We start from the raw sequence: 57,671 nt of genomic DNA, 5'->3' as shown, positions 1-57,671 counted from the left end.
TTGTCGATACCCCCAGCGAGAAACCGTTTATTCCAAGCTGGAGCCGTGTACAGTCGGCTTTTCCCGATATGCTCGAACGGCTACATGATGCGGTAGAAGAAGACAATAAGGGCAATGTCTAGCCCGGTTTACCCTCCTGATGCCCCCACATCTTACCTTGTGCTTCCCCGGGCAGCCTTCCACGGGCTGCCCGTTCTGTTTAACCTATGACGATAATAAATAAAATAATCGAGATTGTTTGCCTGGAAAGGAATAATCTACCGGCGCTTCTTTAGGTTGTGGTAAAGATTTACCTATTAGACGGAAAAGTGTCAGGGCAATCGCCAGAGATTATTTACGCGAGTGATACTCATTTGCGACAAAAATAACATCTGCTATTTATCCGCAGCAAAACTTGTGCTGTTCATGCCTCACCAAATTTTGCATAAGTTAAACTTTTTTATATAAACAAGGTTATCTATTCACCGGCAAATGCCAGTAATTGGCACCCAGATCAAAAAACATTTCTAAAAAAACTCTTTAAAATCGAGGTTTTTTACTCTTTATGCCTTTTGCCACCTATCTGGTACTTATCACTGGCGACAAATGATGTTAAAATTGACGCATATCAATATTGCAAGAGTGAAAGCTATGATCCCGGAAAAGCGTATTATTCGACGTATCCAATCTGGTGGTTGCGCAATCCACTGCCAAGACTGCAGCATTAGTCAGCTGTGTATACCTTTCACGCTCAACGAGCATGAGCTCGATCAGCTCGATAATATTATCGAAAGGAAGAAGCCGATCCAGAAAGGCCAGACGCTTTTCAAAGCCGGTGACGAGCTGAAATCCCTATACGCAATCCGCTCTGGCACCATCAAAAGCTACACCATCACCGAACAAGGTGATGAGCAGATCACCGGTTTCCATCTTGCTGGCGACCTGGTCGGCTTTGATGCCATCGGCACCCTGCAACATCCAAGCTTTGCTCAGGCACTGGAAACGTCTATGGTCTGCGAAATCCCGTTCGAGACTGTCGATGACCTTTCCGGCAAAATGCCCAAGCTGCGTCAACAGATGATGCGTCTGATGAGCGGCGAGATCAAAGGGGATCAAGATATGATCCTGTTGCTGTCAAAGAAAAATGCTGAAGAACGCCTGGCAGCCTTTATCTATAACCTGTCGCGTCGTTTTGCCCAACGTGGTTTCTCACAGCGTGAATTCCGCCTGACCATGACTCGTGGTGATATTGGTAACTATCTTGGCCTGACCGTTGAAACTATTAGCCGTTTATTAGGCCGTTTTCAGAAATCAGAAATGCTGAGTGTCAAAGGTAAATATATTACCATTGAAGATCATACCGCCCTTTCTGCATTAGCTGGACAATCTATTTCTCTGGCTTCTTAAAGTCTGATATCGCCCCGCTTTTCAACCGGATTATTTTATGGGAGTGGCAGCAAGGCATTATGCCTGCGGCTCCCAACTCCCTTCGCCAAGTCGGTGTTTCACTAAGGTAAATTAATCTCTGGTTAGGGTCACTGCGCTTACCTCAAATTTAACCCACTAGTTTATTGATCCTCTTCAATTTATCCGCTGTTCTGTTTCTTCATCCTGGTTTACTCTATAGCTATACCCAACGTCTTAGACGTCAGGGTAAAGATAACCTTATTCAGGATGTGACCTTACTCAAGGTAGAGTTTATCCGCTGTTAAATCACAGATGTTAAGGAGGCTCCCTTGGCCGATTATCAAAACCTTCTGGTAGCAATAGACCCTAACCAGGATGACCAGCCAGCATTGCGCCGTGCCGTATATCTGGTACAACGCAACGGTGGGAAGATTAAAGCCTTCCTGTCGATTTATGATTTTTCATACGAAATGACCACCATGCTCTCTCCGGATGAGCGACTGGCCATGCGCCAGGGGGTGATCAGCGAACGCAGCGCATGGATAGCTGAGCAATGCCACTACTATATCGAAGCGGGTATTCCTATCGATATTAAAGTGGTTTGGCATAACAAACCCTTTGAAGCCATTATTAATGAAGTCATTGCCGGCGGTCACGATTTGCTGCTGAAAATGACCCACCAGCATGACCGTCTTGAGTCGGTAATTTTCACCCCTACCGACTGGAACCTGCTGCGCAAATGCCCCTGCCCGGTCTGGATGGTCAAAGACCAGCCCTGGCCTGAAGGCGGTAAAGCAGTGGTGGCGGTTAACCTGTCGAGTGAAGAGCCTTATCACGATCCACTCAATATCAAACTGGTTAAAGAAACCATTGAATTGGCGCAACATGTTAACCAGACCGAAGTGCACCTGGTGGGGGCCTATCCGGTTACCCCAATCAATATTGCCATCGAACTGCCAGACTTTGATCCCAGCGTTTACAACGATGCTATCCGTGGTCAGCATCTGATTGCCATGAAAGCCTTACGCCAAAAATTCCATCTTGATGAGAAATTTACCCATGTTGAAAAAGGGCTGCCTGAAGAGGTGATCCCCGATCTGGCCGAGCATTTACAGGCTGGCGTGGTGGTATTGGGCTCAATTGGCAGAACCGGGCTGTCGGCAGCTTTCCTCGGGAATACCACCGAGCAGGTTATTGACCATTTGAAATGCGATTTGCTGGCAATTAAGCCTGATGACTTTGCCTGTCCGCTGACCGCAGAAGATATTGAAGAGCATGACGACGAGTAATAGTTAAACCTCTGCCCTGAGGCCGCTAAAGCCTGTGGGTAGAATATGGCAGTTGGTCAGCCATAAAAAAGCCCCCCATCGTTGCTGATGCAACTTTGGGGGGCTTTTCTTACCCGGCGACTTTCAAGATGCGGCATGAGTCACTGCCTGCCGCATCTTGTCCTTCTCTGGGCTATCTAGTTATAACGCGCGCAAAATCCCTTCGACACTCTCTTTGGCATCGCCAAACAGCATCTGAGTGTTCTCTTTAAAGAACAGCGGGTTTTGTACACCGGCATAACCGGTATTCATTGAACGTTTGAATACAATGACGTTCTGCGCTTTCCACACTTCCAACACTGGCATACCGGCAATCGGGCTGCGTGGATCTTCTTGTGCCGCCGGGTTAACGGTGTCGTTGGCGCCGATGACCAGCACCACGTCGGTATCGCTGAAATCATCATTGATTTCATCCATTTCCAACACGATGTCGTATGGCACTTTCGCTTCTGCCAGCAGTACGTTCATATGGCCAGGCAAACGTCCGGCAACCGGATGGATACCAAAACGCACTTTGATCCCCTTGGCACGCAGTCGGGCAGTAATATCCTGCACCGGATATTGCGCCTGAGCTACCGCCATGCCGTAGCCTGGGGTGATGATCACTGAGCTGGCACTTTTCAGCATTTCGGCCACATCTTCAACACTGGCTTCGCGATACTCGCCCATTTCCTGGTCGTCACCGGTTGAAGAACCGTCGGTACCAAAACCACCGGCAATTACGCTGATAAAAGAGCGGTTCATTGCCTTACACATAATATAAGACAGGATGGCACCGGAGGAACCCACCAGCGCACCGGTAACGATCAACAGGTCATTGCTGAGCATAAAGCCCGCCGCCGCTGCCGCCCAACCAGAATAGGAGTTGAGCATTGAAACGACAACCGGCATATCTGCGCCACCAATTGACGATACCAGATGCCAGCCAAAGGCCAGCGCAATCAGGGTCATAATCAGCAGAGCAAAGGCCTGAGTGCCAGTGCTTTCAGCGCGAACAAACACCACCAGCAGCAGGAAGGAAATCACCAACGCGGCCAGATTCAGTTTGTGACGATGTGGCAGAGCCAGCGGCTTGGAAGAGAAAATTCCACGCAGTTTACCAAAGGCGACAATGGAACCGGTAAACGTCACCGCACCGATAAAGATGCCCAGGAAAACCTCGGTGAGATGAATACTTTCCATCACCCCTTCCAATGGAAGGGCACCGTGATCGAGGTAGCTGTTAAAGCCCACCAGCACCGCGGCCAGACCGACAAAGCTGTGCAGCACGGCGACCAGCTCAGGCATTTCGGTCATCTCTACCTTACGCGCCAGATAGACACCAATTGCCCCGCCGATAACCATTGCCAGAATAATCCAGCCGACATGGCCAGAGTCAGGACCAAGGATGGTCACGATTAACGCAATCGCCATCCCGGTCACGCCAAAGATATTCCCCTGCATGGATGTCTCATGTTTAGACAATCCTGCCAGGCTGAAAATAAACAAAATAGCGGCAACTATGTATGCAGCTGTAACTAAACCCCCAGACATATGCTACCCCTTAATTCTTACGAAACATTTTCAGCATGCGCTGAGTGACGGTAAATCCGCCAAAAATATTGATGCTGGCAATCAACACCGCCACAAATGACAAGAAGCTGACCCAGCCACCGTGCCCGATTTGTAGCAACGCACCAACCACAATGATCCCTGAAATCGCATTGGTAACCGACATCAGCGGCGTATGCAGCGCGTGACTGACGTTCCAAACCACGTAGTAACCGACCACACAGGCCAGAGCAAAAACGGTAAAGTGAGAGAGGAACTCTTTTGGTGCGACGTTTGCCAGCCAACCAAAAAGCACGATGGCCACGGCCATAATGATGTATTTGCGCCACGGAGAAACGGGTTTTGCTTCCGCTTTTGGTGCCGGAGCCTGCTGTTTGGCAGCCTGCGGTTGGGCAGAAACCTGGATAGGCGGAGCTGGCCAGGTCACTTCACCGGTTTTCACCACGGTTACGCCGCGCACTACGGTGTCTTCGAAGTCAATTTCGATTTCGCCGTTTTTCTCTTTGCACAGCAGCTTCAGCAGGTTAACCAGGTTGGTGCCATACAGTTGCGAAGACTGGGTCGGCAGACGGCTTGGCAAATCGGTATAACCGATAATTTTCACCCCGTTTGGGGTAACGGTGATGGTATTGGCCACTGTCAATTCACAGTTACCGCCGGTTTGCGCTGCCAGATCGACAATAACGCTGCCCGGTTTCATCGACGCCACCATCTCTTTGGTGATCAGTTTCGGCGCAGGACGCCCCGGGATCAGCGCGGTGGTAACGATAATATCAACTTCTTCCGCCTGGGCGGCAAACAGTGCCATTTCGGCTTTGATAAAGGCTTCCGACATGACTTTGGCATAACCATCGCCGCTGCCTGCTTCCTCTTCAAAATCGAGTTCGAGGAATTCAGCCCCCATGCTTTGCACTTGTTCTTTTACTTCCGGACGGGTGTCAAAGGCACGAACAATCGCCCCCAGGCTGCCCGCTGCGCCGAGTGCGGCAAGGCCAGCCACACCCGCACCAATGATCATCACTTTGGCCGGAGGGACTTTACCTGCGGCGGTGATCTGACCGGTAAAGAAGCGACCAAATTCGTGTGCTGCTTCAACAATCGCGCGATAACCGGCAATATTGGCCATGGAGCTCAGGGCATCCATCGATTGTGCGCGGGAGATACGAGGGACAGAATCCATTGCCAGCGCCGTCACTTGACGATCGGCCAGTTTCTGGATCAATTCAGGATTCTGTGCTGGCCAGATAAAGCTGACCAATGTGGTCCCTGCCTGCAATTTATCGATTTCTTCGCCTTCAGGTGCATTGACCTTCAGCACGATATCGGATTGCCAGACGGCATCTGCGTCTACGACCGTTGCTCCAGCGGCTTGATAAGCGGCATCGTCAAAACTGGCCAATTTACCCGCGCCCTGCTCAATGGCGACTGTGAAGCCGAGTTTCAGCAGTTGTTCCACCGTTTTCGGTGTCGCTGCAACGCGGGCTTCATTGGTCAACCGTTCTCTTGGTACACCAATACGCATAGTTATTCCCTTCACCCTTTTCTTTGATGATGATTGTCATCGACATAGATACGAAATTTAACCACCTGTCGGCTTGTTTCGCCGAAAATAATGACAGATTTATCAGGCCGACTATAACCTACTGAATATCGGGTTAATAAGCTAGACGGAAAGCGCATTTATGGGGATTTAATCACCTAAAGGCGGCATAAACCGCGATAGCACTGCCAAGTGGATAAATTTCATATTCAATTCACTTCAATGTGCTATGAATACGAGATCTATCACTTTCGCTTTGCGCCCTTTAGCCGCTTGTTATGGGCATTTAAGTAAGTAAAATGTGAATAATTAACATTTATTTCACGATTTTAGTGGGCCGGGAAACTTAGATACGTTATCTTCAGAAAAAAAAGTGATCCCGATAGCAATTAGCGACTTAACTCGTTTCAAAAATTACTCAAGCGCTGTCGATTATTACATGCAATAATCGGCAGCTAATCTGTTACACATCAATAATTCAGCATGTTTCAACATTACTGCGCAAGGTGAAAGGATTTTTTATGAAGCAGACGAAAACGATCATCGCATCGGCCGTTGTTTTACTACTCTCGCAATTCTCTGTTTTGTCTGCGGCCAAGGCGGCAGAGGAAATCAGTCCCGAGAGAGCAGCTGCCCTGAAGCCCTTTGATCGCATTGCATTTACTGGTCAGTTTAATAATCTTGGTGACGCAGCAGATGAAGCGTCAAAACGAGCCGATCAACTTGGCGCGGCATACTTCTATATTCAGGATACCAATAGCGTCAATGCCAGCGGCAACTGGCGCGTGGTGGCTGACCTGTATCATAAAGATGCCCCGAAAGTCGGCGATGCTCCCAAGGCAAACAATGTTAACGGTGTGAGCGGCATCAAAGAATTGTCAAAAGATGCCGCTTATGAACTTGAGCCTTTTGACACGGTAACTGTCAGCGGTTTCTTCCGCAGCCAGCCGGATGTCACTGAAGCCATCGCCAAAGCGGCAAAAGATAAAGGTGCCTACTCTTTCTTTATCGTTCGCCAGATCGATGCCAATAACGGCGGCAATCAGTACATTACGGCCTTTGTCTACAAGAAAGATGCGCCTAAACGCGTTACGCAAAGCCCTGATGCCATCCCGGCCAATTCCGATGCCGGTCGTGCAGCGTTAGCCGCTGGCGGTGCTGCAGCCAAGAAAGTGGAAATCCCTGGCGTTGCATCGTCTACCAGCCCAAGCCGTAATGTTGGTCGCTTCTTTGAAACGCAGTCTTCTACGGGTAAACGCTATTCTGTTACCCTGCCAGACGGCACTAAAATTGAAGAGTTGAGCAATGTTACTGCGGCACAAATGACGCCATTTACTTCCGTGACCTTTACCGGCCACTTCAACAGTATGACCGATATCTCTGAAGAATCGGCCAGACGCGCAGCAGATGCAGGTGGCAAGTTCTACCACATCACGCGTCAGTGGGAGAACAAAAGCGGCGGCAACCTGACAGTAACAGCTGATATTTTCAAATAATTGCCCTACCGGAATTGAGGGTCGAGACAGATTCGGCCCTTTTCTCTTCGACAGGCAAAAAAAAACCAGTTCGCGATGAACTGGTTTTTTTACGCCCATTATTATTACTGCTGTGAGGGCATCTGTAGTATCTGCACAGTCAAATGCTCATCCTTTTGCGTCAACTGCACCAGATATTTACATTCAAGCTGGATTGCGGTGAGCTGCTCTTCGGTTAGGGAATACGGCAGATGTATATCAATGCTATACATATTTTGCTGTTCCGCTAACTCGATCAGTCTCACAATATTGGTTTCGTCACTGACCTGCGTGGATACGACCTGTAATGCCAGAGCTTTGAGTTTGTCTTGCTTGGATTTCTCTTGCGAAGTCCGCGATCTCAGCACCATGCCAAAAAATGGCAATACGCCGAAGATAGCATCAAGAAAGCTCCATTGTTTTTTACACGATGCCGATAAATATTCCATATAATCAAAGGAAGCTTTCTCACTGCGCGCATCGGGTACCAGGCGACTTTCAGCCATCTCCATTCTTCTCCCGGCCAGTGTTAACAAATTTATTGTTTGATTGTTGTGATGGCGTTTATTTCGTAAAACCCTAAACCGCAGGCCCGGAAACGGCCAAAACCGCCTTTTAAAGACAATGTTTTGGAACGGTAAACACAATCTTCTATATAATGACATAGCTTTTTATAATGGCATAGTTTATTGACACTTTGCCAGTGAGCGCCCGATAAATCGCGCGCGGTCAACGGCTGAAAAAGACCGCGATAATTTAGGCTTATGTATACTGTGTCATGGCGTTGCTGCTCTGCTCGCGCTATGCTGGTGTTCGATTTTCTTGTTAGCAGCAAACCAATGAATAAAATCGTTTTTGTAGAAGATGACGCCGAGGTTGGTAAGCTGATTGCCGCCTATCTCGGTAAGCATGATATTGAAGTGCTCGTTGAACCGCGCGGCGATACCGCTCAGGCACGTATTGAGCTTGAACGCCCCGATCTGGTGTTATTGGATATTATGCTGCCTGGTAAAGACGGCATGACACTTTGCCGTGACCTGCGTCCATCCTATGAGGGTCCCATTGTCTTGCTCACCTCGTTAGACAGCGATATGAATCATATTCTGTCGCTAGAGATGGGGGCCAATGATTATATTCTGAAAACCACCCCACCGGCGGTATTGTTGGCTCGTTTGCGTCTGCATTTGCGCCAACGGCCCATGACGGCAGCCGAACCCGAAGCACCGCGTCAGCCGATGCAAAAAGGCAATGCCTTGCATTTTGGTCTGCTGTGTATCGATCCGGTCAATCGCGAAGTTACCCTGGCAGAAGAAACCATCACCCTGTCAACCTCCGACTTTGATCTGCTGTGGGAACTGGCGACCCATGCCGGACGTATTATGGATCGTGAAGCCTTACTGCTGAATTTACGCGGAGTCAGCTATGACGGACTCGATCGCAGTATCGATGTGGCTATTTCACGCCTGCGTCGCAAACTCTATGATAATGCCCTCGAACCTTTTCGCATTAAAACCGTGCGTAACAAAGGCTACCTCTTTGCCCCCAACGCCTGGGAGTCCGCGCGGGAATGAGAAAACTTTTTGTTCAGTTCTTTTTGCTGTTATTAGTCTGCTTTTTGGTCATGGCCATGCTGGTCGGGCTGGTTTATAAAGTCACCGCGGAACGTACCGGTCGTCAATCAATGAACGACCTGATGAAAAGCTCCCTGTACCTGATGCGCAGTGAACTGCGTGAAATTCCCATCAAGGACTGGAATAAAACCATCAGCACCTTGGAACTGAATCTGTCGTTCAAACTGCATATCGAGCCTTTGGGCAAACGCAAACTGAGTCCGGCGCTGGATGCACAACTGCGCAGCGGCGAGATTGTCGCCCTGGACAACGAATACACTTTTCTCCAGCTTGTCCCGCGCAGTCATTACGTGTTGGTGGTGGGGCCAATCCCCTATCTGTTCTATATGCATGAAATGCGTGTGCTGGATCTAGGGCTGCTCATTTTTATCGGCTTATCGTTGGCACTGCCGGTATTTTTATGGATGCGCCCGCATTGGCAAGATCTGCTCAAACTCGAAAATTCGGCGCAGCGGTTGGGTAATGGTTATCTGGATGAACGTACCCATTTTGATACCACCTCCAGTCTCAATCGGCTGGGGATTGCCTTTAACCAGATGGCCGACAATATCAATACGCTGATTGCCAGCAAGAAACAGCTGATCGACGGCATTGCCCATGAGCTGCGTACCCCGCTGGTCAGACTTCGTTACCGGCTGGCGATTAGCGAACATCTGCCGGAGTCGGAACAACATGCCATTAACCGCGATATCGGCCAGTTGGAATCCCTGATTGACGAACTGCTAACCTTCGCTCGTCTGGATCGTCCCCAGGTAGCATTGCATCTGTCTAAAATCAATCTCTCCGAGTGGATGGAGGACAAGGCTGATGATTACCGGCTGGTCAATGCCGAACATGAGATCGAGCTTAACGTCAGCAAAGAGGCAGATTTTGGCGGCGTTGACTTACGCCTAATGGAGCGAGTGCTGGATAATCTGGTCAATAATGCGCAACGCTACGCCAATGCCAAATTACGCATTGGCCTGTGGCTGGAAGGCGATGAAGCCTGTCTTCAGGTTGAAGATGACGGCCCCGGTATTCCACCGGAAGAACGTCAGCGGGTATTTGAACCCTTTGTCCGTCTGGACCCCAGTCGCGATCGCGCAACCGGTGGCTGTGGGCTGGGGCTGGCGATTGTGCATTCCATCGCCGTCGCCTATCAAGGGCATCTGACAGTGACTGCCAGCCCATTGGGCGGGGCCAGTTTTCGCTTTAGCTGGCCAGTAAAACCTGCCTTTAATCTGGCTATTGAAGCAACCTGATTGCATTACCGCTTTGCCTGTTATCGACTTTGCTATGCTTACTATTTTTAAAGTACGGAGTACGACATGACGACAGCTTATTCGCAGTTACGCGCCACTTTTACCCGTTTATCGCGCTTCAGTCATCTTTCGTCCATTGCCGGATGGGATATGCAAACGATGATGCCCGCCGAGGGCAGTAAGGCGCGTTCGGAAGCGCTGGCCGAGCTGAGTGTTCTCCAGCACCAGATCCTCACCGCTGCTCAGGTTGGCGAGTGGTTGCAACAAGCCAGGCAGGAAGACCTTAACGATCTCGAGCAGGCGAATCTACGCGAAATGCATCGTCAATATCAGCATGCGGCTTTATTGCCAGAGAGTCTGGTGGAAGCCAAATCCCTGGCCGGTGCGCGCTGTGAACATGCCTGGCGTCGTCAGCGTCCAGCCAATGATTGGGAAGGATTTGCCGATAACCTGCGTGAAGTGGTCAAACTCAGTCGTCAGGAAGCGACGCTGCGAGCCGAGGCCGCTGGTATCAGCCGCTATGATTCTCTGCTTGATCTCTATGAGCCGGGTATGACCGCCGTTAAGCTCGACGAAATTTTCGGCGATCTGAAACAGTGGTTGCCATCGCTACTGCAACAGGTGGTCGCCAGGCAACAGTCGCAACATTTTGCTCAGCCCGAGGGCCCCTTTGCTATTGATCAACAGAAAGCCTTGGGTCTAAAGGTGATGAAACGCCTGGGTTTCAATTTCGATGCCGGTCGACTGGATATCAGCGCCCACCCGTTTTGCGGCGGCGTTCCGCAAGATGTGCGCATCACCACCCGTTATAATGAGCAGGAATTTATCACTGCCATGATGGGGGTGGTACACGAAACCGGCCATGCCCGTTATGAACAAAATCTGCCGAAAGAGTGGCTGGGACAGCCGGTAGCCAATGCACGATCCATGGGGATCCATGAATCGCAAAGCCTGTTGTTTGAAATGCAACTGGGCTGTAGCGATGTATTTTTGCAATCCATCTATCCATTGGTTATTGAGCAGTTTGGTCTGCGTCCGGGGCTTGAACAAGCCAACTTTATTAAGCTGAATCAGCGTGTACAGCCAGGGCTTATTCGCGTTGATGCCGACGAAGTCAGTTATCCGGCGCATATTATTCTGCGCTACGAAATTGAGCAGGCATTGATTGAAGGTGAAATCGAAGTCGAAGATATCCCTGCGCTATGGAACAGTAAAATGCAGCAATATCTCGGTCTGGATACCGTGGGTAATTATCGCGACGGTTGTATGCAAGATATTCACTGGACCGATGGCGGATTTGGCTATTTCCCGACCTATACGCTGGGGGCGATGTATGCGGCGCAGTTATTCCAGACGGCCAATAAAGCGGTTCCGACGTTGCAAGAGGATATTACGCGTGGTGATTTAACCGCCCTCTTCCAGTGGCTAAATCAGAATATCTGGCAGCATGGTAGCCGTTTCTCTACTGACCAATTAATTGCCAATGCGACGGGCGAAACATTAAACACGGGTTATTTTCGTCGACATTTGGAAAGTCGTTATGGGGAGTTGGCTTAAATGTCATTTTGGCTTAAATCTCAATTTACTACTTAATAGTCAATTGGCTATGGGGAGCTGTATCGGGTTGGGCTTAAATGGCAATTTCCTTTTTTTAAAGTCAATGGGCTATGAGGAGCTGTTTCGGTTTTATAATAGCGGTGGCTACTTAACCCGCTGTGCCGAACCGAGTTAAGGAGCGCTGGCCCGCTCCTTAACAATCCTGGGCCTTTTGGTGTTGTTTATTCGTCTGCTGCCTATTACCGACTATGTTTCAGTCACTCCGAGCGTGGCACGAGCCGCGCTGCTGCGCAGTCCCCTTGCTCGGTCGGGAGCCAAAAGCGTCTCCCTCCGCTTCGCGCGGCGCCGTCTCTGAATGTGCCAACTAGCTATGTACATCGTACGGTTTGGCTTAAATGGCAATTTTGGTTTTTAACGTCAATTGGCTTTAGAGAGGCTGTTTCGGTTTGGGCTTAAATGGCAATTTTTGGTTTTAAAAGGCAATTGGCTATGAGGAGCTGTTTCGGTTTTATCATTGCGGTGGCAACTTAACCTGCTGTGCCGAACCGAGTTAAGGAGCGCTGGCCCGCTCCTTAACAATCCTGGGCCTTTTGGTGTCTTTGATTCGTCTGCTGCCTATTACCGGCTATGTTTCAGTCACTCCGTGTGTGGCACGAGCCGCGCTGCTGCGCAGTCCCCTTGCTCGGTCGGGAGCCAAAAACGTCTCCCTCCGCTTCGCGCGGCGCCGTCTCTGAATGTGCCAACTAGCTATGTACATCGTGCGGTTTGGGCTTAAATGGCAATTTTGGTTTTTAACGTCAATTGGCTTTAGAGAGGCTGTTTCGGTTTGGGCTTAAATGGCAATTTTTGGTTTTAAAAGGCAATTGGCTATGAGGAGCTATTTCGGTTTTATAATAGCAGTGGCAACTTGACCCGCTGTGCCGAACCGAGTTAAGGAGCGCTGGCCCGCTCCTTAACAATCCTGGGCCTTTTGGTGTTGTTGATTCGTCTGCTGCCTATTACCGGCTATGTTTCAGTCACTCCGTGTGTGGCACGAGCCGCGCTGCTCCGCAGTCCCCTTGCTCGGTCGGGAGCCAAAAGCGTCTCCCTCCGCTTCGCGCGGCGCCGTCTCTGAATGTGCCAACTAGCTATGTACATCGTACGGTTTGACTTAAATGGCAATTTTGGTTTTTAACGTCAATTGGCTTTAGAGGGGCTGTTTCGGTTTTATAATTGCGGTGGCCGCTTAACCCGCTGTGCCGAACCGAGTTAAGGAGCGCTGGCCCGCTCCCTAACAATCCTGGGCCTTTTGGTGTTGTTGATTCGTCTGCTGCCTATTACCGGCTATGTTTCAGTGACTCCGCGCGTGGCACGAGCCGCGCTGCTGCGCAGTCCCCTTGCTCGGTCGGGAGCCAAAAGCGTCTCCCTCCTCTTCGCGCGGCGCCGTCTCTGAATGTGCCAGTAGACTATGTAAACAGTGCCGGTTTGGCTTAAATGGCAATTGTTATTTTAAAATCAATTGGCTTTAGAGGAGCTGTTTTGGGTTAGGCTTAAATGGCAATTGTTGTTTTAAAACCAATGGGCTATGAGGAGCTGTTTCGGTTTTATCATTGCGGTGGCCACTTAACCCGCTGTGCCGAACCGAGTTAAGGAGCGCTGGCCCGCTCCTTAACAATCCTGGGCCTTTTGGTGTTGTCTATTTGTCTGCTGCCTATTACCGGCTATGTTTCAGTCAATCCGAGCGTGGCACGAGCCGCGCTGCTGCGCAGTCCCCTTGCTCGGTCGGGAGCCAAAAACGTCTCCCTCCTCTTCGCGCGGCGCCGTCTCTGAATGTGCCAGTAAGCTATCTACACCGTGCCGTTTCAGCGGCAAAATTGTCTTTTTATCTTTTTATCTTTTTATCTTTCGCTGTTGACCTTTAATGTTGCCGGTTTTGCTTTAAATGCTTCCTGGCCGATTCAAAACCTACGCTGAGCGACGTGGAGCGAGACGCTTTTGGCTCGCGACCGAGTGAAGGGACCGCGCAGCGGCGTGGTTTAGGCCACACACAAATGTCACTGGAAAGAACTACAACCGAGGGCACGACACTGTTCAATTTGGACAAGGCGCAGGATTCCAAAGGAGGCGCGCCTTCGCCTCCTTTGGGCGGTCTGGGCCGCCGCCCAGTGAGCGCAGCGAATGCAGTTGACGTTGAAGTTGAAGTTGAAGTTGAAGTTGAAGTTGAAGTTGAAGTTGAAGTTGAAGTTGAAGTTGACCTTGAAGTTGAAGTTGACCTTGAAGTTAAAAACAAATTTGCAATTAAAACCGAAACCCTTTGCTCGGAGTAAATTGACTTTTAAGCTATAAAGGCGCTCTGGGCCGCCGCCCAGTGAGCGCAGCGAATGCCCTTGAAGTTGACTTTAAAAAAAGAAAATTGTCATTTAAGTCCCCCCCTACCATTGCCTTCGGCAACAAAACCATCCCAGATCCCCCTGATTTCTCAATCATTTCCGCTCTCACAGACACCGCAAGTAACCACTTAACTAGTATGTTGTAACTAAGTGAGAGAAAAACCGGTTACACAAGGCAATTAATTATTTATAACCTATTGATTAATAGATGTTACTTGCTTTGTACATACCGTTACACGCCGAAACCAATCACATACGGACAAGGGGGGCTAACAAGCATAGTATTCTCTCACCGGCCCCGCAGTGGGGTGGATACATAAATTAAATTCTGAGGAATTAACGATGAAAAAAGTATTAGCTCTGGTTATTGCCGCTGCAATGGGCCTGTCTTCTGTAGCTTTCGCAGCTGAAACCACCGCTGCTCCAGCAGCCGCTGCTGCACCAGCTGCTACCGCTCCTGCTGCAACTACTGCTGCTCCAGCTGCAAAAGCAACTCCTGCTAAGAAAGTTGTGAAAAAACAAGCTGTTAAAAAACCAGCTGCGCAGAAAGCACAGGCTGCTAAAAAACACGTGAAAAAACACGCTGCTAAAAAACCAGCTGCGCAGAAAGCACAGGCTGCTAAAAAACACGTGAAAAAACACGCTGCTAAACCAGCTGCACAGAAAGCACAAGCTGCTAAAAAACACGTGAAAAAACATGCTGCTAAACCAGCTGCACAGAAAGCACAAGCTGCTAAAAAACACGTGAAAAAACACGCTGCTAAACCAGCTGCACAGAAAGCGCAGGCTGCTAAAAAACACGTGAAAAAACACGCTAAAAAAGCTGCACCAGCAGCTAAGTAATAAGTCTTTGTGAGCATCCCTGCTCACCTTTGCAAGACTGATTATTTGACACCCGGTTCGCCGGGTGTTTTTTTCTCCAGCATTCAGTACCCAATAGCTTCAAGATGCAGGATGGCGGCAAAAGCCCTTTACTCATCCCCACCGAGATTAGTAACCGGCATAAGTTGTACACAGCAAGCCACTCCCCACTTGCAAGATGACGGGTATATTTTGATTAAGCTTTCTTGAGGTATTGAAGGACGATGCTGCGACGCTACTTGTTCGAAATTACCCTGAGTTCACTGATTATCTGCGGTCTGATTACGCTGTTCTTCTATTTTTAAATTAAGCCAGCAGACTGTTTATATTTCGTCAGTAATCCTTACCTCTTATAATCTGAAAGCAATATACAGCTATACTCATCATCCTATTAATTGGTTTCTGATTACTCCCCGCACTCAAGGTCAAAACGATATGCGCCTAGCTTTACCGCTTGTCTTGTGTTTTTTCTGCTTCGCCCTTCCCGTTCATGCCGCCACGACGTCTGCGGATAACGACTCAGATACTCCCACGATCGGCCTTAAAGAGAAAACTGCCTTATTTTTTGGCCAGGATCATCGCACCCATGTTACCGAGGTGAAAAGCTGGCCGTGGCAGGCGATTGGTCAAATAGAAACAGAAAGCGGCAATCTCTGTACCGCCACGCTGATCTCTGAACATTTGCTGCTGACCGCCGGCCATTGCGTACTGGCACCGCCGGGAAAACTGGATAAGGTCATTGCATTACGTTTTGTTTCCCAGCACCATAAATGGCGTTACCGGGTCAAATCCCTGGAAACGCTGGTTGATCCTGCGCTTGGCAAAAAGCTGAAAGCAGACGGCGATGGCTGGATCGTCCCACCGAAAGCGGCCGCCTATGATTTTGCGCTGGTGCGTATCAATGACAGTAAACAAAAATTACCGATCAAGCCCCTGCCCCTGTTTCAAGGCAGCCGCGAGGAGCTTATCGCCGCGCTGAAACAGAATGGCCGGAAAGTGACGCAGGCGGGCTACCCGGAAGATCATCTCAATGATCTTTACAGCCATGAGGATTGTCTGATCACTGGCTGGGCACAAACCGGTGTAATGAATCACCGCTGCGATACCTTACCGGGAGATAGCGGCTCGCCGTTGTTGCTTAAGCAAAACGGCGATTGGTCGTTAATTGGTATTCAAAGCTCTGCACCAGCGGCGGAAGATCGCTATCGTGCCGATAACCATGCCCTCGCCGTGCCGGCAATTAAAGCCGCGTTGGTGACATTAAGCGACAATCAACTGGCGCCCTAGGACGCCAGCTGCTCCATCGTTTGTAAAATACGCTTGTCTGAGATGGGATATGGCGTACCCAGTTGCTGCGCGAAGTAACTTACGCGCAGCTCCTCTATCATCCAGCGCACCGCTTGCACTTCCTCACTGGCCTGACGTACCGGCGGCAACTTGTTCAACCACTGCTGCCATTTTTGCTGAATACTTTCCACTTTCAGCATTTGCGCCCGGTCACGATGTGCATCAATGGCCAGTTTATCCATGCGTTTCTCAATAGCCTGCAAATAGCGCAAGGTATCCGGCAGTCTCTTCCAACCATTCTGCGTGACAAATCCGCGATAAATCAGCCCTGACATCTGCGCCTTGATATCCGACAGCGCCAGAGCCATGCTCATATCAATTCGCCCTTTCAAACGCTTGTTAATGCTAAATACCGTGGTCAGTATCTGCTCGACCTGGATGGCAATGGCCACCACCGTCTCATTAAGGTGACCGCGTACATGTTCGTGTAAATGGGCAAAATCCTCTTCACGCCATACCGGACCGCCGGATTCAGAGATCAGCTTATCAATGCCGCAGGCAATACAGTCGTCAATCAGATCCAGCACTTTGCCATACGGATTAAAGTACAGTCCCAGCTTGGATTTATTAGGCAGTTTTTCATGCAGATACTTGATTGGTGAAGGAATATTCAGCAACAACAGGCGTCGGGTACCGCGCCACATTGCCTGCGCCTGCTCCAGTTCGCTGTCAAACAGGCGAATGGCAATACTGTCTTTTTCGTCCACCAGGGCCGGGTAGGCTTTGACTTCATAACCGCCACGTTTCTGTTCATAACAGTCGGGCAATGAACCAAAGCTCCAGACATGAAGATTATTTTGTTCAATACCGTCATCAGCCACGGAAGAGAGGGTTTGCTGCACCTGTTCCTTAAGGGTTGATTTTAATGCCGTCAGGTTTTTACCTTCGCGCAGAGCTTTATTTTTGTCATCCACCACGCGGAAGGTCATTTTCAGATGGTCAGGGACTTGCGTCAGCTGCCAGTCATCTCGTGACACTGTCACGCCGGTCATTTTGCGCAGCTCACGCTCCATGGACTCCAGTAACGGCAGTTCAAACGGCGTGGCCCGCCCTAAAAAGGCATCAGCATAGTTGGGTGCCGGTACAAAGTTGCGGCGGATCGGTTTGGGCAGCGACTTAATCAATGCCATCACCAACTCGCGACGGATCCCCGGGATCTGCCAGTCAAAACCCTGCTCTTCTATCTGATTAAGCAGCGGCAGCGGAATATGCACGGTGACGCCATCGGCATCGGTACCAGGCTCAAACTGATAAGTCACGCGCAGCTTGATATTGCCCTGATGCCAGAAGTTAGGATAATCCTGCGCGCTTACCTGACCTGCGCCCTCTTTGATCAGCATGTTTTTCTGGAAACTCAGGCTGTCGGCGGGCTGGTTTTTCCACCAGCTGTCGAAATGCTTGCCTGACACGACTTCGCGGCCAATACGTTGATCGTAAAATAAAAATAGTGTTTCGTCGTCTACCAGAATGTCGCGGCGGCGGGATTTATGTTCCAGCTCTTCCACCTCCTGGCGCAGACGCTGGTTTTCACGGAAAAAGGCGTGGCGCGTTTGCCAGTCACCTTCCACCAGCGCGTGGCGAATAAAGAGTTCGCGGGAGATCACTGCGTCAATACTGCCGTAATTGACCTTGCGCGCCATAACAATCGGCAAGCCAAACAGCGTGACTTTTTCATCGGCCATCACCGCCCCCTGGGCTTTTTCCCAGTGCGGCTCGCTGTAGCTGTATTTCACCAGATGTTTGGCCAGTGGCTCGATCCATTCCGGTTCGATTTTGGCGGCAACGCGCCCCCACAGGCGGCTGGTCTCTACCAACTCGGCAACCATCGCCCATTTTGGTGGTTTTTTAAATAAACCAGAGCCTGGGAAGATAGCAAAGCGGGCATTGCGCGCACCGGTAAACTCCTGTTTCTCGACGTCTTTTTGGCCGATATGCGACAGCAGACCGGTTAATAATGCACAGTGCACACTGCGGTAATCGGCGGGCAAGCTGTTAATGCGCAGCCCCAGTTCTTTAACCACCTGACGCAGTTGCGTATAGATATCCTGCCATTCACGTACGCGCAGATAGTTAAGATAATCGCTGCGGCAAAGTTTGCGAAACTGCGCCGAAGAGAGCGCTTTTTGCTGCTCTTGCAGATAATCCCACAAGTTAACAAAAGCCAGGAAGTCGGAATCCTTGTCGGCAAAGCGACGGTGTTTTTCATCCGAGGCCTGCTGTTTATCTACGGGCCGCTCACGGGGATCCTGAATCGACAGCGCAGCGGTAATGATCATCACCTCACGCAGACAGCTGTTTTGCTGCGCTTCGAGCACCATACGCGCCAGTCGCGGGTCCACCGGCAGTTGTGCCAGACTTCGGCCCTGCGCGGTGAGGGTATAACGGCCATTTTCGGCGTTATTTAACGCGCCCAACTCTTCGAGCAGGCGCACACCGTCCTGGATATTGCGTTTATCCGGCGCTTCTACAAACGGAAACGCTGAAATATCCCCCAGCCCCAGGGAGGTCATCTGCAAAATAACCGATGCCAGATTGGTGCGCAGTATTTCAGGATCGGTAAATTCGCTGCGGGACAAGAAATCCTGTTCCGAATAGAGTCGAATACAGATCCCTTCGGATACGCGCCCACAACGACCTTTACGCTGATTGGCCGAAGCCTGGGAAATCGGTTCGATAGGCAGACGTTGGACTTTGGTACGGAAACTGTAGCGGCTGATACGGGCGGTACCGGGATCGATAACATATTTGATCCCGGGCACCGTCAGCGAGGTTTCTGCCACGTTGGTTGCCAATACAATACGACGGCCAGAATGGGACTGAAATACCCGATTTTGCTCACTATTGGACAAGCGGGCATATAACGGCAAAATTTCGGTATGCGGCAAATCCAGCCGATTAAGGGCATCGGCCGTATCGCGGATCTCCCGCTCACCGCTCATAAAGATCAGGATATCGCCGCGACTTTCACGACCCAGCTCATCAACGGCGTCGAAGATTGCCTGTAACTGATCGCGGTCAGTATCTTCGGCATCGTCAACCACTGGACGATAGCGCACATCTACCGGGAAGGTGCGCCCGGAGACTTCGATAATAGGGGCATTATTGAAGTGTTTGGAAAAGCGCTGCGGATCAATGGTCGCCGAGGTAATAATCACCTTTAAATCAGGGCGTTTCGGTAATAACTGGCGCAAATAGCCGAGAATAAAGTCGATATTGAGGCTGCGTTCGTGCGCCTCATCGATAATCAGCGTGTCGTACTGCAATAACTGACGATCCTGCTGGATTTCGGCCAGCAGAATACCGTCGGTCATCAGCTTGACCAGCGTATTTTCACCCACCTGATCGTTAAAGCGCACCTTGTAGCCGACGGTATTACCCAGCGAGGTTTCCAGCTCGTCGGCAATACGGTTGGCCACGGTTCTGGCCGCCAGCCGCCGTGGTTGCGTATGACCAATCAGCCCTTTGATACCGCGTCCCAGCTCCATACAGATTTTCGGGATCTGCGTGGTTTTGCCCGAACCGGTTTCACCCGCCACTATCACCACCTGGTGATCACGGATGGCCTGATAGATATCCTGTTTCTTTTGGCTGACCGGCAAATTATCCGGATAGGTAATTTTGGGGCGCGATGCCTCACGGCTACTGACTTTTTGCAAACTCTTCTGAAATGCGCTTTCCAGTTCTTGCGTCAGTGTTTGCAACGCCTGGGGATCGTTGATTTTCTTTGCGCCCTGCAGGCGACGCTGCAGACGCTGTCGGTCACGTAGCATCAGCCCGTCAAGTTGTGCTGATAGTGCCGCGAGCGGTGATTTCACGTTCGATATTCCTTGATGGTCGGCAGGCGCTGGCCTTGCCTGAATAACACTATGTTATCACAAGCGATTGCGGTTACTGAACGTTGCTGCGGTTTTCTCCACTGCGCGGCGAAATGGCAACCAGTGTGATGACCTAATCGTTCAAAAAATTCGAATATAGACCTCGAAATATTGCGCTATCACTGGCTGCAATTTCTCCCTAGAGTAGACCCTATTGTTGGGACAGCCTGTCCTTGTATGACATTCACTCAGAAGGAATTATTAATGAGTAAAGTACTGGTTTTAAAATCAAGTATCCTGGCTAACTTCTCACAGTCTAACCAATTGGCCGACTACTTCGTTGCGCAATTCCAGGCAGCCAACAGCGCCTCTCAGGTTACCGTACGTGATTTGGCCGCCGACCCGGTTCCGGTGCTTGACGGTGAATTGGTTGGCGCACTGCGTCCTTCCGATGCCCCATTGACTCCGCGTCAAGAAGAAGCGCTGGCGCTGTCTAACGAACTGATCGCTGAGCTGCAGGCCAACGACGTGATCGTTATTGCTGCACCAATGTACAACTTCAACATTCCTACTCAGTTGAAAAACTATTTCGACCTGGTAGCCCGTGCTGGTGTGACCTTCAAATACACCGAAAAAGGCCCGGAAGGTCTGGTGAAAGGCAAACGTGTGATCGTGCTGACCAGCCGTGGCGGCATTCATAAAGACACGCCAACCGATCTGGTTGCCCCTTACCTGAGCCTGTTCCTCGGTTTCCTTGGTATGAGCGACGTAGAATTTGTCTTTGCTGAAGGTATCGCTTACGGTCCTGAAGTGGCGACCAAAGCACAGGCTGATGCCAAAGCTGCCATTGATGCTGCCATCAAACAAGTTGCCGCTGCCTGATCCACCCGCTTCGCTATCGGGTAATTCACTTTAGAATCTTATGGTATCGATAGCGTTGTAGTAACCATTGCGTGCTTCTCCCCTTGGAAGCGCGCTTTTTTATGGCCGGTGATTGGCAACTCTTATTTTTGCAGCCATTGTCCGTTAATACCGCGAACAAACTCTCCCTTGCCAGCGCGAGCCACCAGTTTCTGCCCGGCCAACCTGGCCACGTCGGCGGTGCTGACCTGATTATTTTTCGCCACCTGCTGATATTGTTGTTCTCGCCCCTGATTGATGCGCGTCACCAACGCCTGCGTTTCGCCGTCTTGCTGCACCGCCGCCAGATAGCCGGGGAGCGTTTCCCCCACCCGTCCCTGCTGTTTGGCCTGATCTACCGTTAAGGCCAGCGCGGTACCACAAAACAGCCAGCCGCAAAGCAGGAGGATCAATGTCAGGCCTTTGCTTGTTGCCAATTTCATTGCAGGCTCCTTAAAAAAGATCGCTGTTATTTTTCAGCAAGGTTTCAACGTCTTTATCGACCTTGATATGAATTTCGTGCTCAATTTTCACATTCATATTGATGGTAATGGGCGCCGAGGGGGCGGCAAGTTCAATTCGCGGCACACAGCCTGAGAGCAATAGCATCAGCAGCGGTGCCGTCCAGAGAGGGATGGGAATCATGGGTGCTTCCTCACGTCATTATCCTTGTTGATCGTCTCGGACCCAACGGGACTCGAGGTTGACAGTTGTTGTTGCAGCCACTCCTGCAAATTGTCGCCAAAGCGCAAACTGCGCCACAGCTGATAGATATTTTCCTGATGAGTGTAATTGAGAATAATTTCCCGATTCTGGTGACCGATATTATTTATACCGTTGACCTGTGCCGCCATGGTTAACTCGCCGAGATTATCGAGACTGACCTTGGCATTGGCACGATGGATCTCCATATAGCGTAGCCATTCAACCACCAGCCGATTGGCAATATTGCCTGCCGCCATCGCCTCGGCAAACTGGGTGTCCAGTCGCAGCGTCAGACCGCCATCATTGGCAATCCAGCCGTCATGGATCAACCAGCGCGGGTTATCGACATACAACGGCAGCTCACCATTGACCCGGCCCGACATTGCCAGCTGTTTGGGTTTTAGCGCCGTTAACAGCGCACTGAGGTCGATTTTTTGCAGTTTAAGCACCGCCGCATCGTGCTGCGGTAAACGCAACGATGACAGACTGATATGACCCAATAACGCATCCATACCAACATTGCTGAGCAACAGCGGTGCCCTTTCGCTCCAGGGATAACTGCCTTGCAGCTGCATGGTGATATTTTGCATCGCAAACAGGTTATTAAGTTCACCAATGCGCAAGCTGACCGGCTGCTTGCGGCCAAACTGCCAGTGTTGATCTTTCAGTCGGTAGGAGAGAGAAAAATCGAGACCGCTTAGATCACCGTCTTTTAGCCACAGACTGCCGTCTTTGACCACCCAGTGGCCACCGGCGATAAATCCCTGCCCGCGCGCTGCCGAAAAGGCCGATTGAGCATAGAAACTGCCGCCGCGTAATTTAATATTCAGATCTGGCGTCAGCAAGCTTTGAAAAACGGTCAAATCCTGTTTTGGCCACCAGCCCTGACCGCGCAGACGTTCCCCGTCCCAGCGCCCCTTCAGGCGGATCGGACCGACAGGCTCCGCCGCCAGTTGGCCATCAAGGATAAGATTCATCGGACCATCGCCCTTAAAGCCCAACGTCAGCGTGGCCGCCGGTAAATAGCCGCCATTTTCCAACGAAATTTTATGGGCCACCAGCTGCAATGCGCCGTGAAAATCAGGGGTAGCAGTACTCTGTGTCGCAGCCATTCCCGCTGGCAACGGACGTTGCCAAAAGAGCGGCTGCGTTAAGCTCAGGCGCGGAGCCTCAACATTGACCAGGCCATAATGTAAACGGTCAAAGCCGGTAGACAGGCTAGTAATCGTCAGCAGGGTATCTTGCCAATTGCCTTTACCTGCCACATCCCACTGGCCATTAAGCGGCGGTAATTTCCCCTTGCCCCAGTAGTTGAAATCCCAGCGTCCCTTATCCGGCCAGAAAGTCTGCGACTTGCCGTTAAGGTGCAGATTAAAGGCCCCCCAATAATGATCCTCGGCGCGCACAATGGCTTGCAGTGGTCCGCTGATGCCTTCGGCGCTGACTTTTACCCCGGCCAGCGGCCAGCGCGCATCCTGCAAGGTTAAGCTCGGCGTTGGTTTTCCCCAGGCGCGCAGCAGCGCCCCGCTGTGCAGAGCCACCTGCGGATTTAACAGCGATCCACTGAGCGTACCGGGAAATGAAGCACTAAGGGAAATCTGCGCCAGATTCGCCTGGCCGGTCAGTTGAAAATTGATATCGCTATCGAGCAAACCCACTTTACCCGGGCCAAGAGAGAGCACGGCATTGCCTTTACCGTTATGCCCCTGGGTCAAGACGTTTAATCTGCCGGTCAAGGTGGTTTGATTGAGATTATCACTCCAGTTATTCAAGGTGAGACTGACTCCCCCCGATAACGGCTGTGCGGCATAAGGCCAGCGCCACTGCCCTTGGGTAATGGTCAGCTGCTTTTCACCCAATTGCCAGGGCAAACTGAGCAACGGCAGGTTTTCACCCTGTTCGCTGACGCGCAGTTCACCCTGCACATCCTGCCAGCTAAGGCTGATATTCAGCGGCTGAGGCACCGCCAGTGTCTGCATTTGACCATGCAGTTCGCCGCGCAGCGGCAGCCGATCAAGATCGACAGGCAGGGTCAGCTTACCGGCAAGCTGCCAGGGTTGTGCACCACCGGGAGGAAGCACCGTCAGGGAGTGAATATTGAGTTGCTGCTGGTCGTCCAACTCGGCATCAAAGCTTAGTGACGATCCCTGGTAATGCAGCCTTTGTTGCTGTCCGTTATTGCTCAACAGCAGATCGCCGGCATACTGTTGCCAGGGCGTCACGCTCAATCTGGCAATATGCAACTCCCCCGGCGGCAACTGTTTTTGCAACGCTGGCAAGGAAAGCGCCGTGCTGTTTTGTTCACCTGCAGGTAAAGAAGCCAGGCAGTCGCTGGCGAGATCCAGACTATCGAGTTGCAGTTGCCAGCGCCCGGCCTGCCGCTGTAACCGAACATTTTGTGCCTTGACCAACACACAGCCCTGCGCCGAATATTGCAGGTCTGGCAGTTGCCACTCGCCCTGTGTCCATACGGGAGGAGCCGAGATAGCCAGCTGTGATCCACTCGGCAACCAATGGCGGGCAACGGCGGGTAACCACTGGGGTATCGTTTTCCAGGCAATGGCCAGCAGCAGTAACACCAGTGCCGCCGTTGCCAGCAAGATCCCAATGAGATGTTTAAGTCCTTTCCTCATGTAACGCCCTGTTATGCTCTTAACAGCTGCAAGATAGCATAAAAAGGCACGTTTCCCTCGCTTACCCTTTGTTTGTCACCTTGCACAGTGCTAGTTTTAAACCATGTGTTTCTTAAAAATGGATTATTCACTTGTTGGAGCATCAAGCATGAAACTGGCCGTCTATGGCACCAAAAGTTATGACAGAAAATACCTTGAGCTGGTTAATGAGCAATATCATTACGAACTGGTATTTTTTGATTTTATGCTGAGCAAACACACGGCAAAAACTGCCGTAGGTTGTGATGCAGTGTGCATTTTCGTTAACGATGACGGCAGTCGCGAAGTATTGACCGAGCTGGCATCAATGGGGATCAAAATTCTGGCGCTGCGCTGTGCTGGCTTTAATAATGTCGATTTGGATGCGGCAAAAGAGCTGGGTATTCAGGTGGTGCGCGTTCCTGCCTACTCGCCGGAAGCTGTGGCTGAACATGCCGTCGGCATGATGCTCTGTCTTAATCGTCATATTCACCGTGCTTATCAACGCACCCGTGAGGCAAATTTCTCCCTCGAGGGTCTGACCGGTTTTAATATGTATCAGCGTACCGCCGGGATTATCGGCACCGGCAAGATCGGCGTGGCCACCATGCGCATTCTGAAAGGGTTTGGCATGCGCATTCTGGCATTCGATCCCTATCCCAATCCCCAGGCGCTGGATTTGGGCGCCGAGTATGTGGATCTGAAAACGCTGTATGCACAGTCGGATGTTATTTCGCTGCACTGCCCGCTGACCCCGGAAAACCACTATATGCTCAATAAGGATTCCTTCAGTCAGATGAAGGATGGCGTGATGATCGTTAATACCAGTCGCGGCGGGTTACTGGATGCCAGCGCAGCCATTGACGCCCTCAAACAGCAGAAAATTGGCGCGTTGGGGATGGATGTCTATGAAAACGAACGCGATCTGTTCTTTGAAGATAAATCCAATGAAGTGGTACTGGACGACGTATTCCGCCGTTTATCCTCATGCCATAACGTGCTGTTTACCGGTCATCAGGCATTTTTAACCAGTGAAGCCTTGACCAGTATCTCGGAAACCACGCTGCTCAATGTCACGCAGCTTAGTCACCATGAGAATTGCCCGAATCTGGTGACGGCTTAAGTTAGCTGGCAGATTTTCGAAAGATTTCTGCCAAAAGTTTGGTTATTATTGTCATCCTGTTCGGTACTTAAGCAAAATTAAGTACCGAACACACTGAAATTCAAGGATGTTTCTTCAGGAGAAAAGATGAACAAAACCGCCATAATCACACTGTTGGCTGCCGTTACTCTTAGCGGCTGTAGCCACCCTCGCCTTAGCGCCGACACTCTGCAACATCATCGTTATGAACTGGTCAGCATTGACGGCGCAGCAATTAATACACCAAACCCGCAAAAACCGACGCTGGAATTTGGCGAGAATATGCACGTTTCCGGCAAGATGTGTAACCGCTTTAACGGCCAAGGTCAGTTGGCAGACAATGTGCTGACGGTAAAACCGATGATGTCCACCCGCATGCTGTGTGCCGACCCGCAGCTTAATCAGGGGGATATGCTCTTGGCCGAGATGCTGGAGAAAGGGGCGAAAGTCAGCCTGCAGGCGCAGACACTCACGCTGACCCAGGGCCAGCATCAACTGATCTACCAGCTTAAAGAGTGGGTTAATTAAGGAAAATAAACCGTGGCGTTGTGGCAAGGCGGCAACTGAGTGAATCCCGATGAGCTGACATTAGTCAGTGATTCGGGTGAGCGAGGGCAGCCAACACCGCCACGGCGTCAAGGGCGCAGGGGGGGTTAGGAACAGGCCCCGCTAAGCAACGCCCCTTGCATACAACGCCGGCCATTAGCCATCTGACACATCCCCACCGAGCTGCCGTCTAACTGACGGGAAAGCTGCAAGCTGCCACCGGCCAGCGAACAGGCTGCGGCCACCGGGCTATTGGCATCCTGATTACGGTGAGAGATATTAAAACTGTTACCCTTTTGCGGTACTTCCGCCGTCTCTTTATTACTGCTGCATGCGGCCAATAGCAACGTCGTGCTAACCAGTAATAATTTAAACGCAGTTTTCATCAACCCTGCTCCCGGATGAATATTTCAATAATTTTAACGACAGTCATCATAGCCGAGCTTTTCTGCTGCCGTCGAGAGCCAGCGAGAAGTAAATAGCGTTTTTTCCTAAAAAATCACCGACAATCAGTAATGATTTCTCTGGTTGATTTGTTCTGCTTGTCGAGTTTGCGCCTGTTACCTGAATTTCTGTATTAGTCTTCTGGGGTTAGCTGTGAGTCGCGGCGTAACACAATCCTGATAAAGGTCAGAATTCTTCCTCTGCTAAACTTTTACTATCCTGACGAATTTTAGGGGTATTCCCGTTCGTCGCTTGTTTAGAAAAAGGTTTACTGATGATCACCACTGACGGGAATAATGCCGTTGCCTCCGTGGCTTACCGCACCAATGAGGTTATTGCCATTTATCCAATCACCCCCAGTTCCACCATGGCAGAAATTGCCGGAGCCTGGTCAGGTGAGGGACGAAAAAATATCTGGGGTGATGTCCCGCGCGTTATGGAAATGCAGTCGGAAGCCGGTGCCATTGCCACCGTGCACGGTGCGCTGCAAACCGGCGCCCTCTCCACCTCGTTTACTTCATCTCAGGGATTGCTGTTAATGATCCCGACACTGTACAAACTGGCCGGTGAGTTAACCCCCTTTGTACTGCACGTCGCGGCACGCACCGTGGCAACCCATGCTTTGTCTATTTTTGGCGATCACTCCGATGTTATGGCGGTGCGACAAACCGGTTGTGCCCTGTTGTGCGCCAGTAGTGTCCAGGAAGCACAAGATTTCGCGCTGATTTCTCAGGTTGCGTCCCTTAACAGCCGTATTCCGTTTATTCACTTTTTTGACGGTTTCCGCACCTCCCACGAAATCAATAAAATTGAGCCCCTTGACGATGACACGCTGCAACAAATGCTGCCACAGTCGCAAATCGCTGCCCATCGTGCTCGCGCCTTGTCGCCGGATCATCCAGTGATCCGCGGCACTTCCGCCAATCCTGATACCTATTTTCAATCACGGGAAGCCACCAACCTGTGGTATGCGCAAAGCATCGAACATGTCGAAAACGCCATGGCGCAGTTTGCCACGCTTACCGGCCGCCACTATCAACCCTTTGAATATATTGGTGATCCGCAGGCAGAGCGTGTCGTGGTATTGATGGGCTCGGCTATCGGTACCTGTGAGGAAGTGATTGAAGCTCTGCGGGCGCGCGGTGAAAAAGTCGGCGTGCTAAAAGTCCGCTTATATCGCCCTTTCAGTGCCCGTCACCTGCTGGCCTGCCTGCCGCTGAGCGCCAGAAAAATCGCCGTACTCGACCGCACCAAAGAACCGGGGGCCCTGGCCGAACCACTGTATCTCGATGTGATGACCGCGCTGGCCGAAGCCTTTAGCCGCGGCGAACGTCCGCTGTTACCCACAGTGATAGGTGGTCGTTACGGCCTGTCGTCAAAAGAGTTTGGCCCTGACTGTGTACTGTCGATATTTGACGAATTACAACGGGATATGCCGCGCCCGCGCTTTACCGTGGGCATTTATGATGATGTTACCGGCTTGTCGTTACCGGTCAATCAGCAGGCGTTGCCGCAGCATGCCTCGCTGGAAGCACTGTTTTACGGCCTCGGCAGCGACGGTTCCGTCTCCGCCACCAAAAACAATATCAAGATCATCGGTAACTCCACCGACCTCTATGCCCAGGGCTATTTTGTCTACGACTCGAAAAAAGCCGGCGGGTTGACCGTTTCCCATCTGCGCGTCAGCGAAAAACCGATCCAGTCGGCTTATCTGGTCAGCCAGGCACACTTTGTCGCCTGTCACCAATGGCAGTTTATCGATATGTACCAAATGGCAGAGCGACTGCGTCCGCAGGGGATCTTTTTGCTTAATACGCCATTTAGCGCAGAAGAAGTCTGGCAGCGCCTGCCGCTGGAAGTGCAATCGGTCTTGCGCCAGCGCGAAGCCCGTTTCTATATTATCAATGCGGCAAAAATCGCCCGTGAATGCCAGCTTGGCGCTCGTATTAATACCGTCATGCAGATGGCGTTTTTCCATCTTAGCCAGATCCTGCCCACCGAGGTCGCGCAACGGCAACTGACCGATGCGATTTCACGCAGCTATGGCAGCAAGGGCAAGGAGGTCGTAGAGCGCAACTGGCAGGCGATGGCCGCCACCCTTGAGCAGTTAATTGCCATTCCCTTGCAGGCCATCCCGCAACAGGGCCATAAACGACCGCCGATTGTCTCGGATAAAGCGCCGGACTTTGTTAAAACCGTTACCGCCGCGATGCTGGCCGGGTTGGGTGATGCCCTGCCGGTATCGGCGTTTCCACCTGATGGCACCTGGCCGACCGGGACCACACAGTGGGAAAAACGTAATATTGCCGAAGAAGTGCCGATCTGGCAGCCCGATCTTTGTACCCAGTGCAACCACTGCGTTGCCGCCTGTCCGCACGCGGCCATCCGCGCCAAAGTGGTGCAACCCGAGGCTCTGAGCGCGGCACCGGACACCCTGCAATCTCTGGACGTCAAATCCCGCGATATGCGAGGCCAGAAGTACGTGTTGCAGGTGGCTCCCGAAGATTGCACTGGCTGTAATCTCTGTGTCGAAGTGTGCCCGGCCAAAGATCGCAACGACCCGCAAATCAAGGCGATCAATATGGCCGATCGCATTGAGCATCTGGTTGCCGAGAAAGCCAACTATGAGTACTTTTTGCAACTGCCGGAAATTGATGTCGCCAGCCTGGAACGGATCGATATTCGCACTTCACAGCTTATTTCACCGTTGTTTGAATACTCCGGCGCTTGTTCCGGCTGTGGCGAAACGCCTTATATCAAGCTGTTGACCCAGCTGTATGGCGACCGTCTGTTGATTGCCAATGCTACCGGCTGTTCCTCCATTTACGGCGGTAACCTGCCCTCTACGCCGTATACCACCAACGCCGAAGGGCGCGGACCGGCATGGGCAAATTCGCTGTTTGAAGATAACGCCGAGTTTGGCCTGGGCTTTCGTTTAACCGTCGATCAGCATCGTGCACGGGTATTGCGTTTGCTGACCACACTGGCTGAACATATTCCAACTGACTTGCTGGCGGCATTGCGTGATGAGACGCTGAGCGTCGAAAACAAGCGCCAGCAGATCGCGGTGCTACGTACCCTGCTCGCCAGCCTCGATAGTGTGGATGCGCAACAACTGGCAACTGATGCCGATTACCTGGTGGATAAATCTATCTGGATGATCGGCGGCGACGGCTGGGCGTACGATATCGGCTACGGCGGACTCGACCATGTGTTAAGCCTGACGGAAAATGTCAATGTGCTGGTACTCGATACTCAGTGCTATTCCAACACTGGCGGTCAGCAATCCAAGGCCACGCCGCTGGGGGCCGTCACCAAGTTTGCCGAGCAAGGCAAGCGCAAGTCACGCAAGGATCTCGGCGTCAATATAATGATGTACGGTCATGTTTACGTGGCGCAAATCTCGCTGGGGGCGCAGTTAAATCAAACGGTCAAGGCTATCCAGGAAGCCGAGGCCTACCCAGGCCCTTCGCTGATTATTGCTTACAGCCCGTGCGAGGAACATGGTTACGATTTGGCGCTCAGTCACGATCAGATGAAACAACTGACTGCTACCGGTTTCTGGCCACTGTATCGTTTTGATCCACGCCGGGTGGCAGAAGGCAAAGCGGCGCTGGCGCTCGATTCCAGACCGCCAAACAGCAATCTCAGTGAGACGCTAAATAACGAGCAACGCTTTAGACGACTCAATACCCAGCAGCCGGAGGTGGCCCAGCAGCTCTATGCGGCCGCCGAGAAAGATTTGCAGCAAAAATACGATTTTCTCGCGCTGCTGGCGGGTAAAGGAGGCGAAGCTTAATCCGCAGTAAGGCGGGCATATATTCTAATGCCCGTCCTTTTATTTGCCTGGTGACGGTAATGGCGTCGGGGGTGTAAAACCTGCCGCCGACAAAGGTAATGACAGCAGCCAGGTTTCACGTTGTGCTTCAATTATTGCTCCACGCGCGGCGTCAGGCCGCGCCCCTGTCTTATGGCCCTGCCCGAGGTTTGGCGCTGCCAGGCGATAACTGGCCGCCAGGATCTGCCGGGCATAACGCGGCTGAGCGATGGCGTTATCCGCCCATGACAGCAGCGGCACTATGCGTACACCGATACGATCGAGACTTTTATACGGCCAGACTTTGGTCTGATCGCTATAGGGGGCAAGAAAATCCAGCGCGCGCAATACCCCACTACCGGTTGGCGTCTGATAATGCCAAAGATCGATACCATTTTTCTGCGCCAACACCGCCAACAGCGTTACCGCCTGTAAATTGAAATAGCTGTAATGAAACGAGCGCGTACGCGCCAGCTCCAGCGGCTGCCTGCCATCTGCGGTTAACTGACTGTCCAGTTTGCCTTGCGTCAGCGCCACCATTTGCGCAATCGCCTCGGGCTTGTCGAGATACCAGGCAATGCCCGCCACCTGGGTGGCATACCAGTTGCCATGGTTGTTGCCGGTTTTTCGCTCTTTTAGTGCCAGAGGATCGTGCTGTAGCCAGCGTAAATATTCCGTCATCCACTGGTGCATTTGTTGTTCATCTTCAGCGGACCAGGCCGGATTGCCGTGCAGCATCAGCAAGGCATCGACAATACGGGTGGCAAAATAGCGTCCATCAAGCACCCCGGCATTACGGCCAGAGGCGATGCCGGGCACACCCTGCGCATAATTAAGATTGGGGTTCATGCGCGTTGGCGGATTGATAAACCAGGTACGCAGCAGGCTGGCGGCCTTGTCGGCAAAACGTTGCTGACCGGAGAAATACCAGGCCAGGGTCAGATCCTGTACCCGGGCGGTAAAGGCCGCCAGCCGCACGCCGTCGCTCTGGTTATCTTTACTGGCAGGATTGACCTTGCCGTCGCGACGTATCCACGGCAGGCCATCAGGTTTATCCCCATCCGGCCACCAATAGGCACTGAGGCTTAAATAATCATGTTTTGAGCCACTGGGTGGGGTCATGCCCTTGTCAGTCACACTGAAATCAGGCTGGAGCAACGCATGTTCCGCGCTGGCCAGCAGTTGGTCATAAGCCTCCCGCGTTGGCACCGCCGCTGTCCCCTCGGCAAGTTGCTGCTTGATCTCAGCCAACTGATTATCCTGCATAAACGCCAGTGGTCGCGTCGCCGCCTCGGCAGTGAGCAGCACTTCACTACACAGCACCAGGCTGAAGACGGCGATCATTGCCGTTTTAAATATGCCGTTCATTGTGGCTCCTTCTCTCGGATTGGTACTTTGTCCCATGACTATCCCATGGTTACCACAGTTATCTGGCATATTAAATGATAAATTATCGCGTTTGCATCCATTATCATCCTATTATTGTAACAATCTAACTAATTGAAGCCAATATTGTTCTGGAACCCTTTATGTTGTTTAACTACCCAATATTATGCAGCCCTTCCTTCGCTTTATAGATTAAATAATATCGGCATAACAAGTGGAGGATCTTGTCAATATTTATTACCATGCCGCGATTTCTTATTGAAACCAGGGGATATTGCACCAACAGCAACCATCACTCCCTATTAACCTCATTAAGGAAGAAATATGAATATTAACGCAGCATTGCAACCACTAACTCTTGGCAATAGCACCGCTATTGATGGCGGGGACAGTTTTATTGCACCTCAAAAAACCGATAACATATCAGCAAAAAATCACGCGCCTCCCTCAGAATCGCTAATTAGTGGTGATAAAGAGCAATTACTTACCGACAGAAAAATCTATATGCAGCATGTCGAAAAACTGAAAAAAAATTACCCGCATATTATTGAAACAGCCAGCAAATATTTGAGGGACACGATTAAAGAGAAATATGGCCTGGATGTTAATCCTGACCATACTTACTTTAATCGTTTTGATCATGCAGAAAGTTCCTCGCAAACTTTTACCGGCTGGGCGCACAGCGGCGGTGCCACGGAGTCGCAAACCTTGACAGAACGTTTGTTAAGTAATTTCGGCGCAGAAGATCGTCTCAATGCCGATACTCTTAGCGTGAACTCCGGTATTTATACGCAGGGCTATGCCTCCAGAGGGTTTGATACTCGTAATGAGGTCAAACTATTGCCCAGAAGCTTTATGGATATTGTGGTTAACAGTAATTTTAGCGCCAAATATCTGGCGAAATTAAAACAGTTCTGGAATAAGTCGCCGGAGTCATTTCGCACGGTAAATAAAGGACTGTTTATCGCCATGGCCAAACACGAGCATAACAGTGGCACGTTATCTGCTCAAGGCTTGAAACTGTTGCTTGATGCCATTGGCGGAACGACACTGAATGCTGATAAAATATCGCTAACGGATCTAAAAAACGAGTTCAGTCAGCGAACAAATACCTCGATAACCACCTTTGACATTTATGGCTATATCGCCTCAGATATGTTTTTGGTTCACGGAAACGACGGCAAGGTTGTGTTATATAAACCGGATTGCGACCAGTCTTTTTTTGAATTTGACACTATGCGTCAACTTAAAAACTGGGTAAAAGAACAAGCTAAAAATGAACGCAAGCGTCAACAACTGGCCAACCATTTTTCATTCTATCAGCGACAGGATGGCATGTCCTATACCGGTGTCGATAAAGCCCTTCTCGCCCTGGGACAAGGCAAATGGGGCAGTAAATATATTAACTATGAACCTCAGCCAATTAAAGATGATGTGTTTTCCTGGCTTACCCGGCAAGTCAAAGCGCGCACGCTAAGCGATGCCAACACCCTGACCACCACCAATGGTGAAGTATTTAAACAACAACTGTTAATGAATCTCAGGCCTGCGGCGGATTTGGCTGGCTTGAGTACGCTGATTTTCCCCGGACCTGGAAGCATGGCGCTATTGGGCATTGGCATTACGCAAATCGGCCTCGGCAGCGACCAGGCAATCAATGATGATTCCCCATCCCAGCGCAGCAATGGGCTGGACGAAATCGTCAACGGCGGGGTCAATACCTTATTTGGTGCCATCGGTGTCAAAGCCAATCTGGCGGGAGGCAAAAGCAAACCGTCTGGCGTTCAGGATGCCAATGAACCGCAACCCGGTCCCTCCAACGGACGCCCGGCGGCCAAAGTCAGCAACAAAACCTGGATCCATCGTCTGCTTGACAACACCGTAGTGCACGAACGCGGCCTGGCCGCCATAAAAGCCAATAATCCTGGCAATGGTGCCGCCATTGAACAGGCGATGTTACAAATGAAGGAAGCGCTGATTAAGGCCAGCGAAGCCCTGGACACACTCAAGGGCCGCAAAATAGCAGCCGCCTATCTGGGATACGATGACGCCAGCCAATTGACAGAGACGGATATCGCCAATATCAGAAAAAATATCACTGCCATGCAAGAAACAACAGAGTGGTTAATTAAAACCGATATGAGCGTCAAAACCGTTTCGATCTACGATAAAAAAAGAAGCAATGTCGGTGCCTATTATAACCCGCAAAAAAATATCATCGCCTTCCCCGATCTGTTTTTCACCAAAGATGCGGAAAGCCAATTACATACGCTGTTGCATGAAACGGTCCATGCCAGCCTAAAAGTAAACGGCGAAGTGGTACCCGACTATTATTATCTACGAAGTTCCCCCATCCCTGCCCCAGAGGGCGTCTATCAGCATCCGATATTAGATAAAAGAAATGAACAGTTACGCATATCCCATGGTAATACCAGCCTGTTCTATTTTATCGGTCAGGACGGGCATATGCTGGAGAACAACTTTGTTAAAGGCATGCAGGCCGACACACTGGTGCATGCCGGCATAAAATTTATCGAAAATGCCGAGGCCAGACGCGCGTTACTAATGAGAAACCCCGATACACAAGCACTGCTGATCATGGATCTCGCCGGCAAAATAACCGGCACCACGCGTAACAATGGCACTATGATTGGCATAGATCCGGAGCCAGCGAAAACCTAGTGTTAGCCTGGTAGCAAGTGTTGTGCACCAGGGCGGTTAACTCACCGACTCGGCATGGCGAGGCCCGGGTTTAAACCCTGTTTCCCTCGCCATAAACACCACTAACAGGCCACTAAACAGCAACAACAGCATGGCCCACGGGAAGGATATTGCGCCCTGTTGCTCGAGTAGCAGGCCGCCGGTTATTCCCCCGGCAGCAATAGCCAGATTCCATGCCACCACCACCATTGATTGCGCCACATCAGTACTCTCTCCGGCGGCGTCTGCCGAAGCGGTTTGCAATAATGTCGCAGCGCCGCCAAAGGTCAGTCCCCAAATACACATTGCACAATAAAGCACGACAGCCGAGGCGGTAAATAAACCGAGGGCCAGAGTAACCAGGGCAAATAACAGCAAGCTCGCCAATACTGTGGTTCGCAACCAGCGGTCAACCAGCCATCCGGTTAGCGCAATTCCCAACAAGGCGCTAATGCCAAATATTAGTAAAATTCTGTCGGCCTGATCCGTGAGCCCATAGATTGCCAGAAACGGCACAATGTAGGTAAAGAGGATGTTATGGGCCGTGATCCAGGCAAAAATCACCCACAATATGGCCCTTATCCCCGGTAGCTGCCATACCCGCGAAAGGGAGAGCGATTTCTGGCGCGCTTCACCCGGAAAATTGGGTACTTTTAGTAAAATCCATACAATTAACAGTAACGTCAACAACGAAATAATGGCGAACACACTACGCCAACCAACCAGCATGCCAAACCAGGTGCCCACAGGCACACCCAGCGAGAGCGCAATGGGTGTGCCAATCATGGCCAGCGTCATGGCACGCCCCTGTAAAGCCGGTACCACCATGCGACGAGCGTAACCGGCAATCAGTCCCCAGGCCAGTCCCGCCGATGCACCGGCAAAAAAGCGTGCCACTAGCGTCAGGGGATAATCTTTGCAGAACGCACTCAGGGTATTAAACAGTAAAAAACCGATCACCGCAGTCAACAGCGCCTTGCGCCTTGCCCATCCCCGGGTGGCAAGGGTCAGAGGAATCGCTGCCAGCAACGATCCCATGGCGTAAGCCGTGACCCATTGCCCGGCCATTGCGGACGATACGCCCAGATCCTCGCCAATCTGTGACAACAGACCTGCAGGCAGGGTTTCGGTCATAATGGCGATAAATCCGGTCATCGCCAGCGCCAGTAAACCGGCTACCGGGAGTTTATTCTGGTCGTTCATAACGCTGACCCCGGGGCAATGCCGGCATAAACCGCATCACGCAATTCGGTGACAAATGCTCCTGACATCCCCTCATAGAGGGTATTGGTCAAGGCCACCACGCTGAGCTGTCGTTGCGGATCGACAAACCAGGAATGGCCATAAGCGCCGCCCCAGCGCCAGGTTCCCGCTGATTCCGGAGACGCAGCGGCAATGGGATCGCGTAATACTGAAAATCCCAAGCCAAAACCGTAGCCCGGTGCATCAGGAAGTAGCGCACCAGAAGTTTGATCTCGTGCCATTTCGCCAATCAACTCCGGTGAAATCAGCACACCGCCGCCTTGCCGCAAGGTTTCTAAAAAATGCAACAAATCGGGCGCACTGCCCACCATCCCGGCCCCTGCCGAGGGAAATGCCGCAGCATTATATGCCCGCTGTGGCGAATAACAGATGCCCACCGCGCCCTCGAACGGAGAAACATATTCATTTTCTGCCAAAATATGCGGTTGCGGTGTGTCGCTGACATAGGGTGTCGCCAGTCGCTGCGGCTGGTCGGTGTAAAAATCAGTATCATGCATCGCCAGGGGATCGGTGATCAGCATTTTCACCGCCTTGCCCAAAGGTTGCCCACAAACCTGTTCGATCACTGCGCCCAATACATCGACTGCCAGAGAATATCCCCACGCAGTGCCGGGGGTGTATAACAGCGGCACGCTAGCCAGGCGACGCAGGTTTTCCGTCAGCGAGTGCCCGGCGTTATCCATGCCATCAGAAACCCCGGCACGGGCGTAAGGTCCCTGTGGGTCGGTTTCCAAAAATCGATAGCTCAACCCAGCAGTATGACTCAGTAATTGACGCAGGGTAATGGTTGCTGCATCGCCATTAGGCAAGCGGGGACAAAAATCTGCCAGCAGCGAGTTAATCGGCTGATCCAACTGTAAACGTCCTTGCTGAATCAACACCATAGCTGCGGCAGAGACGATCGGTTTGGAAACCGAAGCCAGGCGAAACAAGGTATCTTGCATCATAGGCCGTGCGGACTCTCGGTCTGCCCAGCCAGCGGCCCTTTGGTAACTTATTTTTCCCTGCCAGCAAATCATTACCACGGCACCGACCAGACGTTTCTCGCTCAGCGCCTGACTGATAACCGCATCCACGGCAGCAAAGGAAGTTGCCGAAAGCGGCTCTGTTTCGGCTTTACTATTTTCTATTGCATCACTCGACATATTTTTATTCCGCTAACCATAAGAGAGGACCAGAGGATAGATCGCTAGGGGTTGCGGAAAAAGTGGGGTAAATTTCTCTTATCTACGGACTTTTATGTCCGCAATTGGAGAATATTTATGGATAGTCTCAGTGGCCTCAATGTCTTTGTGCGAGTAGCGGAAACGGGTAGTTTTGTGGCGGCGGGTGGTGTACTGGGCGTCTCTGCATCAGCGATTGGCAAAAGCATTTCGCGGCTGGAAAGCAGACTGAATGTGCGGCTGTTTCATCGCAGTACTCGCAGTTTGACTCTGACCGCCGAAGGCTCGCTATTTCTTGAACGCAGCCGCAGGATACTCGCCGAGTTTGAAGCTGCCGAGCAGGAGATCAGCCTTGCTGCGCAGTTTCCACAGGGGCGATTGCGTATTAGCCTGCCGATGGTCGGTTCGCTGATGCAACCGGTATTAAGCGAATTTATGCGCCACTATCCGCAGGTCGAGCTGGAACTCAACTTTACCGACAAAATGGTTGATGTTATCGAAGAAGGCTTTGATGCGGTGATCCGCACCGGGGAGATGACCGATTCGCGGCTTAGTTTACGCAAGCTGGGCGATTACACCAAATATGTCGTCGCCTCGCCGCAATATTTGGCCGAGCGTGGTACGCCACAAAACCCGGCCGAACTGGCTCATCACCTCTGTCTGCACTACCGCTTCAGCCGCAGCGGCAAAATTGAACCCTGGCCACTTACTGGTGCGCTGCCAGCTCATCTTCCATTGTCGATGGTCTGTAATAATCTGGAAGCCCAGGTCTATTTCACTCAGCAAGGCTGCGGTATCAGCTGTCTGCCGGAGTTTGCCGTACGCGATGGGCTGACGTCGGGAAAGCTGCAAAAAATCCTGCCAGATTATGTCTCGCACAACGCCGCGTTTAATATTCTCTGGCCTTCCGGTGGCTATATGACGCCGAGACTACGCGTGTTTATCGATTTTCTCTGTGAACACACCTTTGCCCATAGTCGCAGTTAACGGCTGCCCAAAACCGCCTTTCTCAGCCTTATCTCCAGCGTCAGGTGGCATAGCGTAATAAAACGCGCTGACATTCGGCGGCGTACTCCGTATTATACGGGCCACACGTGTGCATGTTGGATGCTGGCTGTGAGAGCGAAGCCGTTATTTATCGCCAGTCAGACCGAGCATTGAATGCTTCGGATGGCCTATTCGATCTCTTCGCCATAGATGCCAGAGAGCCAAGGCGATCGCATCAGCATGCCAAACAACAAACTCGCATGATGGGCTTTGCCCATTATGCCTCCAGGCAAATTGAACACTAAATAAAATGCAAGATATTCAATCGGTTAATAAAAAAGAGCAATACAACCTCAATAAACTGCAAAAGCGTCTGCGCCGCGACGTCGGCAAAGCCATTGCAGATTTTGGCATGATTGAAGAAGGCGACCGCATTATGGTCTGCCTGTCAGGCGGCAAAGACAGCTTCACCATGTTGGAAATTTTGCGTAATTTGCAACAAAGCGCCCCAATCAACTTTTCGCTGATTGCCGTTAACCTTGACCAAAAACAACCGGGGTTCCCGGCGCATATTCTGCCGGAATATCTGCAACAGCAGGGTGTCGAATACAAGATTGTTGAAGAGAACACCTACGGTATCGTCAAAGATAAAATTCCCGAAGGCAAAACCACCTGCTCGCTCTGCTCTCGCCTGCGTCGCGGGATTTTGTACCGCACCGCCAGCGAGCTGGGTTGTACCAAAATTGCCCTTGGCCATCACCGGGACGATATTCTGCAGACGCTGTTTTTAAATATGTTTTATGGCGGCAAATTAAAAGGGATGCCCCCCAAGCTAATGAGTGATGACGGCAAACATATTGTTATCCGCCCCCTGGCCTACTGCCGTGAAAAAGACATTGAGCGTTTCGCTGTTGCCCGCGAATACCCAATCATTCCGTGCAATCTGTGTGGCTCACAGCCTAACCTGCAAAGGCAGGTGATCGGCGATATGCTAAAAGACTGGGATAAGCGTTACCCAGGGCGCATTGAGACCATGTTTAGCGCTATGCAAAACATCGTGCCGTCGCATCTGAACGACACCGCGTTATTCGATTTTAAAGCCATCACCCATGGCAGCGAAGTGATTGACGGTGGCGATTTGGCCTTTGATCGTGAGGATATCCCACTACAACCGGTGGGCTGGCAGGCAGAAGATCATCAGCCTATCGAACGTCTGGACATTGTACAGATCAAATAACGATTTGCTGCAATAACCTCCTTTATGCGCGGTCACCCTTCGGGTGGCCGCGTTTTGTTACGCCAACCCTCCTCCTGCCCGCACCAGTTCGCCTAATGACTTAAATTAATATAAATATATGTAAAACAGCGACAGCGTTGCTTTACTGTTATTTACTCTTGTAGAGATACTTTCCGTAATTTTTTTCATTTTTTCGAAAAAATAAATATTTAAAGTGCAGTATTATCCTTGAAATATATTTTGGATGTATATGATTCTTTATCACTTTCTTTTAGCTGTATAAGCTGCTGTCGTTTATAGATATTTTCGAACTTGCAAGGATTTTCAAGCAATTCGACAGGCAAGGAGCGCCGGCCGTGAAGAAAAAAATAACACCAAAATTTCGATAACATTTAATTTTTACGAAAAAGATTATTTCAGGAGAAGAGTTTATGGCAATCCCTCGAGCCAATGAGAATAAAACAAATTATAATTTTAAAACGTTTTCTTCTGATTCACAGGAAGGTGCGCAAGCTACTGGTGAATCAAGTAGTACAGGAGACGGTACCAATTATCATGATCACGAACTGATAATGGCGATCCTAGAGAAAATCCCCGAACCTTCATGGGATCAAGATACACGGCATTTTGTGCTGGATGTAGCAGAAGATTTATTTCGCATAAAGCGTGATTATTGCTTTAAACTTGATAAAGAGGAGATTCTAGCCTCCCCTTCAGACCAGGAAAATTTCATAAGAAAGATTATTGCCAATGGACTTGGCCATAATGTTTCCAGAATCGATACCCCACAACTAAAAACATTGGTATCGGATGAAGATATTGTTAAATTTAAAGAAGAAATAATTAAGCACATTAACCCGAGAGCTGATCACTATGAAAAATTCTTAGCAAACGGCACTCACCAATTAGCCCAAAAAGTTGAGGATATGGAATGGGATAAGTCATGCTATGAGAAAATTTTCCTCTTGGTAGTTACGATGAATCACGAGCAATCTTTAGATAAGGAGGCAGATGCTAACGATATTATCCACCTGAGCGAACGTATTGAAAAAAATGTCTCGCCTACTACTAAGAAGATAAATCGTGAAACTTTTATTAAAATAATACTGGCAAAATACCTTAAAAAAGAAGAATCCTCGATTTCGCAATCTGACATTGACTATCTGCTAGGTAATATAAAAAAATTATTAACCGAATTCCCGGTAATATGCCAAAGAATATTGCAGCATTTTGCGGAGTATAACGAAAAAAATGCCCAGCGGACCACATATGACTATCCAAAAAAACTTTTTGGCACTTCACTGGGGCCAGGAAAAACCACTGATACAACACGTCGCTCAAAAATCAACATCAATGGTATTGATTACGAACTGACAAAACAAATCCTCAAAAAACTGCCTAAGGCTGAATGGGACAGGGACACACGTAACCTGGTGCTCAACGTCGCAAATGACCTGTTTTATGAAAAATATGGTAATGAATTGGATTATGACAATCTTTTAAAAGTGCCATCAACTAAGGACGATTTTATAAGAAAAGTTATTGCCAATGCTCGTGGGCATAAAGTTTCCCATGCCAATAGCACCCAGTTAAAAATATTAGTAATCGATGAAGATATTGCTGACTTCAAAAAAAATCTCGTCGAGCAAATATATCGCACGCCGAACCGCTATGAAGAGTTGTTGTTAAATGGTACTTATGGCCTGGCAAAGCAGCTTGAGGACGAGAAATGGGATCACTCTTGCTATCATAAGGTCCTCAAAATAGTGGCTATGGGTTCTCTTTTAAAGATGAAACCTGATAATGAACATATACCGCATACTGTCAGTAGCAATAACTTGCAGCAGTTGATTGCAAAGCATGTTTCCCCCATTAATGGCAAAATAGATCGAGGACAGTTCCTTCGGCTACTGCTGGCCGCATGGAATGAACAGCCAGCGTCATCACCGACTCGTGAAGATATCAAGAAACAGCTGCAACATATAAAAGATTTTTTAAAAGACTTTCCGTTACTCTGCCAGAAACTGCTTCAGAAAGCTGATGGGGAATATAACCCAATGGCCAATTTACACGCTCCCGAGTTCAAGGCCCTTGATAACAATCGTGCTTTCTCAAAGATGACGCTGACACAGAAGGCGGTAATGATTTACAGGTGCCTGATCGCCGTGAAAGAGTTATACCCATTCGACAAATCTTCGCCAACAAAGCCAGAGGAGGAAACTAAAAAACTACAAAGATCTGTCTTCGGTGACTCATTTTATCGCCAATTTTATTCTGAAAATATCAAAGATGGACTGGATGCCAATGACGATGTTGAAGAGATCCATGTTGAAAATTATGCCGACCTAAAAGGTGCGACTAACTCTTACGCTACCCGGATGGTTAATAGTGCAGTAGGCGCAATTGCCGGTGCCGCAGCGACTGGTCATTCATTTGGTGCGCTTGCCGGAGCATTTTTTGCTGGGATGAACAATGTTGAAGCAAGACCCCCTTCGCAACAGGGCTCGATTGGTTTCTTCCCAGGCCAGGAAGTTCGCACAGAGGAGAAAGTGCAGGAAGAAAAGGTAGCCGCCTCCAACAACACGCTCACTACACCATTAACCAGTGTCAAACCCCTGTTGCATAAGCAATTTGTGCAACAGCTTTTAAAAGATGAAATAAAAAATGCCGGTAAAGACTCTAAAATGACACCGGCTGAAAGATCCATTGTCAATCTTGATTTATTCGAGTCGTATTTCCAAGACTATACTCAAGCCTGCAATAGTACTGAACCTGATGTCATGGCTGTTGTACAGTTGGTCAGAGAACGGGATGAAAATCTCGCCGGGGCAACCGATGAGCAAATCCGCCAGGATAAGTTTTTTGTTTCTACGCTGACAACCAGAATTCTTAATGGTGAAATTCGGCTGGCAGCAAGTAACCTTACCGGCAGTATTTCTACGCTGTACCCACAAATAGAGAGTGAAGTGCTGCGTCAAAAGGGAATATCGCCGCAAACTGCTCAAAATATTATCTCGGTAAATGAAGGGAATAATACCCCGGGTTTAGCCCATGCTCGGGAGTCAATTACCGATCGAGTTAATGATAGCCTGGCGCGATACGCTGACAATAACGTTTTTCCGGGAGTAGATTCACGAAAGGCACAAAGCCAAAAAGATGCCGTGATAGCACGCTATGAGCATGATTATCAGGAAATTTATGCACAGCGAGCGCAACCGGAAATTGCTATGCGTATCAACAGAATAGTTACCGAGCTAAATCTCGATCCACAAAAATCCGCAGAGCATTGGCATAACCCGATATTTGTTGCCACCCTGATGCAATATTTGCTTAATGATGAATTCCCATTAAACGGTTTTAGCCAGACGGGTTCATTGTCACAGGCATTTGCCGACATGGGTTTTTATGCTTTTCCCCTCTCTTCGTTGGTAGAAAACTATATCAAAGAAGAGGTCACCAAAAAAATTGGCGCTTTAGCCCAAGGCAATATTTCATCGGCAGAACTATTGCAAGTATTAGTGCCTTCATATATGAGAGATTATCTTGTCGCCTGGGAAAACTCTCATGATAGCAATGTGCAAAAAGTTATTAATTTATTTCAGCATAATAATGCCAACTTGGCCCACATTGATATTGATCAGCTTTGGCAGGAACCGAAATTCGCCAAGGCCATGATGGATGAGATTTTTAGCGCGTCTTCAAGCAAAATAGTTAGCGGTAAAGAGAAAACCGGGGCATTAAAAGATATCGGCATAAAATTGGCTGGTCCGGGGCCGCAATCCAAAGCTGCCGCTGCAGAGTCGACTGCTTCGCCGGATATCGATCGCGATGGTAACCTGATTATCCTCAAACGCGGAGAGCGGACAGCCTTACCTAAATACTGGCCGGTAAAATTTCCGGTCGATCAGTATATCCAATTATTACGACATCACTTTAACCCTGAATTGGGTAATGACCCGCAAATTGGCTGGCAAAACTCGGTAATAACTTGCGACTTAAGGCAATTGTTGCTACTACCGCTGCGTAACCATCCTTTGGTTTTTCCAGAACACTGGAGTCAGGATCTCAAGGATGCGATTCGACTTTACCGAATGACCGCGCAGTTGCACACTGAAAACACGCCAACTGCCGCCCCGTTTAATTTTAATGAGCAAAAACAGCGCATTGAAGATGACAGCCGCGAAATAAAATCGTTACTGGAAGAGAGCGATGTAGCACTGGAACGCATGGCATATAAGAAATGGCTGAATGAAAATTCTGCCGCGCTAAAACCCAATGTTACCAGCTCACCACAGCTAACCCGTCTTTTAGATCGTCTCGGCAGTACGCGGGGTAAAGATATCAATAGCTGGCAGGAATTAAGTTTTGAAAGGTTACCGCAACATGTCAAAGGATGGCGTGAAGTTTTAAGCCCTTTACAAGCGGAAGGTGACCGTGTAGTCAGCCAAGTCCAGCAAGAGTTGGGAAAACGACTGCCGATCAATGACATGTTGCATTTAGATAAATTTCAGGTGGCCAAAAACCTTGCCAGCCAATATCCTTCGGCCGACGCGAATTCTATTCTGACCGCTCTGATTAACCCGTTGGGCTTTGGCTGGAAGTGGCCACAGGGTGTGGCCAATAATGAAAAGCTGCAACAGGATATTATAACCTGGCGCGAAGCCAGCAAGGCACAAAAATCGTTATCTCAGGATAGTTACAATACGCAACTGCTAACTGTTTTGCATAACAGACTGGATTACCAGGAGGTGTTGCGTTCTATTACTGCACAGCGCGCGCAGCAGGCGGGGATTAATCTGCCACAGGATACCGATATTACGCTCAATGTAAAAACAGACAGTTGGCTACGGCTGGCAATCGCCGAAGGGTTTAAGCGTACGGCGATAGGTGCTTTAGTGGCAACCATCGAAAATGAGCCAATAATCAAACCCAGTCATATAGAGTTAACGGTAAGCCTCGGGGATTTGGTGACCGGTACCTGGCGCGAGAACCTGATGGCTAAATTAGGTTTTGGATGGAGCATCACCACCCCTGTAGCTCATCCACAACTCGAAGTACAAGCAGCAAAAGTTCAGGATACCAGTAAACTTACCCCCGAACAGTTAAAGGGATTACCCGCCGATGGCAAATTAAGCGCTCAGCAAATTGAGAAGCTTACTGCGGATATTGTACATCAGGACCACAGTGCAGAGGCGCTTGCCCTGCTGCAGAATAAAGAGATGCAAAAGGGGCATGTACAGCAAAAAGTACGCATGGGCAGTTTAGCTGCTGATAGGCTACTTGATGATATACAGCATAACAAAGTGCAGGCCGCACCATCTGATATCGGCTTTGGCTCCTCCATAGCGGCACTTACCAGGCTGCGTAATGGCGAAGCCGTAGCGCATAGCCCGCTTGGTATCAAATCTCGTGAAGGCACCCTGCCGGTACAAGATCTTATTTGCCTTAAGCTAAACAGTGAACAGGTAGCCATACTTTCTCTTCGTAACGGACAGTATCTCGTCGCTGATAAGACGATGTTATCAGTTCAGAATGAAGGACATTTTCTTCTGGAAAATGCCTCGCCTGAGCTCGAGTCGATATTGCTTGAACATATGGACGCCAGGCAAAAAGCCGACTGCATCATCAGGAATGGTAACGATATGCAGCAAAAGCTGCAGACGATCAATAGCAATATGCTGAGATCTCAACTCAGCCAGAAGCAAATGCCTTCCTGGAGTACGCTCTACACCATTGATCGCGGGCCGGGAGAAGATCGCTTTAAAACAGAACTTAAAGACGTTTATAAAAGCCATCCGCAATATAACCAGGTTATCAAACCCCTTATTGAACGTTTGGGCAATAGTGCTGAAGATTTCCAAAAGACAGAGCGGTTGCTGTATGCACCATTACATCCTACTGACGGTATTGAGGTGCGCTTAACGCTTTCTCCTGGAAAAGAAAAGACACAGCCGCTTCAACAAACCGCGCAAGAAAACCTGATGTGGGATGTGGCGACGCTAAATCGGGCGATTGATAATTATAGCCATGGTAAACAAGAATTAAGGGATGAACAGTGGCAAACAACGCGGGAATTTCTATTTTCTACGGCCATCTCTATTGGCGCTGGCGTCCTAACCGCCGGGGTGGGCACGGCGGCGGGCCTGTCGAAAACGGCTATTTGGCTGATTAACGTGGCAACTCAGGCCGGATTGGCAGGTACTGAAGGCTTGGTAAAGGCATCAAATGAAATCAACGAAGAAAAACGTGAAGCGGCCTATGCCGGCGTCCCCTATGAAATTGCACTGTCGATTGCCGGCGATATCGGTATGGACAAAATTTTACCGGCAGCATGGAAAGTCTTGAAGCGTGGCGTTAATGCCGGCTTGCAGCTTAGTGTACTGAAGTCATTGGCGAAAACCCTGAGCGATGTTACTTCCCCCAAGGTAATGCAACATGCTCACCTTTGGCAAACGGCCAGCGCCAGCGAGAGAACTCAGCGGGTTATCAACGCCATTATGGAAACCGATGGGGCCCAGGCGAAGCTGAAGAGTACCAATGACGGCTTAACCCCTGAGGCCAGGCATAAAAATTTACGACAAGAAATTAAAAATAATATTGAGCAATTTCGTCACAACGTAAATGCTGAAGAGCAAAGTTTCCTTGCTGAATTTATGGCCGGCTACCAGAAAGTCGATGAAAGTTTTGATCCCAAAGTGCAGCCAGTCAAAATGAATTTGCCGGATGAGAAAGCACGGGAACTTAAACTGCCAAATATTAGGTGTAAGCGTAATGAAATAGCCGAATGTACCCTCCCCTCCGGCTCACTGGAAAAGCTGATAGGTACCGATCTTTCCGAATATAACAAGATTTCACGGGAGATGGATTTTGATAGTGGCCTCTCCCGCTATCTGCCAAAATTTTTACGTAAAAGCGGTTCTTCGTTAGCCAGCGTCAGCAAAATGAAGGATCTCGATCGTTATGACTACAAAGTTGGCACCACCTTGTATCGTGGTCATTTTGGTCAGGCGAAAGATGTTATGCAACAAGGCGTGATGCGCAACCCGGCCAAGGTAGATCCAAATGAAACTTTTGATGAATATCTGGCGCGAGTGATATTGCATGTTGGCTCTATCGGTCAGCAGGGTAGCGTGCTGTCGTTCTCCACCTTGAAAAGCCGTGCGAAAGAATTTCAGGAAGGGGACGTCATGACTCACACCCTGGTAAGCGTTGATATCAAAGGTGAAAACAGTGATCTGTTTATGACACCGGTGCAGATCCTAAAGCGCTATGGGGATTATGCGCTGGATAATAACGTACTGCGCAAGGATGATATCAAAGCACTTACAGAGAAAGTAGAAGCTAACCTGGAAGATAATTTAAACAAGCAGAGCAAAGAAATAATGCTGAATAACAAGTTGCCTCAGGAGGTCAAAATCCAGCAACTTCGCGAGTTAAGGCATAAGCTGGAAGTGGAGAAAAATGCCGAATTCGAGCGGGAAAAAACCAAGCTCTGCCGGGAACGGGTAATCAATATGATAGGCCTGTTAACCAGCTCCATGAAAGAACATGAAGTGATCTTTATGGGCCAATTCCCTGGTTATGCCGTTGGGGAAATCCCCTCGGCGTCAGTACAAGGGTTGACGATTAGAGCTGATTTAAGCTGGAACGAAACACCGTTGGTGCCTATTAGCGATTTGTACACCACTAATCTCGACGATCCTGCTGCTTCCACCAAGCTGTTTAAATCCATGCTAACTACCAGCGAATTTAAAAAGCTTAAAGATACATTCTATAAAAACAATCCAACGACGACGCCCGAGATTTTCGGCGAAGTTCTAAAAATGGAGCTGCAGAAAGTACGATATATCTACCAGCAACTGGAAAATCTGAAGTATGCGCAGTTTCCGCGGCTTGAGGTCCCTCAGGTACCATTAGGCCTCAAACAACAAACGGACGAAGCGGCAAAATGGATACGTATCAGCTCAAACGAGTGGCTACACTCCCCTGAGAAAGATAAAGATATCAGCCAATTATTGACTAAATATATCGGCATGGATGATAAAAAACTTTATTCTATGGAGGGGTTAAACGCCATCGCCAAAGATTTGGGTACTGACATACAACCCAGGATGATATTAAAAGATAACGACCACTCTTATGCTGCAAGTTACCTTGGCCAGAAAATGCTGCGAAATTTCCTGCTGAATTTTGAGAACGCAGGGGCGACGGCGGATAATGCGCTGCGTGTATTAGGGGCGATATTGGCTTGTCATCCTTTTGGTGATGCTAATGGCCGGGCGGCACGCTTTTTATATGCCGTGATACAGCTAAAAAGCGGCAATTTTGTTCCTTTGCCAGATGAGCTACAAAACGATCTTTCTGCTATCGCCAACAGGGATATGTGGAAGCATATGGATATGCCAAAAGTCAATAAAGTTACCCTTGAGTTGAAGAATATGCCCACAACACTCAGTAGCAAGGATAATGCTCAATTAATGGCTCGCTATACTGAATATTTAAAAGCATCGAATGCGGAAAATCTCCAGGAAATAGTCGACTATAATGAAGCTGGCTCAGGAAGAATAAATAAAGAACTGCGCCGCAGTGCCGATCTTGGTCAAAAGAATGCGAAGGTAGCTGATTTTATGCTGCAGTTCAACCAGTTATATGATTACCATGGCGTAGCCTATCGCGCCGCTTTTGTGTCCGAGGAAGGCGCCAGCATGCTGGAGAAAGCCGCTGGGAAATATATTGCCGACAAAGGTGTGCAGTCTGCCTCGATCGAATTGTATAATTTACGAAAATGGAGCGAAGATCCTTTTATCAAGACGCCGAATAACAATAATGGGGTCAAAGTTAACTATATTTTCGACCGCAGCATTAGCAAGAAAAATCTTTCTGCCGGCTTTGTCAAAGATCATGTCGCCGTTCCTCCTGGTACGATGATGAAAGTCACTGCGGTGAAAAAAGAAAATGGCGAATTATTTGTTTACTGTACTTCCGGTGCAGAAAAACAACCACAGACTGTTTTCGACCCTTATAGTGGACGGAAATATTCTGCAAAAGAAGTTTCTGGTTTTCATAAAGCCTATAAGTATGTGGCAGAAGATGGTCTGTTATCCCCCTCTTGCTCAGGCGTTTCGCAAACGCGCTCTGCACGCAGTGCCGGCCCTCGTTGTTTTCCCCCTATAAAAGGGATCAACTACCATGTTGGCAGCAATGGTATTGCCTCAATGCAGCGGCCGACAAATATTCCGCTGTCGGTGCCAGAAGGTACGGCTCCGGCACACAACCGTTGGGGAGCGAGTATCGACCAACTTGTTGATGGACTTAAGGATAAGGATATTAGAACCATTATTTCATTGGATAAGAAGATGGATGCGCCTTGTCCGCCAGGCACAGCCAACGCCGCTCCTACTCAGGCAGCAACCTTTGCCAGGAAATTAGACGGCATTGGGATAAAATATATTGCCGATAAGGACAACTATTTTGAAGAAGGGTTCGACTTCCCGGTAGCCGTCCAGGTTTATAACACGCTGATGTTGGGGAAAGTGGATCGTCTGGTTACCTTAATTAAAAATGAACAGCAAAACGCACCGGGTAAAGTGGTCGTTGTTCATGGCGGATCCGGCAATGGCAGTGCTGGCGTAGTGAAAGGCGCAGTGTTGGTGGAGAAATATTTACGAGAGGATCGACAACAGTACCGTAAAGATATCGAGAAAAAACAGCCTGAAGCCAAGACCAACGTCCTTGCCAACGATAATTATATCTATTATTCAGAGCCGGACGCTTCTCTGCCGTCGCAACATGAGATTGATGTTTACAAGGTGGTGAAACGCGCTATTGAAGAGACTCGCCAGGACCACCCTAAAGCGATAGAGAGGCGCAGCGATATCAAATTGCTCAATGCCTATGCTGAGTACTTGGTTGAAAAGTTGCGTAGTTAGTCGGTGTATGAGTTTGATGACAAAGTGATTTTGAAGATCGCGAGACCCGGGCATAGCACACTCAGGGGCGTTCTCAAAAAAATAAGCTTTGTCAGCAGTCTAATGCTGCCACCTAATGGTGGCAGCATCTCCGTTGGCTCACTGCTGCTGTAACCAGCCAACACGCATTTCCGGTACCGAATGCAACAACTGGCGCGTATAGCTATCCAATGGCTCGGTCAGTGCCTGCTCTACCCCGCCCTGGCGTACAATCTCACCTTTAAATAGCACTGCCACTTCGTCCGCGACTTCGCGCACCACCTGCAAATCGTGAGTAATAAACAGATAGGAGATGCCGGTTTGTTGCTGGATCTGGCGCAATAACGTCAACACATCACGCGCCACCAGCGGATCCAGGGCTGAGGTCGGCTCATCGCAGATAATCAGTTTCGGTTCAGCGGCCAGCGCGCGGGCAATACACACTCGCTGTTTTTGCCCACCGGACAGTGCCGCCGGGAAGCGCTGGGCCAGCGTCTGATCCAGCCCTACCTGCGCCAACAACTGCGTCACCCGTTGCTGGCGCTGCTCTGCATCGAGGGAGGTAAAACAGACCAGCACGCGGGCAATCTGCGCGCCAATGCGCTGTTTAGGATCCAGCGCGGTATCAGGTATTTGATGGATCAGCTGAATGTCGCGCAGTTGTTGACGCTGGCGTTGCCGCAGACTGGCGGCCAGCGGCTGGCCCTGCAGACTGATCTGCCCGCTGTGCGCTGCATGCAAACCACAGATCACTTTCCCCAGCGTTGATTTACCGGAACCTGACTCGCCAATTACCGCCAGGGTTCGCCCACGCGGGATGGCCAGCGTCAGATTGTTGAGCACTTGCTGCTGCTGATAGCGGGCGCTGATATTATCAATGCGCAGCAGTTCCGGTTGGTGCGATGGCATGGTCGCTCGCCGCTCGCCCTGGGCATTGAGCAGGCGGCGGGTATAGTCCTGTTGCGGAGCGTTGAGCAGGCTTGCGGTAGCAGCGTGTTCCACCATCTTGCCATGCTGCAACACCATAATTCGGTCACTGATTTGCGCCACCACGGCCAGGTCATGGCTGATATACAGCGCTGCGACACCGGTCAGGCGGATCACTTCGGCAATGGCTTTTAATACACCCAATTGCGTGGTGACATCCAGCGCAGTAGTCGGCTCATCAAAAATCAACAACTCGGGTCCGGCACAGAGTGCCATGGCGATCATCGCCCGCTGTAACTGTCCGCCAGACACCTGATGGGGGTAACGATGATAAAACTGCGCCGGTTGCGGCAGGCCAAGCTGGGCAAACAGCGTCAGGGCTTTCTCTTGCGCCTGCTGGCGCGGCATAACCCGGTGTTTAAGCGTGGCCTCGATCACCTGCTCGCCAATACAGATTGCCGGATTAAAAGCCGCCCCGGAGGACTGGGCAACATAAGCAATATGCCGTCCGCGAATAGCGCGCAACTGACGCGCTGACTGACGGCAGAGGTCAATATCATTGAACTGGATTTTGCCGGCATCAATGCGCATGCCCTCGCGACAGTGACCGAGGATCGCCAGACCGATAGTAGATTTTCCGGCACCGGACTCGCCGATTAATCCCAGCACTTCGCCGGGCTGTAAATCAAAGGAGATGCTATCCACCAGGCGGCGACGGGCTTTATCACTTGAGACTACGGTGAGTTGTTCAACACGCAGCAAAGGATTAGCCATGATGACCTCCCCAGTTACGGGTGGTGCCGCTCATTAGCCAGTCGGCGACGGCATTGATCGCCAGCGCCAATACGGCAATCGCCCCGCCGGGAACCAGTGCCGCCCAGACACCAAACAGGATGCCGTCTTTATTGTCTCTTGCCAGTCCGCCCCAGTCGGCGGTAGGTGGCTGAATACCCAGACCAAGGAACGATAGCGCGGACAAAAACAGCAAAATAAAGATAAAGCGCAGGCCAAACTCGGCAATCAGCGTTTGCCGGGCGTTGGGTAAAATGACCCGCCACAGGATCCAGCCCAGACTCTCGCCACGCAGACGGGCCACGTCAACAAACTCCATCACGCCGATATCCACCGCCAGCGCACGTGCCACCCGTAACACGCGGGTAGACTCCAGCAGGCCGAGTACCAGCGTCAGCGTTAAAATGCTTTTCGGCAACACCGCCAGTACAATCAGCGCGAATATCAATGTCGGGATAGCCATAATCATGTCATTAACCCGCGAAATCAGCTGGTCTTGCCAGCCGCCAAGCAGACCGGCCATAAAGCCCAGCGTACAGCCGACGCCAAAGGCGACCAGCGCCGCCAGCGCAGTAACGCCTAGCGAGACACGCGTTCCCCAAATCATCCGCGACAACAGGTCGCGTCCAAGATTATCGGTCCCCAGGCGCAACACTGCGTCGGGTGCCTGCCAGGCCATAGCGACCACTTTATCCGGCGCATAAGGCGCCAGCCAGGGAGCAAAAAGGGCAATAAAGAGAAACAGAAACAGGCCTGTCAGTCCCAAAATTGCCGTGGGTCTTAATGCGGGCATTGAAAAATTCCTTAAGCTGAAGCTTACCCGGTAACAATCCTTCCCCCGAGGGGAGATTAACGCTGATGGCGTAAACGCGGGTTGGCGATCAGCGCCAATACGTCCGCCAACAAATTTAGCAAGATATAAATCCCCGCCAGCAGCAGCGCGCAGTCCTGCATAACCGGAATATCACGCTTGCTGATGCTGTCGACCATATATTGTCCCAGACCGGGATAGACAAAGACGTTTTCGACAATGACCACCCCGACCATCAGGTAGGCCAGGTTGATGGCCACCACGTTGATAATCGGCCCCAGCGCATTGGGTAAGACATGACGCCAGAGAATACGCGCCGGTGTTAAGCCTTTCAGCAACGCTGTATCAACATAGGCTGCGCTTTGCGCGGCAATCAACGCAGCGCGGGTCATATTGCTCATATGGCCGAGGATCGCCAGCACCAGCGTGGCGCAGGGCAAGGCAATGGCCGAAAAACGGGCATCCAGTGACATATCGCCAGAGAGCGTACTGTTACTGGGAAACCAGGCCAGAGTAATGGCAAAAATCAGCATCAGCAGATAGCCGGAGAAAAACTCCGGTAACGCCACGGCGGCGCGCGCCAATCCGTTGAGCATGGTATCGATGAGGCCGCCTTGATAGCGTACCGAGAGGAAACCGATAACCAGCGCCAGCGGCACGGCAATCACCGCCGTACAACCGGCTAAAAACAGCGTATTGCCCAGGCGGGTAAATAACGGCCCGGCAATCGCCGAGCGGCTGCTATAGCTGAGGCCAAAATCCCCTTGGGCAATGCCCATTAGCCAACTGAGATAACGGCCTAACGCCGGTTTATCCAACCCCAGTTGCAGATTAAGCTCATGCACTGCAGCGGGTGTCGCCGATTGTCCGAGGATCGCCGTGGCGGCATTTCCCGGCAGTAACTGCACACCAATAAAAATCAGCGCCGATACCGCCAGTATCATCAGCAGGCCATAGCACAGACGCCTGATCACCAGTGGCCATAAAGATGAACGGCCCGTAGGCCGTTGTTTAACCCGTTCTGACATAACAATCACCCGGCTTAGCTTTCGATCCACACTTTCTCTGCCGCGCGGTTACCGCTCAGCGGCATACCCGGTACCGAGGTAAAGCCTTTGATTTTTACCGAAGCACCGTCGAGGGCATCGGCATACAACGGGATCACTTCGCTGCCCTGATCCACCAGCATCAACTGAATATCGTGATAGATCTGGCGGCGGCGGGCTTCGTCCGCTTCACCGCGCGCCGCTTTGACCATCTCGTCAAATGCCGGCACATGCCAGGCGGATTCATTCCACGATGACTGGCTGGTAAACACCAGCGACAGCATGGCATCGGCGGTTGGACGGCTGGCCCAGTTGGATGAGACAAAGACTTTTTTCTGCCAGACATCGTTCCAGAAGGCATCGTCAGGTACGCGATCGACTTTCAGATCGATACCCGCCTTGGCCGCCGACTGCTGATACAGTTGACCGGCATCGACGGCACCAGGGAAACCGGCATCGGCAACGGAAAGCGTCAGCGGACCGCTGAAACCGGATTTTTTCCAGTGGAAGCTGGCCTTTTCCGGGTCAAATGGCCGCTGGGGGAGATCTTTGGCGAAATAGCGGTTAGACGGGAAGATGGGGTTATCGTTGGCAACACTGCCGTAGCCGCCAAGCACGGTATCAATAATCTGTTGGCGATCGATAGCGTATTTCAGTGCCAGACGGCCGTCGATATTATCAAAAGGCGCCAGATTGGACAGTCCCGGGAAGGTGTAAATCATGCTGTCTTTGGCGCGCACCAGCTTGATGTTTGGCATATGTTCGATACGGCCAACAATCCGCGGATTAACGCGGTTGATAATCTGCGCCGAACCGCTGACCAGTGCCGCCACGCGAGCGGTGGAGTCATTCATCGCCAGGGTTTCGACCGAGTCGACGTGACCGCGCTGGCTGTTCCAGTGATTAGGATTACGTTTGGTTAACGCGCTGACACCCGGCTGGAATTTCTCAAGGATAAAGGCACCGGTCCCCAGCCCTTTGTCGAAGTTTTCGTTCTCGGCGGTGATCACAAAATGCACATCACTCAATAGCCAGATAAATTCCACGTCCGGTGAGGTCAGCTTGATGGTGACCTCATGCTCGCCGCTGGCAGTAATGGTCGACACCGGTTGCAGATAACCTTTCACCGGCGACGTGGATTTTTCGCCACGGTGATGATCTAACGAATAAACCACGTCTTTGGCGCTCAGTGTACGACCGTCGTGGAACTGCACGCCCTGGCGAATTTTCAGGATCCAGGTTTGGCTGTTGTCAGCGGAGGACCAGGACTCGGCCAGCGATGGCGTCAGCCCGGCATTCTCATCTATTTCCACCAGCGTATTAAACAGCTGGGAACCGACAAAATACATATAGGTTTCAAACCAAAATGCCGGATCGAGGCGATCGGTGCTGGAGGCGTTATCGACGCCAACGACCAGATGTCCGCCCTTCTTGGGTTGCGCGGTTTCTGCCGCCAGAGCATTGGAAAATGGCCAAAGTGCACCGGTAGCGGCGGCGACGGAAAGCGCCCCCGCGCTTTTGATAAACGAACGACGATCTATCATGACTGTTTCCCTTGCAAGAGGGCGTACCCTCGTTATCTTGTTTTATCCCCTTCATCCGCCAGTCTGCCTGGCGAATGCTTCGGAGCCACTGACTAAAACCATTATTATTTTTTGAGGTTAAACGCCTGGTTTAACGCTGCGATATGCTCCGGTCCAATGCCGCAACAGCCACCAACCAGCGTCGCGCCAAGTTGCACCCACTCCCTGGCAAAAGCCAGATAGCCTTCCGGGTCAGTGTCTTTGCGCATTTCGCTCAAGCCCTGGTTGGCTCCGCGCTTGTTATCAGAAGGTTCAAAGGCATTGGCATAGACGCCGATATCCAGCGCCGCGTCTTGCTGCCCGGCAACCCGACGGGCTTCGCGCACCGCGCTGGCCATCACTTCCGGGCGACTGCAGTTAAACAAAATGGCACGGGCTGATAAGTTGATCACCGCCGCCACTGCCTCGCTAATGGATTCACCGGAACGCAACCGTGCCGCGCCCTGCTCGTCAAGGCTATCCTGTAAGGTAAACGACAGCCATAGTGGACGTGGATCTTGCGCCAACACCTCACGCACCAACGCAACCTCGGCCAGGGAACTTTGAGTTTCTGCCAGCCAGAAGTCGACGTGATCGGAAAGATTGGCCACCAGCACCGCCAACAACTCCCTGGCTTTAGTCGGTTCAAACAAGTCAGGACGGTAAGAGCCGAGTACCGGCGGTAAAGAACCGGCAACCTTAACCGGTACAGCCGCTGCATTGGCCGCCTCGCGCGCCAGCTTGCCGGAAAGTGCAATCAACTCGGCCCCCTGACGGGAGAACACCTCGTCGCCGACATGAAAAGGCACCACGGCATAACTGTTGGTGCTAATTACCCGCGAACCGGCGGCAATAAAGGCATCGTGGGCCTGACGCACAAAATGCGGCGCTTCCATCAATGCCAGCGCCGACCACTCCGGCTGACGAAAAGGGGCGCCCATACGAGCGAGTTCGCGGCCCATGCCGCCATCGAGGATCACAATGTTACTGTTCATTTTTGCCTGTGCTGTCCGTTGGTTAGCCGGAATGTTAAATATTTTCAACGTTCCATCACTTTACAAAACACACGTATGGATGTCTAGATATCTTTATGGATAGAGGGGTAAACCCACAGGCAGGAGAGAAGAAGTTAATCAGATTGCTGACAAAGTCCGTTATTAGGGAGAGTGCACCGTTGGGGGTCGTAGCGGGCTTGCCCGCCGGAGCGCTCCCAGGTGTGCAATGCCTGGGTATCTCGATCATCAAGACGACTTGGTCATCAAACTCATGGCTATTTTTACGCTTCGTAGTAAAACATTGCGCTAAATCAACATCTCCAAAAGGCGCCAGGAGCAATATCTATATCGCAGGTGAATGCAACGTCAAGCGATGGGCGTTGTGCTCCATATTGTCTTATTTACAAATTTTAGAATTATTGCATAGCACAATTGATTCGAACAATGCCGGTCACTGACCGGCTTTTTTTTATTCTGCGTTTGCCCACCGGCCTCGACTTACAGCCAGTTACTGCGCTTCATCCACCAGGCAACCCCGCCCACCAGCAGCACCAATAGCGCGCAAAACGCGCCAAATCCAAGATGCGAGCCAGATCCGGGAATACCACCGAGATTGACGCCAAAGAGTCCGGTCAGAAAGGTAGTGGGTAAAAACACCATTGCCAGCAGCGACATGGTATAGGTCCGGCGGTTAAGGGCATCGGCCATCAGTGAGCTGATTTCATCGGACAGCACAGCAGTACGGGCAATGCTGCCATCCAGATCGTCCAGGCCGCGCCCCAGGCGATCGGCAATTTCCTGCATCCGGCGGCGCTCATCGTCGGTCATCCAGGGTAAGCGTTCGCTGGCCAGACGGGCAAAGACATCCCGCTGCGGGGCCATATAGCGGCGCAAGACGATTAACTGTTTACGCAATAGCGCCATCTGTCCGCGTTCGGGAACCTGCTGTTCCATTAACGCATCTTCAAAGTCGATGATTTTATCATGCAGATCTTCAATAAAATCGCTGGTGTGGTCGGTCAGTGCATCACACATATCCACCAGCCAACTGCCGGTATCCCTCGGTCCACTGCCGTGCTGCATATCATTGATCATTTCATTCATCGAGAACACCTTGCGGTGGCGCGTAGAAATAATCATTTTATCCGTCAGATACACGCGAATAGTCACCAGTTGATCCGGGCGGGCATTGGCATTGAGGTTAATGCTGCGCAGCGTCACCAGCGTGCCCTCCCCCATACGGATCACTTTAGGACGAATGCTCTCTCCGGCCAGCGCTTCGCGCACCGACTCAGGTAACAGCGGCGTAGTATTGATCCACTGCTCGCTGACCGGTTGGGTATAATCGAGATGCAGCCAGCATGGCTGTTGCGTGGTGGCCTCACAGTGAGGGGTAATTTCGCTGATGCCGCCTTGACCATCCAACTGATAGGCATATACCGCATCGGCAACCTGTAGGGCTTCACCCTTTATGACTTCCACGTTAGTTCTCACTCTCTTGTTTTATTTCATTGAACCCAGTTTAGCGTTAACCCATTGCCGCTCCAACCCGTCAGGCGGAAAACCCTGCCACCCGCCGATCAAGTCCCCCGGCAGCAAACGCAATAGCCCCGGCGATAACGACCCGCGAGCGCGGGGAAATGGGGCATTGTCAGCGGAAATCGGCAGTGTTTTTAGATAAATTTAAAGTCACCAGCCGCGCCGGGCGGTGCCTGACATAATTTCTTGCATTGAAGAAATAGACGCTGTCATCCGAATTCATACACTACAGGCTGAGACTTGGCTCATTTGCACACTTTGACGTCTATTTTATTGGGTTAAATAAAAATGAAAAAAATGCTTCTGTCACTTTTGGTTCTTGGTTCGTTCAGCAACGTAGTGCACGCCGCTGAAATGCTTGGCAACGCCCCTGCGGTTGCTTACACCCACTGTGGAGGGCTGAAAGTGCTCTCCACCGCTATTAGCAGTGAGAACGTAATGATCTTGCAGCTGACCGATGCAAAAACCAATGTATCGCAGCTTTATGTCGGTAGGCGCACCGCCGATGAGAGCGACAAGGTGAAATATGTGTTGTCCACCTATAACCCGGACAACCAGACTTTTACCCCCGATGCTGCCAATACCACCATTCGATTCGGCATCAAGATGGGCCCGACAGGCAGTAAGGGAAGCGACCAGTACAGTCTGACCATGGCAGGACAAAACACCATCTGTGCCCCCTTCACCGTCTATGATCCGCTCGCTGGCAAGTAACTGCCAGCAGCCTGCCGACCATCACTCGCGCCAGCCCCGAATATAAAGGGCTGGCTTTTTTTTGCCGGGCCAACGCTACAGCGTGCATGCAAGGTTATAACGTGCCGGTGCCGCCGTCGGAACACCATACCTGGCCGGAAGCATAACTGTTTTCAGCCGAGGCCAGGGTCACATATAGCGGCGCAATCTCGGCAGGTTGACCAGGTCGCCCCAGCGGCGCTGATTGACCAAAGACCTCGATTTTCTCCTGCGGCTGGC

Annotated in this window: 38 protein-coding genes (2 of these 38 cut by a window edge); 20 read left to right on the top strand and 18 right to left on the bottom strand. The window is 50.7% G+C overall.

Annotated features, from left to right (window positions below):
* The 3 genes from GW590_RS07990 to uspE all read left to right on the top strand — a co-directional run.
* Nucleotides 1-122, top strand: partial view of a glycosyltransferase family protein gene (locus GW590_RS07990; RefSeq protein ID WP_169402483.1) — the 3' portion only. The gene continues 1,099 nt to the left of window position 1, outside the view; only the last 122 of its 1,221 coding nucleotides appear in the window; its start codon lies off the left edge, out of view; the stop codon is at nt 120-122.
* A gap of 508 nt (nt 123-630) precedes the next feature.
* On the top strand, nt 631-1,386 hold the full coding sequence (locus GW590_RS07985; protein WP_169402482.1) for an FNR family transcription factor: 756 nt from the start codon (nt 631-633) through the stop codon (nt 1,384-1,386).
* Between the two features lie 329 nt (nt 1,387-1,715).
* A complete protein-coding gene (gene uspE, locus GW590_RS07980) occupies nt 1,716-2,675 on the top strand; it encodes a universal stress protein UspE (protein ID WP_169402481.1) in 960 nt (319 codons plus the stop codon).
* 180 nt (nt 2,676-2,855) lie between these two features.
* On the opposite strand, the gene pntB is transcribed toward uspE, so the two are convergent.
* Together pntB and pntA are read right to left on the bottom strand one after the other, a co-directional pair.
* Complete coding sequence (pntB, locus tag GW590_RS07975) at nt 2,856-4,247, bottom strand: Re/Si-specific NAD(P)(+) transhydrogenase subunit beta (protein WP_169402480.1); 1,392 nt, start codon at nt 4,245-4,247, stop codon at nt 2,856-2,858.
* 10 nt (nt 4,248-4,257) lie between these two features.
* A complete protein-coding gene (gene pntA / locus GW590_RS07970) occupies nt 4,258-5,787 on the bottom strand; it encodes a Re/Si-specific NAD(P)(+) transhydrogenase subunit alpha (protein WP_169402479.1) in 1,530 nt (509 codons plus the stop codon).
* A 539-nt stretch (nt 5,788-6,326) separates the two neighbouring features.
* On the opposite strand from pntA, the gene ydgH reads away from it, so the two are divergent.
* Nucleotides 6,327-7,301: a DUF1471 family protein YdgH gene (gene ydgH, locus GW590_RS07965; RefSeq protein WP_169402527.1), complete on the top strand. Its 975-nt coding sequence runs from the start codon at nt 6,327-6,329 to the stop codon at nt 7,299-7,301.
* Between the two features lie 104 nt (nt 7,302-7,405).
* Here the strand turns inward: ydgH and GW590_RS07960 are convergent, their stop codons facing one another.
* Nucleotides 7,406-7,825 (bottom strand): hypothetical protein, encoded by a 420-nt coding sequence (locus GW590_RS07960; RefSeq protein WP_169402478.1) that lies wholly within the window; start codon nt 7,823-7,825, stop codon nt 7,406-7,408.
* Nucleotides 7,826-8,158: 333 nt separating this feature from the next.
* On the opposite strand from GW590_RS07960, the gene rstA reads away from it, so the two are divergent.
* The 7 genes from rstA to GW590_RS07930 all read left to right on the top strand — a co-directional run bounded on the left by rstA (nt 8,159) and on the right by GW590_RS07930 (nt 16,265).
* Nucleotides 8,159-8,890, top strand: coding sequence for a two-component system response regulator RstA (gene rstA / locus GW590_RS07955; protein WP_169402477.1), 732 nt, complete (start codon nt 8,159-8,161; stop codon nt 8,888-8,890).
* A complete protein-coding gene (gene rstB / locus GW590_RS07950; protein ID WP_169402476.1) occupies nt 8,887-10,191 on the top strand; it encodes a two-component system sensor histidine kinase RstB in 1,305 nt (434 codons plus the stop codon). Before rstA ends, rstB begins: the two co-directional genes overlap by 4 nt.
* A gap of 66 nt (nt 10,192-10,257) precedes the next feature.
* The gene (locus tag GW590_RS07945) at nt 10,258-11,748 is read left to right on the top strand and encodes a carboxypeptidase M32 (RefSeq protein WP_169402475.1); all 1,491 of its coding nucleotides are present in this window, start codon (nt 10,258-10,260) and stop codon (nt 11,746-11,748) included.
* A gap of 2,030 nt (nt 11,749-13,778) precedes the next feature.
* A complete protein-coding gene (locus tag GW590_RS07940; protein ID WP_169402474.1) occupies nt 13,779-14,054 on the top strand; it encodes a hypothetical protein in 276 nt (91 codons plus the stop codon).
* Nucleotides 14,055-14,459: 405 nt separating this feature from the next.
* Nucleotides 14,460-14,960 carry an acid resistance repetitive basic protein Asr gene (gene asr / locus GW590_RS07935; protein WP_169402473.1) on the top strand — a complete coding sequence of 167 codons (501 nt, stop codon included), beginning with the start codon at nt 14,460-14,462 and terminating at the stop codon, nt 14,958-14,960.
* Nucleotides 14,961-15,202: 242 nt separating this feature from the next.
* Complete coding sequence (gene ydgU, locus GW590_RS24695; protein WP_456239016.1) at nt 15,203-15,283, top strand: small membrane protein YdgU; 81 nt, start codon at nt 15,203-15,205, stop codon at nt 15,281-15,283.
* 130 nt (nt 15,284-15,413) lie between these two features.
* Nucleotides 15,414-16,265 carry a trypsin-like serine peptidase gene (locus GW590_RS07930; RefSeq protein WP_169402472.1) on the top strand — a complete coding sequence of 284 codons (852 nt, stop codon included), beginning with the start codon at nt 15,414-15,416 and terminating at the stop codon, nt 16,263-16,265.
* On the opposite strand, the gene hrpA is transcribed toward GW590_RS07930, so the two are convergent.
* A complete protein-coding gene (gene hrpA / locus GW590_RS07925) occupies nt 16,262-20,140 on the bottom strand; it encodes an ATP-dependent RNA helicase HrpA (RefSeq protein WP_169402471.1) in 3,879 nt (1,292 codons plus the stop codon). The genes GW590_RS07930 and hrpA overlap by 4 nt on opposite strands.
* Nucleotides 20,141-20,404: 264 nt before the next feature.
* On the opposite strand from hrpA, the gene GW590_RS07920 reads away from it, so the two are divergent.
* Nucleotides 20,405-21,022 (top strand): FMN-dependent NADH-azoreductase, encoded by a 618-nt coding sequence (locus GW590_RS07920; RefSeq protein WP_169402470.1) that lies wholly within the window; start codon nt 20,405-20,407, stop codon nt 21,020-21,022.
* A gap of 122 nt (nt 21,023-21,144) precedes the next feature.
* Here GW590_RS07920 and GW590_RS07915 read toward each other — a convergent pair whose 3' ends face one another.
* Genes GW590_RS07915 through GW590_RS07905 form a run of 3 tightly spaced genes read right to left on the bottom strand, consistent with a single transcriptional unit; the run spans nt 21,145 to nt 24,378 of the window.
* Nucleotides 21,145-21,483 carry a YdbL family protein gene (locus GW590_RS07915; protein ID WP_169402469.1) on the bottom strand — a complete coding sequence of 113 codons (339 nt, stop codon included), beginning with the start codon at nt 21,481-21,483 and terminating at the stop codon, nt 21,145-21,147.
* Between the two features lie 10 nt (nt 21,484-21,493).
* Nucleotides 21,494-21,685, bottom strand: a complete 192-nt coding sequence (locus GW590_RS07910; RefSeq protein WP_169402468.1) for a YnbE family lipoprotein — start codon at nt 21,683-21,685, stop codon at nt 21,494-21,496.
* Nucleotides 21,682-24,378, bottom strand: coding sequence for a YdbH family protein (locus GW590_RS07905; RefSeq protein ID WP_169402467.1), 2,697 nt, complete (start codon nt 24,376-24,378; stop codon nt 21,682-21,684). The genes GW590_RS07910 and GW590_RS07905 overlap by 4 nt, the downstream gene beginning before the upstream one ends.
* A gap of 148 nt (nt 24,379-24,526) precedes the next feature.
* On the opposite strand from GW590_RS07905, the gene GW590_RS07900 reads away from it, so the two are divergent.
* Both GW590_RS07900 and GW590_RS07895 read left to right on the top strand, forming a co-directional pair.
* Complete coding sequence (locus GW590_RS07900; protein ID WP_169402466.1) at nt 24,527-25,519, top strand: 2-hydroxyacid dehydrogenase; 993 nt, start codon at nt 24,527-24,529, stop codon at nt 25,517-25,519.
* Between the two features lie 126 nt (nt 25,520-25,645).
* A complete protein-coding gene (locus GW590_RS07895; RefSeq protein ID WP_169402465.1) occupies nt 25,646-26,065 on the top strand; it encodes an META domain-containing protein in 420 nt (139 codons plus the stop codon).
* Between the two features lie 125 nt (nt 26,066-26,190).
* On the opposite strand, the gene GW590_RS07890 is transcribed toward GW590_RS07895, so the two are convergent.
* Nucleotides 26,191-26,469, bottom strand: coding sequence for a putative hemolysin (locus GW590_RS07890; protein ID WP_169402464.1), 279 nt, complete (start codon nt 26,467-26,469; stop codon nt 26,191-26,193).
* Between the two features lie 332 nt (nt 26,470-26,801).
* Here GW590_RS07890 and nifJ point away from each other — a divergent pair, with 332 nt between their 5' ends.
* Nucleotides 26,802-30,326, top strand: coding sequence for a pyruvate:ferredoxin (flavodoxin) oxidoreductase (gene nifJ, locus GW590_RS07885; RefSeq protein ID WP_169402463.1), 3,525 nt, complete (start codon nt 26,802-26,804; stop codon nt 30,324-30,326).
* Nucleotides 30,327-30,365: 39 nt separating this feature from the next.
* Here the strand turns inward: nifJ and GW590_RS07880 are convergent, their stop codons facing one another.
* Entirely contained in the window at nt 30,366-31,712 is a 1,347-nt protein-coding gene (locus GW590_RS07880; protein WP_169402462.1) for an alginate lyase family protein, read from the bottom strand.
* Between the two features lie 342 nt (nt 31,713-32,054).
* Here GW590_RS07880 and GW590_RS07875 point away from each other — a divergent pair, with 342 nt between their 5' ends.
* Nucleotides 32,055-34,412: a dermonecrotic toxin domain-containing protein gene (locus tag GW590_RS07875; protein WP_169402461.1), complete on the top strand. Its 2,358-nt coding sequence runs from the start codon at nt 32,055-32,057 to the stop codon at nt 34,410-34,412.
* Nucleotides 34,413-34,448: 36 nt separating this feature from the next.
* Here GW590_RS07875 and GW590_RS07870 read toward each other — a convergent pair whose 3' ends face one another.
* Both GW590_RS07870 and GW590_RS07865 read right to left on the bottom strand, forming a co-directional pair.
* Entirely contained in the window at nt 34,449-35,633 is a 1,185-nt protein-coding gene (locus GW590_RS07870; protein ID WP_169402460.1) for an MFS transporter, read from the bottom strand.
* Entirely contained in the window at nt 35,630-36,838 is a 1,209-nt protein-coding gene (locus tag GW590_RS07865; RefSeq protein WP_169402459.1) for a serine hydrolase domain-containing protein, read from the bottom strand. The genes GW590_RS07870 and GW590_RS07865 overlap by 4 nt, the downstream gene beginning before the upstream one ends.
* A gap of 117 nt (nt 36,839-36,955) precedes the next feature.
* On the opposite strand from GW590_RS07865, the gene GW590_RS07860 reads away from it, so the two are divergent.
* The 3 genes from GW590_RS07860 (at nt 36,956) to GW590_RS07850 (ending at nt 49,009) form a co-directional block, all read left to right on the top strand.
* The gene (locus GW590_RS07860; RefSeq protein WP_169402458.1) at nt 36,956-37,843 is read left to right on the top strand and encodes a LysR family transcriptional regulator; all 888 of its coding nucleotides are present in this window, start codon (nt 36,956-36,958) and stop codon (nt 37,841-37,843) included.
* 310 nt (nt 37,844-38,153) lie between these two features.
* Complete coding sequence (gene ttcA / locus GW590_RS07855; RefSeq protein WP_169402457.1) at nt 38,154-39,080, top strand: tRNA 2-thiocytidine(32) synthetase TtcA; 927 nt, start codon at nt 38,154-38,156, stop codon at nt 39,078-39,080.
* A gap of 431 nt (nt 39,081-39,511) precedes the next feature.
* Nucleotides 39,512-49,009 (top strand): hypothetical protein, encoded by a 9,498-nt coding sequence (locus GW590_RS07850; protein WP_169402456.1) that lies wholly within the window; start codon nt 39,512-39,514, stop codon nt 49,007-49,009.
* Between the two features lie 138 nt (nt 49,010-49,147).
* Here GW590_RS07850 and GW590_RS07845 read toward each other — a convergent pair whose 3' ends face one another.
* From GW590_RS07845 to zntB, 6 genes are all read right to left on the bottom strand, one after another.
* Nucleotides 49,148-50,728, bottom strand: a complete 1,581-nt coding sequence (locus tag GW590_RS07845; protein ID WP_169402455.1) for an ABC transporter ATP-binding protein — start codon at nt 50,726-50,728, stop codon at nt 49,148-49,150.
* On the bottom strand, nt 50,721-51,539 hold the full coding sequence (locus GW590_RS07840) for an ABC transporter permease (RefSeq protein WP_169402454.1): 819 nt from the start codon (nt 51,537-51,539) through the stop codon (nt 50,721-50,723). The genes GW590_RS07845 and GW590_RS07840 overlap by 8 nt, the downstream gene beginning before the upstream one ends.
* Nucleotides 51,540-51,595: 56 nt before the next feature.
* Entirely contained in the window at nt 51,596-52,585 is a 990-nt protein-coding gene (locus GW590_RS07835; protein WP_169402453.1) for an ABC transporter permease, read from the bottom strand.
* A 14-nt stretch (nt 52,586-52,599) separates the two neighbouring features.
* Nucleotides 52,600-54,144, bottom strand: a complete 1,545-nt coding sequence (locus tag GW590_RS07830; protein ID WP_328803057.1) for an ABC transporter substrate-binding protein — start codon at nt 54,142-54,144, stop codon at nt 52,600-52,602.
* Between the two features lie 107 nt (nt 54,145-54,251).
* Nucleotides 54,252-55,160, bottom strand: a complete 909-nt coding sequence (locus GW590_RS07825) for a homocysteine S-methyltransferase family protein (protein ID WP_169402451.1) — start codon at nt 55,158-55,160, stop codon at nt 54,252-54,254.
* Between the two features lie 498 nt (nt 55,161-55,658).
* Entirely contained in the window at nt 55,659-56,642 is a 984-nt protein-coding gene (gene zntB, locus GW590_RS07820) for a zinc transporter ZntB (RefSeq protein ID WP_169402450.1), read from the bottom strand.
* Between the two features lie 345 nt (nt 56,643-56,987).
* Between zntB and GW590_RS07815 the strand changes: the two genes are divergently transcribed.
* Nucleotides 56,988-57,413, top strand: a complete 426-nt coding sequence (locus tag GW590_RS07815; protein ID WP_169402449.1) for a hypothetical protein — start codon at nt 56,988-56,990, stop codon at nt 57,411-57,413.
* A gap of 94 nt (nt 57,414-57,507) precedes the next feature.
* Here the strand turns inward: GW590_RS07815 and GW590_RS07810 are convergent, their stop codons facing one another.
* Nucleotides 57,508-57,671, bottom strand: the 3' portion of a protein-coding gene (locus GW590_RS07810) for an SDR family oxidoreductase (protein WP_169402448.1). Its footprint extends 745 nt past the window's final position; 164 of the gene's 909 nt are visible here — the last part of the coding sequence; its start codon lies off the right edge, out of view; its stop codon occupies nt 57,508-57,510.

The sequence above is a fragment of the Rouxiella aceris genome, assembly GCF_012933545.1.
In the GTDB taxonomy this organism is placed as follows: domain Bacteria; phylum Pseudomonadota; class Gammaproteobacteria; order Enterobacterales; family Enterobacteriaceae; genus Rouxiella; species Rouxiella aceris.
This window is presented reverse-complemented; position numbering and strand designations above follow the sequence as displayed.

What these genes read in the sequence shown, in the direction of transcription:
- GW590_RS07985 (WP_169402482.1), top strand. Translation starts at nt 631, where the DNA reads ATGATCCCGGAAAAGCGTATTATTCGACGTATCCAATCTGGTGGTTGC.
- pntB (WP_169402480.1), bottom strand. Translation starts at nt 4,247, where the DNA reads ATGTCTGGGGGTTTAGTTACAGCTGCATACATAGTTGCCGCTATTTTG.
- pntA (WP_169402479.1), bottom strand. Translation starts at nt 5,787, where the DNA reads ATGCGTATTGGTGTACCAAGAGAACGGTTGACCAATGAAGCCCGCGTT.
- ydgH (WP_169402527.1), top strand. Translation starts at nt 6,327, where the DNA reads ATGAAGCAGACGAAAACGATCATCGCATCGGCCGTTGTTTTACTACTC.
- GW590_RS07960 (WP_169402478.1), bottom strand. Translation starts at nt 7,825, where the DNA reads ATGGCTGAAAGTCGCCTGGTACCCGATGCGCGCAGTGAGAAAGCTTCC.
- rstA (WP_169402477.1), top strand. Translation starts at nt 8,159, where the DNA reads ATGAATAAAATCGTTTTTGTAGAAGATGACGCCGAGGTTGGTAAGCTG.
- rstB (WP_169402476.1), top strand. Translation starts at nt 8,887, where the DNA reads ATGAGAAAACTTTTTGTTCAGTTCTTTTTGCTGTTATTAGTCTGCTTT.
- GW590_RS07945 (WP_169402475.1), top strand. Translation starts at nt 10,258, where the DNA reads ATGACGACAGCTTATTCGCAGTTACGCGCCACTTTTACCCGTTTATCG.
- GW590_RS07940 (WP_169402474.1), top strand. Translation starts at nt 13,779, where the DNA reads ATGTCACTGGAAAGAACTACAACCGAGGGCACGACACTGTTCAATTTG.
- asr (WP_169402473.1), top strand. Translation starts at nt 14,460, where the DNA reads ATGAAAAAAGTATTAGCTCTGGTTATTGCCGCTGCAATGGGCCTGTCT.
- ydgU (WP_456239016.1), top strand. Translation starts at nt 15,203, where the DNA reads ATGCTGCGACGCTACTTGTTCGAAATTACCCTGAGTTCACTGATTATC.
- GW590_RS07930 (WP_169402472.1), top strand. Translation starts at nt 15,414, where the DNA reads ATGCGCCTAGCTTTACCGCTTGTCTTGTGTTTTTTCTGCTTCGCCCTT.
- GW590_RS07920 (WP_169402470.1), top strand. Translation starts at nt 20,405, where the DNA reads ATGAGTAAAGTACTGGTTTTAAAATCAAGTATCCTGGCTAACTTCTCA.
- GW590_RS07915 (WP_169402469.1), bottom strand. Translation starts at nt 21,483, where the DNA reads ATGAAATTGGCAACAAGCAAAGGCCTGACATTGATCCTCCTGCTTTGC.
- GW590_RS07910 (WP_169402468.1), bottom strand. Translation starts at nt 21,685, where the DNA reads ATGATTCCCATCCCTCTCTGGACGGCACCGCTGCTGATGCTATTGCTC.
- GW590_RS07905 (WP_169402467.1), bottom strand. Translation starts at nt 24,378, where the DNA reads ATGAGGAAAGGACTTAAACATCTCATTGGGATCTTGCTGGCAACGGCG.
- GW590_RS07900 (WP_169402466.1), top strand. Translation starts at nt 24,527, where the DNA reads ATGAAACTGGCCGTCTATGGCACCAAAAGTTATGACAGAAAATACCTT.
- GW590_RS07895 (WP_169402465.1), top strand. Translation starts at nt 25,646, where the DNA reads ATGAACAAAACCGCCATAATCACACTGTTGGCTGCCGTTACTCTTAGC.
- GW590_RS07890 (WP_169402464.1), bottom strand. Translation starts at nt 26,469, where the DNA reads ATGAAAACTGCGTTTAAATTATTACTGGTTAGCACGACGTTGCTATTG.
- nifJ (WP_169402463.1), top strand. Translation starts at nt 26,802, where the DNA reads ATGATCACCACTGACGGGAATAATGCCGTTGCCTCCGTGGCTTACCGC.
- GW590_RS07880 (WP_169402462.1), bottom strand. Translation starts at nt 31,712, where the DNA reads ATGAACGGCATATTTAAAACGGCAATGATCGCCGTCTTCAGCCTGGTG.
- GW590_RS07875 (WP_169402461.1), top strand. Translation starts at nt 32,055, where the DNA reads ATGAATATTAACGCAGCATTGCAACCACTAACTCTTGGCAATAGCACC.
- GW590_RS07870 (WP_169402460.1), bottom strand. Translation starts at nt 35,633, where the DNA reads ATGAACGACCAGAATAAACTCCCGGTAGCCGGTTTACTGGCGCTGGCG.
- GW590_RS07865 (WP_169402459.1), bottom strand. Translation starts at nt 36,838, where the DNA reads ATGTCGAGTGATGCAATAGAAAATAGTAAAGCCGAAACAGAGCCGCTT.
- GW590_RS07860 (WP_169402458.1), top strand. Translation starts at nt 36,956, where the DNA reads ATGGATAGTCTCAGTGGCCTCAATGTCTTTGTGCGAGTAGCGGAAACG.
- ttcA (WP_169402457.1), top strand. Translation starts at nt 38,154, where the DNA reads ATGCAAGATATTCAATCGGTTAATAAAAAAGAGCAATACAACCTCAAT.
- GW590_RS07850 (WP_169402456.1), top strand. Translation starts at nt 39,512, where the DNA reads ATGGCAATCCCTCGAGCCAATGAGAATAAAACAAATTATAATTTTAAA.
- GW590_RS07845 (WP_169402455.1), bottom strand. Translation starts at nt 50,728, where the DNA reads ATGGCTAATCCTTTGCTGCGTGTTGAACAACTCACCGTAGTCTCAAGT.
- GW590_RS07840 (WP_169402454.1), bottom strand. Translation starts at nt 51,539, where the DNA reads ATGCCCGCATTAAGACCCACGGCAATTTTGGGACTGACAGGCCTGTTT.
- GW590_RS07835 (WP_169402453.1), bottom strand. Translation starts at nt 52,585, where the DNA reads ATGTCAGAACGGGTTAAACAACGGCCTACGGGCCGTTCATCTTTATGG.
- GW590_RS07825 (WP_169402451.1), bottom strand. Translation starts at nt 55,160, where the DNA reads ATGAACAGTAACATTGTGATCCTCGATGGCGGCATGGGCCGCGAACTC.
- GW590_RS07815 (WP_169402449.1), top strand. Translation starts at nt 56,988, where the DNA reads ATGAAAAAAATGCTTCTGTCACTTTTGGTTCTTGGTTCGTTCAGCAAC.